This is a genomic window from Halobaculum litoreum, from assembly GCF_030127125.1.
GTDB lineage: Archaea > Halobacteriota > Halobacteria > Halobacteriales > Haloferacaceae > Halobaculum > Halobaculum litoreum.
Genome location: NZ_CP126156.1, coordinates 2,705,916 through 2,762,495, shown reverse-complemented (window position 1 = coordinate 2,762,495; position 56,580 = coordinate 2,705,916). Strand labels below are relative to the sequence as shown.

General features: G+C 68.3%; 58 protein-coding genes and 3 pseudogenes (1 of these 61 cut by a window edge). 30 read left to right on the top strand and 31 right to left on the bottom strand.

Translation table 11 applies throughout. The annotated features are described in order from the left end of the window. Positions 1-130 precede the first annotated feature (130 nt). The gene (locus P0R35_RS15015) at positions 131-955 is read left to right on the top strand and encodes a hypothetical protein (RefSeq protein WP_284013219.1); all 825 of its coding nucleotides are present in this window, start codon (positions 131-133) and stop codon (positions 953-955) included. 201 nt (positions 956-1,156) lie between these two features. On the opposite strand, the gene P0R35_RS15010 is transcribed toward P0R35_RS15015, so the two are convergent. From P0R35_RS15010 to P0R35_RS14950, 13 genes are all read right to left on the bottom strand, one after another. Then, positions 1,157-1,438, bottom strand: a complete 282-nt coding sequence (locus P0R35_RS15010; protein ID WP_284013218.1) for a hypothetical protein — start codon at positions 1,436-1,438, stop codon at positions 1,157-1,159. A gap of 1 nt (position 1,439) precedes the next feature. Then, positions 1,440-2,471 carry a hypothetical protein gene (locus P0R35_RS15005; RefSeq protein WP_284013217.1) on the bottom strand — a complete coding sequence of 344 codons (1,032 nt, stop codon included), beginning with the start codon at positions 2,469-2,471 and terminating at the stop codon, positions 1,440-1,442. Beyond that, a complete protein-coding gene (locus tag P0R35_RS15000) occupies positions 2,429-4,312 on the bottom strand; it encodes a hypothetical protein (RefSeq protein ID WP_284013216.1) in 1,884 nt (627 codons plus the stop codon). Before P0R35_RS15000 ends, P0R35_RS15005 begins: the two co-directional genes overlap by 43 nt. A gap of 174 nt (positions 4,313-4,486) precedes the next feature. Next, a complete protein-coding gene (locus P0R35_RS14995) occupies positions 4,487-5,608 on the bottom strand; it encodes an ATP-binding protein (RefSeq protein WP_284013215.1) in 1,122 nt (373 codons plus the stop codon). Positions 5,609-5,671: 63 nt separating this feature from the next. After that, positions 5,672-5,872: a hypothetical protein gene (locus P0R35_RS14990; protein ID WP_284013214.1), complete on the bottom strand. Its 201-nt coding sequence runs from the start codon at positions 5,870-5,872 to the stop codon at positions 5,672-5,674. Further along, complete coding sequence (locus tag P0R35_RS14985) at positions 5,869-6,582, bottom strand: hypothetical protein (RefSeq protein WP_284013213.1); 714 nt, start codon at positions 6,580-6,582, stop codon at positions 5,869-5,871. The genes P0R35_RS14990 and P0R35_RS14985 overlap by 4 nt, the downstream gene beginning before the upstream one ends. Continuing rightward, positions 6,575-7,651: a hypothetical protein gene (locus tag P0R35_RS14980; protein WP_284013212.1), complete on the bottom strand. Its 1,077-nt coding sequence runs from the start codon at positions 7,649-7,651 to the stop codon at positions 6,575-6,577. Before P0R35_RS14980 ends, P0R35_RS14985 begins: the two co-directional genes overlap by 8 nt. A gap of 769 nt (positions 7,652-8,420) precedes the next feature. Beyond that, positions 8,421-8,768 (bottom strand): hypothetical protein, encoded by a 348-nt coding sequence (locus tag P0R35_RS14975; protein ID WP_284013211.1) that lies wholly within the window; start codon positions 8,766-8,768, stop codon positions 8,421-8,423. 140 nt (positions 8,769-8,908) lie between these two features. After that, positions 8,909-9,154, bottom strand: coding sequence for a hypothetical protein (locus P0R35_RS14970; protein ID WP_284013210.1), 246 nt, complete (start codon positions 9,152-9,154; stop codon positions 8,909-8,911). Then, positions 9,151-9,459, bottom strand: a complete 309-nt coding sequence (locus tag P0R35_RS14965; protein ID WP_284013209.1) for a hypothetical protein — start codon at positions 9,457-9,459, stop codon at positions 9,151-9,153. The genes P0R35_RS14970 and P0R35_RS14965 overlap by 4 nt, the downstream gene beginning before the upstream one ends. A 139-nt stretch (positions 9,460-9,598) precedes the next feature. Beyond that, positions 9,599-9,949 carry a hypothetical protein gene (locus P0R35_RS14960; protein WP_284013208.1) on the bottom strand — a complete coding sequence of 117 codons (351 nt, stop codon included), beginning with the start codon at positions 9,947-9,949 and terminating at the stop codon, positions 9,599-9,601. 3 nt (positions 9,950-9,952) lie between these two features. Further along, positions 9,953-10,489, bottom strand: a complete 537-nt coding sequence (locus P0R35_RS14955; protein WP_284013207.1) for a hypothetical protein — start codon at positions 10,487-10,489, stop codon at positions 9,953-9,955. Beyond that, positions 10,489-12,105: a hypothetical protein gene (locus P0R35_RS14950; RefSeq protein WP_284013206.1), complete on the bottom strand. Its 1,617-nt coding sequence runs from the start codon at positions 12,103-12,105 to the stop codon at positions 10,489-10,491. The genes P0R35_RS14955 and P0R35_RS14950 overlap by 1 nt, the downstream gene beginning before the upstream one ends. Before the next feature lie 154 nt (positions 12,106-12,259). Here P0R35_RS14950 and P0R35_RS14945 point away from each other — a divergent pair, with 154 nt between their 5' ends. Next, a complete protein-coding gene (locus P0R35_RS14945) occupies positions 12,260-12,541 on the top strand; it encodes a DUF8053 family protein (protein WP_284013205.1) in 282 nt (93 codons plus the stop codon). A 102-nt stretch (positions 12,542-12,643) separates the two neighbouring features. On the opposite strand, the gene P0R35_RS14940 is transcribed toward P0R35_RS14945, so the two are convergent. The 3 genes from P0R35_RS14940 to P0R35_RS14930 form a co-directional block, all read right to left on the bottom strand. Beyond that, positions 12,644-13,954: a hypothetical protein gene (locus P0R35_RS14940; RefSeq protein ID WP_284013204.1), complete on the bottom strand. Its 1,311-nt coding sequence runs from the start codon at positions 13,952-13,954 to the stop codon at positions 12,644-12,646. A 187-nt stretch (positions 13,955-14,141) separates the two neighbouring features. Beyond that, the gene (locus tag P0R35_RS14935) at positions 14,142-14,402 is read right to left on the bottom strand and encodes a DUF7386 family protein (RefSeq protein ID WP_284013203.1); all 261 of its coding nucleotides are present in this window, start codon (positions 14,400-14,402) and stop codon (positions 14,142-14,144) included. 246 nt (positions 14,403-14,648) lie between these two features. Next, positions 14,649-15,107 (bottom strand): hypothetical protein, encoded by a 459-nt coding sequence (locus P0R35_RS14930; RefSeq protein WP_284013202.1) that lies wholly within the window; start codon positions 15,105-15,107, stop codon positions 14,649-14,651. A 430-nt stretch (positions 15,108-15,537) separates the two neighbouring features. On the opposite strand from P0R35_RS14930, the gene P0R35_RS14925 reads away from it, so the two are divergent. Genes P0R35_RS14925 through P0R35_RS14915 form a run of 3 tightly spaced genes read left to right on the top strand, consistent with a single transcriptional unit; the run spans position 15,538 to position 16,803 of the window. Beyond that, on the top strand, positions 15,538-15,894 hold the full coding sequence (locus P0R35_RS14925) for a hypothetical protein (protein WP_284013201.1): 357 nt from the start codon (positions 15,538-15,540) through the stop codon (positions 15,892-15,894). After that, a complete protein-coding gene (locus P0R35_RS14920; RefSeq protein ID WP_284013200.1) occupies positions 15,891-16,550 on the top strand; it encodes an AAA family ATPase in 660 nt (219 codons plus the stop codon). The genes P0R35_RS14925 and P0R35_RS14920 overlap by 4 nt, the downstream gene beginning before the upstream one ends. A 28-nt stretch (positions 16,551-16,578) precedes the next feature. Next, complete coding sequence (locus P0R35_RS14915) at positions 16,579-16,803, top strand: hypothetical protein (protein ID WP_284013199.1); 225 nt, start codon at positions 16,579-16,581, stop codon at positions 16,801-16,803. 346 nt (positions 16,804-17,149) lie between these two features. Here P0R35_RS14915 and P0R35_RS14910 read toward each other — a convergent pair whose 3' ends face one another. Genes P0R35_RS14910 through P0R35_RS14900 form a run of 3 tightly spaced genes read right to left on the bottom strand, consistent with a single transcriptional unit; the run spans position 17,150 to position 20,660 of the window. Next, positions 17,150-19,675, bottom strand: a complete 2,526-nt coding sequence (locus P0R35_RS14910; RefSeq protein ID WP_284013198.1) for an Eco57I restriction-modification methylase domain-containing protein — start codon at positions 19,673-19,675, stop codon at positions 17,150-17,152. Positions 19,676-19,710: 35 nt separating this feature from the next. Further along, entirely contained in the window at positions 19,711-20,487 is a 777-nt protein-coding gene (locus P0R35_RS14905) for a hypothetical protein (RefSeq protein WP_284013197.1), read from the bottom strand. Continuing rightward, entirely contained in the window at positions 20,472-20,660 is a 189-nt protein-coding gene (locus P0R35_RS14900) for a hypothetical protein (RefSeq protein ID WP_284013196.1), read from the bottom strand. Before P0R35_RS14900 ends, P0R35_RS14905 begins: the two co-directional genes overlap by 16 nt. A 314-nt stretch (positions 20,661-20,974) precedes the next feature. Between P0R35_RS14900 and P0R35_RS14895 the strand changes: the two genes are divergently transcribed. Continuing rightward, a complete protein-coding gene (locus P0R35_RS14895) occupies positions 20,975-21,226 on the top strand; it encodes a hypothetical protein (protein WP_284013195.1) in 252 nt (83 codons plus the stop codon). Positions 21,227-21,334: 108 nt separating this feature from the next. Here the strand turns inward: P0R35_RS14895 and P0R35_RS14890 are convergent, their stop codons facing one another. Beyond that, positions 21,335-21,592, bottom strand: coding sequence for a winged-helix domain-containing protein (locus P0R35_RS14890; RefSeq protein ID WP_284013194.1), 258 nt, complete (start codon positions 21,590-21,592; stop codon positions 21,335-21,337). Between the two features lie 431 nt (positions 21,593-22,023). Here P0R35_RS14890 and P0R35_RS14885 point away from each other — a divergent pair, with 431 nt between their 5' ends. From P0R35_RS14885 to katG, 6 genes are all read left to right on the top strand, one after another. Next, complete coding sequence (locus tag P0R35_RS14885; protein ID WP_284013193.1) at positions 22,024-22,296, top strand: hypothetical protein; 273 nt, start codon at positions 22,024-22,026, stop codon at positions 22,294-22,296. Next, positions 22,293-22,823 carry a hypothetical protein gene (locus P0R35_RS14880; protein ID WP_284013192.1) on the top strand — a complete coding sequence of 177 codons (531 nt, stop codon included), beginning with the start codon at positions 22,293-22,295 and terminating at the stop codon, positions 22,821-22,823. Before P0R35_RS14885 ends, P0R35_RS14880 begins: the two co-directional genes overlap by 4 nt. 175 nt (positions 22,824-22,998) lie before the next feature. After that, positions 22,999-23,133 (top strand): hypothetical protein, encoded by a 135-nt coding sequence (locus tag P0R35_RS14875; RefSeq protein ID WP_284013191.1) that lies wholly within the window; start codon positions 22,999-23,001, stop codon positions 23,131-23,133. After that, positions 23,130-23,708 (top strand): J domain-containing protein, encoded by a 579-nt coding sequence (locus tag P0R35_RS14870; RefSeq protein ID WP_284013190.1) that lies wholly within the window; start codon positions 23,130-23,132, stop codon positions 23,706-23,708. Before P0R35_RS14875 ends, P0R35_RS14870 begins: the two co-directional genes overlap by 4 nt. 36 nt (positions 23,709-23,744) lie before the next feature. After that, positions 23,745-24,788, top strand: a complete 1,044-nt coding sequence (locus P0R35_RS14865; RefSeq protein ID WP_284013189.1) for a tyrosine-type recombinase/integrase — start codon at positions 23,745-23,747, stop codon at positions 24,786-24,788. 326 nt (positions 24,789-25,114) lie between these two features. Continuing rightward, positions 25,115-27,250 (top strand): catalase/peroxidase HPI, encoded by a 2,136-nt coding sequence (gene katG, locus P0R35_RS14860; RefSeq protein WP_284013188.1) that lies wholly within the window; start codon positions 25,115-25,117, stop codon positions 27,248-27,250. Between the two features lie 88 nt (positions 27,251-27,338). Here the strand turns inward: katG and P0R35_RS14855 are convergent, their stop codons facing one another. Next, entirely contained in the window at positions 27,339-27,791 is a 453-nt protein-coding gene (locus P0R35_RS14855) for a pyridoxamine 5'-phosphate oxidase family protein (RefSeq protein WP_284013187.1), read from the bottom strand. A gap of 128 nt (positions 27,792-27,919) precedes the next feature. On the opposite strand from P0R35_RS14855, the gene P0R35_RS14850 reads away from it, so the two are divergent. Next, positions 27,920-29,116, top strand: coding sequence for a lycopene cyclase domain-containing protein (locus P0R35_RS14850; RefSeq protein ID WP_284013186.1), 1,197 nt, complete (start codon positions 27,920-27,922; stop codon positions 29,114-29,116). A gap of 57 nt (positions 29,117-29,173) precedes the next feature. On the opposite strand, the gene ilvD is transcribed toward P0R35_RS14850, so the two are convergent. From ilvD to P0R35_RS14830, 4 genes and pseudogenes are all read right to left on the bottom strand, one after another. Further along, complete coding sequence (gene ilvD, locus P0R35_RS14845; protein ID WP_284013185.1) at positions 29,174-30,964, bottom strand: dihydroxy-acid dehydratase; 1,791 nt, start codon at positions 30,962-30,964, stop codon at positions 29,174-29,176. Positions 30,965-31,071: 107 nt separating this feature from the next. Beyond that, positions 31,072-32,396 (bottom strand): annotated as a pseudogene (locus tag P0R35_RS14840) (S8 family serine peptidase). Positions 32,397-32,684: 288 nt separating this feature from the next. Next, on the bottom strand, positions 32,685-33,389 hold the full coding sequence (locus tag P0R35_RS14835) for an alpha/beta hydrolase (RefSeq protein ID WP_284013184.1): 705 nt from the start codon (positions 33,387-33,389) through the stop codon (positions 32,685-32,687). A 100-nt stretch (positions 33,390-33,489) separates the two neighbouring features. Beyond that, complete coding sequence (locus P0R35_RS14830; protein WP_284013183.1) at positions 33,490-36,633, bottom strand: adenosylcobalamin-dependent ribonucleoside-diphosphate reductase; 3,144 nt, start codon at positions 36,631-36,633, stop codon at positions 33,490-33,492. A 413-nt stretch (positions 36,634-37,046) separates the two neighbouring features. On the opposite strand from P0R35_RS14830, the gene P0R35_RS14825 reads away from it, so the two are divergent. The 6 genes from P0R35_RS14825 (at position 37,047) to P0R35_RS14800 (ending at position 41,528) form a co-directional block, all read left to right on the top strand. Next, positions 37,047-37,259, top strand: a complete 213-nt coding sequence (locus P0R35_RS14825) for a DUF8029 family protein (RefSeq protein ID WP_284013182.1) — start codon at positions 37,047-37,049, stop codon at positions 37,257-37,259. A gap of 101 nt (positions 37,260-37,360) precedes the next feature. Next, positions 37,361-38,950 (top strand): sensor histidine kinase, encoded by a 1,590-nt coding sequence (locus P0R35_RS14820; RefSeq protein WP_284013181.1) that lies wholly within the window; start codon positions 37,361-37,363, stop codon positions 38,948-38,950. Between the two features lie 75 nt (positions 38,951-39,025). Beyond that, positions 39,026-39,667 (top strand): dTMP kinase, encoded by a 642-nt coding sequence (gene tmk, locus P0R35_RS14815; protein WP_284013180.1) that lies wholly within the window; start codon positions 39,026-39,028, stop codon positions 39,665-39,667. Positions 39,668-39,750: 83 nt separating this feature from the next. Continuing rightward, a complete protein-coding gene (locus P0R35_RS14810; protein WP_284013179.1) occupies positions 39,751-40,218 on the top strand; it encodes a hypothetical protein in 468 nt (155 codons plus the stop codon). Then, positions 40,215-40,628, top strand: a complete 414-nt coding sequence (locus P0R35_RS14805) for a hypothetical protein (RefSeq protein WP_284013178.1) — start codon at positions 40,215-40,217, stop codon at positions 40,626-40,628. Before P0R35_RS14810 ends, P0R35_RS14805 begins: the two co-directional genes overlap by 4 nt. Positions 40,629-40,631: 3 nt before the next feature. Further along, positions 40,632-41,528 (top strand): hypothetical protein, encoded by an 897-nt coding sequence (locus P0R35_RS14800; protein WP_284013177.1) that lies wholly within the window; start codon positions 40,632-40,634, stop codon positions 41,526-41,528. A gap of 3 nt (positions 41,529-41,531) precedes the next feature. On the opposite strand, the gene P0R35_RS14795 is transcribed toward P0R35_RS14800, so the two are convergent. Continuing rightward, the gene (locus P0R35_RS14795) at positions 41,532-41,846 is read right to left on the bottom strand and encodes a DUF7991 family protein (protein ID WP_284013176.1); all 315 of its coding nucleotides are present in this window, start codon (positions 41,844-41,846) and stop codon (positions 41,532-41,534) included. A gap of 143 nt (positions 41,847-41,989) precedes the next feature. On the opposite strand from P0R35_RS14795, the gene P0R35_RS14790 reads away from it, so the two are divergent. Beyond that, a complete protein-coding gene (locus tag P0R35_RS14790) occupies positions 41,990-43,039 on the top strand; it encodes a thiamine pyrophosphate-dependent enzyme (protein WP_284014658.1) in 1,050 nt (349 codons plus the stop codon). Positions 43,040-43,064: 25 nt separating this feature from the next. On the opposite strand, the gene P0R35_RS14785 is transcribed toward P0R35_RS14790, so the two are convergent. Continuing rightward, positions 43,065-43,301, bottom strand: a complete 237-nt coding sequence (locus P0R35_RS14785) for an Lrp/AsnC family transcriptional regulator (protein ID WP_284013175.1) — start codon at positions 43,299-43,301, stop codon at positions 43,065-43,067. 83 nt (positions 43,302-43,384) lie between these two features. On the opposite strand from P0R35_RS14785, the gene P0R35_RS14780 reads away from it, so the two are divergent. Then, complete coding sequence (locus tag P0R35_RS14780) at positions 43,385-44,089, top strand: potassium channel family protein (protein ID WP_284013174.1); 705 nt, start codon at positions 43,385-43,387, stop codon at positions 44,087-44,089. After that, positions 44,090-44,320, top strand: coding sequence for an Lrp/AsnC family transcriptional regulator (locus P0R35_RS14775; protein WP_284013173.1), 231 nt, complete (start codon positions 44,090-44,092; stop codon positions 44,318-44,320). Positions 44,321-44,374: 54 nt separating this feature from the next. Here P0R35_RS14775 and P0R35_RS14770 read toward each other — a convergent pair whose 3' ends face one another. Beyond that, on the bottom strand, positions 44,375-44,911 hold the full coding sequence (locus P0R35_RS14770) for a DUF5813 family protein (RefSeq protein ID WP_284013172.1): 537 nt from the start codon (positions 44,909-44,911) through the stop codon (positions 44,375-44,377). Between the two features lie 162 nt (positions 44,912-45,073). Between P0R35_RS14770 and P0R35_RS14765 the strand changes: the two genes are divergently transcribed. Next, on the top strand, positions 45,074-46,327 hold the full coding sequence (locus P0R35_RS14765) for a carboxylate--amine ligase (protein WP_284013171.1): 1,254 nt from the start codon (positions 45,074-45,076) through the stop codon (positions 46,325-46,327). Positions 46,328-46,337: 10 nt separating this feature from the next. Here P0R35_RS14765 and P0R35_RS14760 read toward each other — a convergent pair whose 3' ends face one another. Continuing rightward, positions 46,338-47,240, bottom strand: a complete 903-nt coding sequence (locus P0R35_RS14760) for a Vms1/Ankzf1 family peptidyl-tRNA hydrolase (protein ID WP_284013170.1) — start codon at positions 47,238-47,240, stop codon at positions 46,338-46,340. 69 nt (positions 47,241-47,309) lie between these two features. Beyond that, the gene (locus P0R35_RS14755; protein ID WP_284013169.1) at positions 47,310-47,681 is read right to left on the bottom strand and encodes a DUF5802 family protein; all 372 of its coding nucleotides are present in this window, start codon (positions 47,679-47,681) and stop codon (positions 47,310-47,312) included. Positions 47,682-47,900: 219 nt separating this feature from the next. Between P0R35_RS14755 and P0R35_RS14750 the strand changes: the two are divergent. After that, positions 47,901-48,706, top strand: a pseudogene (locus P0R35_RS14750) (aldo/keto reductase). Positions 48,707-48,781: 75 nt separating this feature from the next. After that, a complete protein-coding gene (locus P0R35_RS14745) occupies positions 48,782-49,021 on the top strand; it encodes a hypothetical protein (protein WP_284013168.1) in 240 nt (79 codons plus the stop codon). A 33-nt stretch (positions 49,022-49,054) separates the two neighbouring features. Here the strand turns inward: P0R35_RS14745 and P0R35_RS14740 are convergent, their stop codons facing one another. Further along, positions 49,055-51,748, bottom strand: a complete 2,694-nt coding sequence (locus P0R35_RS14740; RefSeq protein WP_284013167.1) for a phosphoenolpyruvate carboxylase — start codon at positions 51,746-51,748, stop codon at positions 49,055-49,057. 409 nt (positions 51,749-52,157) lie between these two features. Between P0R35_RS14740 and P0R35_RS14735 the strand changes: the two genes are divergently transcribed. From P0R35_RS14735 to trpE, 5 genes and pseudogenes are all read left to right on the top strand, one after another. Further along, positions 52,158-53,048, top strand: a complete 891-nt coding sequence (locus P0R35_RS14735) for a Rieske (2Fe-2S) protein (protein WP_284013166.1) — start codon at positions 52,158-52,160, stop codon at positions 53,046-53,048. A gap of 64 nt (positions 53,049-53,112) precedes the next feature. Next, the gene (locus tag P0R35_RS14730) at positions 53,113-53,454 is read left to right on the top strand and encodes a DUF8113 family protein (protein ID WP_284013165.1); all 342 of its coding nucleotides are present in this window, start codon (positions 53,113-53,115) and stop codon (positions 53,452-53,454) included. Positions 53,455-53,592: 138 nt separating this feature from the next. After that, positions 53,593-54,585, top strand: coding sequence for an anthranilate phosphoribosyltransferase (gene trpD / locus P0R35_RS14725; protein ID WP_432765053.1), 993 nt, complete (start codon positions 53,593-53,595; stop codon positions 54,583-54,585). Next, positions 54,585-55,244 carry a phosphoribosylanthranilate isomerase gene (locus P0R35_RS14720; RefSeq protein WP_284013163.1) on the top strand — a complete coding sequence of 220 codons (660 nt, stop codon included), beginning with the start codon at positions 54,585-54,587 and terminating at the stop codon, positions 55,242-55,244. Before trpD ends, P0R35_RS14720 begins: the two co-directional genes overlap by 1 nt. Beyond that, positions 55,241-56,580, top strand: a pseudogene (trpE, locus tag P0R35_RS14715) (anthranilate synthase component I); it runs 338 nt beyond the window's last position. The gene P0R35_RS14720 and the pseudogene trpE overlap by 4 nt, the downstream one beginning before the upstream one ends.

Below are 56,580 nucleotides of genomic sequence, written 5' to 3'. Positions count from 1 at the left end.
CCAGACTGCCAGTGTTTCTGTCAAAGCTGACAAGTCTGAGGTAGTAAATAACGGCGTAGTGGTGGGCAAGGGAAATATTTTGGAATGCTCACTAAGCAAGTTAGCAAGCACTCGTCAAAGCGTATATACGGTGGGAGCAAGCCTTAACGTGACGTTTGAAAAAGATGGGGAGATCATACATAGAGTAGATTCTGCTAGTCACGATCAGCTGACTCAGCAAGTATACGCGATTCCCAGTCCGTATCTCGAGGAGGCAAAGGACCTGATGGAGGTTGCTGCTGAGGCTGAGGATGCGATCAACTCGTATGGGGGAAAATACACTACAGCGGCGGCTATAGGAACGAAAGCGTCTATCGCGGGGGCGACCGGCACACTCGATGAGCCGATGGTGCAGGGAGCGATCACAGGAGGTATCGCTGGAATCGAATATAACGTAGAGCAGCAAACCAGTTCACTGGGTAATATCGAAGGCGTGGTTCGATCGTACCCTGAGGTAATTTACGAGGACTTCGGTAGCAAGGAGTTCCCCAATAGGAACTCCACATCAACTCCACCAGCCAGTCCGACACCCACGCCCACTCCGACGCCCACTCCGACGCCCACTCCGACACCCTCACCCACTATAACAGCGACTCAGAGCAAGTTTGATGGGGACGTTTACTACGAGATCAGCATTGTCTCATACAAAGAAGTGGAAATTAAGAACGTTTCATCACCAGCCAGAGATGTAGATAGATTCAGGATCAAACTAGATACGCCTTCGATCACAGACACTCTTCCGCTGTCCCAGTTCACACCGAAGAGCCATTTTGAACCTGGTGCGAGTGTCTACTTGAATCAGGACACACTCGGCTTGGACGAACCGTTTGAGTACCTGTATGGCGGATCGATCACTCTCGAAATGAAGGTTAACGGAGAGTGGGACTTGATCGAGAAAGCGAGGTATGAAGCCTAGCCAGTCATGACTTGTTCGTCCCTCAACGCAGTGGATGAGAGATGACGTCCAACCGCCGCGAGCAGCGCCCACTCCGCTACCGGACTCCGAACGTACCCGAGGCGGGTATAGACGTTCAACACGTGTTGTGGAGGACGAGGACTGCGAGTAGTCCCAAGCCCACAGCCGCGTAGAACGCGCGGGCCGCGCAGTCGCAGAAACTCACACCGCGGCCCCCACGACGCGCCCGAGGATCCGGACACCGTCTCCACCCCAGCGCGCTATCTGGACGATTCGCTGGACGTCCACGTCGAGGACACCCGACGCGATGAACACGCCCATGAGCGTGAGGAACCCGCCGAACAGCCATACGTAGGCGGTGAGGCCCTTAGCCCGGCGGACCATCCGACCCGCTATCAGGATGAACGCGCCGATCCCGCCCGTCTGGACGAGTTTCATCCCCAGGTCCGCCAAGTCGAGGCCCGGGACGAACAGCGGGACCATATCAGGACCCTCGCCGGAGCGTCAGCGCGACTTGGTCCTTCCGCGTGAACCGCTTGACGAGACGGTAGACGCCCCACAGCGCCACAGCCCCGCCCGCGAGGACGAGGGCGCTGGACACTTGGCCGATCCCGGACGCGACCTCGACGCCGAGCCGACGAACCACGCCCGACACCGTCCCCGGCGCGAGCGTTTCGAGGACCACGACGAACGCGATCCCGGACGCGGGCGCGGTCGCCCATATCGGGATCCGCGTCCGCCGCGAGACGATGAACGCCCCGAGGACGAGGGCGACACCGAGCGGACCCACGACGAGGGGCGACGACGTCAGCCCTCCAGCGCGCCGAACCTCCGCCGGAGCTGCGCCGCCACCCCCGCCGCCGCCACCGCCGCCAGCCGACCCGGCGGTTTCGTTCGCCTTCACGACGGACAGTAGCTCCGTGTCGTCCTCCGGGTCCGTGAACGTCACCGGAGACGACGCTGTCGCCTCGTCAATCACGTAGCCGTCGCGAGTCTCCGAGACGAGGCGGTAGGTGTCTCCGGTGACGGTGTCGTGATAGACGACGTCGTAAGCGTCGCCCGACGTCGAAGCCGGCCCGACCTCGAAACTCGGTTGCGTCGGATCCGTCACCGAAACGCGGACGTCGTTCTCCGGCTGGACCTCGACGGGGATCGTCCGGGCGCGGGCCGTCCCGCCCTCCGGAGCCTTCGGCGCGTAGATCCGTTGCTTGCCGCCCGCCTCGACGACGACGGACTCGGACGGAGACGTCCACGACTCCGACATGAGGTGATGGACGAACTCCCCCGAGGCGGACCCGCCGACCGCGATATACGACGACTCGGACCACGAGTCCATCCGGAACTCCGTGTCCAGCGAGTTCCCCGCGAGCGTCGGAGACGTCACCGTGATGGACCCGTTCTCGACGCGAACCCGCGACCCGTTCACCCGGACGTGTGTCGTCTCTCCAGCGTCCACGGACCCGAGGTTCACCGTCAGCGTCGTCCCGTCGAGTTCGTAGTTCGCGTCCCCGTCCACGAGGACGAGTTCGTCCGGAACTCGGCGTCCCGGATGGACACGACGTTCGACGCGAACGGGATCACAAGCCGCGCGTCCGCCCGCGAGTCCGCCCACGTCTTGCTGACGTTGTACCGCTCGGACCATGCGTCGCCCGCGTAGTCCACCGTCTGATTCGACGCCGCGGTGTGTTCCGCGACCACGCCGACTTGCGGGGCCGGAGCGTCCGCCGAGAGGTCGCCCCCGACGGTGACATTCAGTTCGTTCGTCTCCGAGAGACACGACGAGTTCAGCGTCAGCGTCGCCGTCTCTCCAGCCGCGAGGGTTCCCGGGTACGACTCCGAACAGTTGCCCAATTCCACGCCGGGATCGACCGTCTCCGTCTTTTCCTGAACAGCCAATTCGACCGCCACGGAACCCGAGCCGGTGGTTGTGGTGATTTGAGTCGCGTCCCGCCCGATTGGGAAGTTTGTCGACTTGGATTCTCCCTGTGAGAAATCACCGAGTGTCACCTCGGTCCCGTCGTCGGCGGAAACAGCGACGTTGCTCGCCGCTTTCGCGCCCCAATACACGTGAGTCGGGTATCCATGGCTTACCCCGTCGGTTGTCTTGGTAGACCAGTCAGTCTGAGGCTTGTTGTTGTCGATGTGGAGAGCGAACGCCTGCTGATTATTCGGCCCCGATTGCGTCGTGGTCGTGGTTACAAACTCTATCGTGTAGTTCGCACCCGCGTCGAGGTTCTGCGGACTGTCGAACGGAATCGTGAGATTCCCGGCCCCGTCCTCCGGCATCCACTTGGCATTATCCGCGACTCGTGTTCCCTCCGCGTACACGCCATCAGGTGCCTCTTTCACGAGATATACGTCGAAATAGACTCCATCATTCGAGTCCACATTTGCGTACGTATATTCGATATCGACGGTGATGCTTGACGCCGTATCCGGGGCGTTTGTAAACTTCATTTCAGAATTTACATACGTGTCCTGATTATCGTCCCAACCTGCGACCATGAAGAAGCCGGACTTACTCTCCGCGGTCGTCGCGGCCTCAAGTTCTGACGCTGTGACTGTGATCGACGGCGAGCCGTTCGGTCCAGTCGGCGGAGCGCTCCCCGCGACAGAAACCGACCTGCTATCACCGTCGCCCATACTCAGGAACGTTTGATTATCCCACTCGGTGTTACTCACGCCCGTCAAGTTTACCGAGACGTCGGACGCCGCGTCGAGGTCCGAAAGGCCCCACGAGAGAGACGTCCCGTTCGTCGCCGGGGACGCCGCCACCGAGACGCTGGACTCGAACGTCACCGCGTTATCCGAGAAATGCGGGACCTCGAACACCAAGAGGCCCGATTCTTCGCGGACCGGCCGCGTCCACTTGGATCCGTCGTCGTGGACGCCGTGGACGAGGTCCGGAACGTACCCCAGCGCGCCTTTCACCGCCGTCAGCGGAAGCGCGACCTCGCGCCCCTCGTGGTTCGTCGCGTCCGAGATAACCAGCGCGAGGCCGTCGCTGTCGCCCCCGAGGACCGCGCTGGAGTTGTCGAGGTAGTCCGACGCCCTCGACGGCGTCGTCAGCGTCACCTCCAGCGTCGAGGCGTGGCGGGACGACATGGTCGAACCACGCAGCTCCGACACGGACACGCCCACGTCAGCGCCCGCGGGCAAGTCCTCGTGGACGTTCGCGTCCGGAACGCCCACGAACCCGGACGAGGACGCGCCCGCAGTACCGGCCGCGAACACGGGCGCGAACATGCCCACGATCACGAGCGCGGACAGCGCGACAGCGGCCGCGCGAGAGGCCCGATCCTCACCCCCCGGGGGGTTGCGCCCATACGACTCGACACACGCGCGCGCGTATCGCATCAGCGAACCGAGACGTCCGCGCGGATCCGGCCGTCTCACGAGGAACCACCCCCTCCGGTCGCGTCGAGAGTAGCACCCTCCGACGTCGACGAGGATCGATCAGCGCGATCAGCGACCACCGACCCCCCGTCCGTCGCCGCCTCGGCGTCGTCCAGCGACGCTTGCGCGGGTCCGTCACCCGCCCCCGCGTCGTCGCTGGGCGCGGGCGTCGCGTTCGTCCTCGCGCGAAGCCGCGTCCGCGTCAGCCGGGTCCTTCGGAACGCGCGGGACGAGGCGGACACGCAGTTCCTCGTCCGTCGGTTTCGGAATATCTCCCCACGCGAGCGGGTAGCAGAACCGTTGCTCCGTCCACATCACGCACTTGCCGGTCTTGAGGTGAGAGGTGAGGTCCGTGTTCATCGGGACGTTCCCGACGCCGACCACTTGGGACGCCCGCGTCGGGTTCGCCGTCCCGTTCATCGTGATCCTCCAGCGGACCTTGCGCTTCACCTTCTCGTGAAAGTCTACGTCCGAGTGACCGTACCCGAACACCGACACCCCGAACTTGCGAGCGTCCGCGTAGGTGTCTCGGAACAGTAGGATCTTCTCATACGACGAGTAGGCGTCCTTAGACGCCTCTTGCGGGATGACGTCCCCTATCTCGTCAATGATGAACGAGACGAAGAAGTGGTACGGGCCGCTGTGGACCCGCGCGAGGACCGCCGCCGTCCACCAATGCTGTACCGGGTCCCCGTCCGAGAACTCCAGTTCGTACTCATACGGGCAATCCTCGTAGACCTCTTGACAGCCCCGCATTTGCGGGTCCGGATAGACGACGTGGAACTTGCCCGGCTGGACGTGATTCTCAAAGAGATCCCGCGGATCCTCGTAGTACCGGACCTCCCGGACGACGTCCTCCAGCGCGACCGACCGAGAACCCGCGGAGTTCGTGGACTCCAGCCGCGCCTCGACGTCGCACGACGCCGGGAGGCACACCGTCGCCCACGGCGCGAGCGGGACCCACTCGGACCGCGACGTGGACCCCCGCCACACGACCGCCTCGGACATGCCGGGGCGATTGTTCACCTCCAGTAGCCGCGTGGACCACTCCAGCGCGTGCGTGGACTTGCCGGCCCCCGGCGGCCCGATAGCCATGAAGTCCGTCCCTCCAGCCGCGGAGTGGGCGCTGTTGTCTCTCGCGTGCTTGAGACAGCCCGGAACGACCCGCGGGTAGTCAAAGACCGATTCGTCGTAGGCGGGCATGCTGAAATGCCGCCGGATACTGTCCGCGTCGGTGTGACGCGCGTCCCCAGCCACGTCCCCGTATCCGTCCGGGGTTCGAGGTCCGTCAGCGTCGAGATGTTTTTCCAAGTCATGTTTTCACATCCGCTTGTCCGTCGTCTCCGTCGTCTCCTGTTCCGCGAGTTCTCCAGCCCGCTTTGCCACCTTCCGGGCCGCGCGAGCGAACGCGGGCAGTAGGAACTCCGCCGCGAACGACTCCCGGAAGAACGGCCCGTGGTCCGCGTCGTGAGGCGACACGACGAGGTAGCGCCTCGACGTCTCCGCCTCGTCCACCGTCACCCGCGTGAGAAGGTCGTCCGGGACCTCCGCGTAGGACGCTTCGGTGAGGCGCTGTCCCCACACGGACAGCGCGTCGAGGAGTCGAACCCCTCCAGCGCCCGGTCCAGCGCCCACCGCTGACGCTCGTGGACCTCCGTCAGCGACGGCCGCATCCCCGGGTGTTGCTGGACGTCCGGATCCGGCTGGAGCGTGTCGTCCTCGTCGGACACGTACTCCACCGCCGACCACCGAAGCCGCCGGACCGCCGCCGAACATGCCGGCGTGAGGTCCGTCGCCACCACACCCCGGCGCATGTCAGCCGCCCGGTCCGGTGGTTGTAGTTCCTCGACGTCGTCCACCCACCGCTCGCGGGCGGGCGACGTAACGAGGACCGAGAGGTCCAGCCCCGCGAACGCGCGGTCCGCGACCCACTCGCCGGAGAGTTCCCCCAGCGTGAGGATCACGGCCCGCTGTCCCCAGCGGATGAACTCCCGCCGACTGTCGAACCCGTCCACGAACGACCCGAGTAGGTCCACATGGTCCGACGTGAGTTTCTGGATAGCCGGCCGGAGGTTCGTCGTCTCCGGAAGCGACCGCTGGAGACGATCCACCGCCTCGCGGTCGAACTCCGCCGGTCGTGCGGCCCCGGTGTCCGTCGTCGTATCTGACGACGCCCCGACGTCGTCCGTCTCCGAGGGGGCGTCCTCGGCGTCGAACCCGGACTTAATCATCCGCTTCACCTCGCGGCGGGACCGCCTCGTCGGCGCGTGGACGCGGCCCACCCGCATCCGGGTTCGGTTCCTCCGGCGCGAGACGTTCCGCGAGCGTCCCGAACACCGTCTCGGTGTCCCGCTCCCGCTCGCGGACCCTCTCGACGCGACGGAGCGCGTCCGACTCGTGGTACTTCTCGCGGAAGTGGTCCGCGTCCGCCCTCTCGGAATAGCCCTCCAGCGTCCGGACCACGTTTCCGAGGACGCTGTCGAACGCCGCGGGCGCGAGTTCGACGCGAGCGGACCCCTCGACGGGCCGCGTCACGAGGGCGAGAAGCGCCACGCCCCCAGCGACGATCCCCCAGCCGACCGACGCGAGGGACAGCGTCACGACAGCGCCCGCGAGGACCACGACCGTCGTCCCGCCCACTATCTTCCCGAACGCGATAGACGGGAGCGGGACGCCGCGGACCCACGTTCCCGAATCCTCGTCCTCCGGGAACGACACGAGCGACGGGAACGCCCACTCAAACGTTTCCTCGTCGTACTGGACGACGTCGTCCGCGAGCGGGTCCACGAGGTAGATCGTATCGAACTCGTCACCCTCTCCCGGACGCCCTTCGATCCGCGTCCGGATCCGGTCCCATACCGAGGACTCGTCCTCGTCCGGGAGGGTGAAGTCCTCCGGTGGAGCCTCCAGTTTCCGTTGCTCCGACGCGGAGAACTCCATGACCGGCGTCGCGTCCACGAACGGCCATGCCCGCGCGAGGAACGGGAGCCAGCCCGACCGCGGGATCACCTTCTTCCCGTCCTTCTCCCGCTCGACGACAGTATGCACGCGATTCGCCCACCACCACGTCCCCGACCCGTCGGGTAGCACCTCACCCGTCTCCGCGCGCGGCTGGAGGAACAGCGACCGCTCGCCGGTCCCCGACATGGCGTAGAGGACGAGTCCGCCGATGAACACGCCCCCGAGGACACCGAGGAGCTGCGGACGGCGCGCGAGCGTGTCCATGATACCCGCGTAGAACACGAACCCCCCGAGGAACAGCGACGCGAACCCGAGGAACCCGTACTCCAGCGCCCCCATTGGGGACCCTTCCCGACCTTCCGCATGACCTTCGCGTCGAGGACGACGAGGCCGCCCGCCACCCCGAGGACGTAGATGAAGATATTGAACAGCGACCACTTGATAACGCCGCCGAGGGACCCGATAGGCACCGATTGGGTGGCCTTCGAGGTCTTGAGACGGAACGTCCATTGTGTCGTCTCACGGTGTCCGACCACCCACATCGTCACCCGCTTGGACGTGTCGTAGAACCGCGGGAGTTCGACCTTCGCGCGGTCGTAGCCGCCACCCGGGAGCGTCACCGAGGCGTCGCTGACGGTGACGTTCCGCGGGACCTCGACGACACGCCGACCCGAGGACGAGTTCTCGACGCGTGTCCCCTTATTCCACGTCACGATCCGGACCGTGAGGTCCAGCGGGTCAGCCGTCCAGCCCCGGTAACTCCCGAGGTACACAGCCTTCCGCTGGACCGTCGTATACGGCCGCACGTAGCGCGAAGCGTTCGCCGGGTCGTTCGGTGTGAGTAGCCCGACCGGGACGTGTCGGAGCCATATCTGACCCATGTCGCCCCACGGACGGACCGACGCCGGAGCGTCGAACCGGAGCGTCCGCGAGAGGCCCCGGACCGTGTAGCCCTCCGTCGTGTTCGTCGCCGTCTCGTTCACTTGGGCGGTGACACCCGGACCACGGGCGTCCGTCGCGGCCGACGCGACGCCGCCACCGAACCCGACCACGACCGTCGAAAGGACGAGAACCGCGGCGGCGGCGGTCCTCGCGGCCCTCGCGTGGTTCACGACCTCGACACCCCCAGCGCCACGAGGAACACGAGCGTCCCCGCCACGAGCGCCGACGTCACCGGGAGGTCAGCCGCCGCTCCGAGGGCGTAGGACGTCACCGCTCCGACCCCCAGCGACGCGAGCGTCCCACCCGCCGGAGTTCCGACGAGGCCGACCGCTTGTCCGAGGCCGTCCGCGAACACGTCGAAGAAGCCCATGAACGCCGCGAGGACACCGAGGCCGGCCGACACGAGGCCGCCCGCCGCCCACCTCGGCGTCCGTTCCGTCCGGCGCCGCGCGGACCGGCTGTCGCCCTCCCGCCACCGGAAGAACGCGAACGTCCCGATTCCGAGGACCGCCACGAGCGCGACCGTCCCGAGGATCCCGAGCGTCCCCAGCCATCCGAGGATCCGGGCGCAACACGATCACAGCCCGAACACCTCCCGGACCGCGTCGTCGCTTCGGTCGATACTCCGTCCGCTGTCCGTGCCGTCGTGCATGATTAGTTGAACCTCCGAGCCGCGTCCGCCGCTATCTTCCCGGCCGTGAACACGATGAACACGACCGTCACCGATACCGCCGCCTTCTGGAGCGTCGCCGCGTCGAGATACGGGACTCGTGGCGCGACCGTGAACGCCAGCGGGATGAGAACCGACTGGAGTTCCGCGATGTTCGCGATCCCGAAGTGCCACAGCGTCGCGACTACCGTCCCCAGCCCGCCGACGAACGCCCCGAGTTCTCGCTTCATGTGACCCACTTCACCCCGTTCAAGAGCGCCCGGAGCGCCGCGAACGTCGCCGCCGCCGCGACAGCGAACAGGATCGCTATCACGAGCGGCGCCGCGAGGCCGGCGTCCCCAGCCGCCCCAGCTATCGCTCGGTTCACCGTCGCTTGCGCGTCGAGGACCGCGAGGCCCCCCGACGCGAACGCCCGCTCCACCGCGAGGCCGGCGTCCCGGAACGCGCCTCGGACCTCTCCGGTGACGGTCGCCACCGTCCCCGTCAGCGTCCGGTTCACCGCCGCGAACCCGCCCACGAGGAACGACAGGACCACCGAGAGGATTTTCGCTCGCGGGTTGAACACCCACGACGGGACGGTTCCCCCGCCGCCGGATCCGCCGCTGGACGACCCATCGGACGAGGACCCCGGCCGCGAGAGGACACCGCTACCGCCACCGCCGCCCGTGTCTCTCTTAGCCACGGACCCGACTCACCCCCCAAACGAACAGGAACAGCGTGAGCATTGTAGCGCCGACCGTCACCGCGAACGCCCCCGGTCCAGCGAACCGGACGTCCACGAGGAACCCCGCCCACGCCGAACCGATACTCCCCGTCACACCGGAGAACACGCCACCGACGAGTTCCGACACGAACCACTCGACACCGTCGAGTCCCGCGCCGATCCCGCCGCCGACGAGTTGCACGAGGCCGATCACACCCTCAAAGTAGGCGTAGAGCGGCCCACCCACGAGGATCGAACCGAGGAGTCCCCACTTCACGCGGGTCCCCTTCACGACCTCGACGCCCCCAATGCTCGCGCCCATTCGCTACCTCCGGTCCAGTAGCGCCCCGAACAGGGACAGGTCGATCCGGCGGATGATTTCGAGGAACACCCACAGCCCCGCGAGCGTCGCCGCCACGCCCACCGCGAAGGTGAACGGCCCGAAGATGGACCACTCACCCCGCGTGATGGAAAAGGCCGTGAAGTCCGCCGCCTCGTTCACGATCCGCACCGGGAACGCGGCCGCCACGAGGTCCGCGAGTCCCGACCCGAACGCCCGGAACGGGGCCGTGATAGTCCCGCCGAACGATTGGATCGCGCTGATAGTTTCGAGGATGATCGCGTAGCCGATGCCCCCGACCCCATACTGCTCCACGAGGCCGACGAGGCCGACGCTGGAGACGATCCCAGCCGCCGCCGCCGCCGTCTTTCTCGGGTTCGCTTGTGCCCGGTCGCGCCCGCTTGCGACGAACACCCCCCGGATGCGGGGGAGGGAGAGACGCGCCGCGAGCCACGCCCGCGACGTCGTGGCGAGAAGCCACACCACCGCGAGCGTCGCCCGGAACCGATCCGCGGCGGACATTACGCCCACCCACTCCGGAGCGCCGCGACGAACGCCGCGATCCCGGCGAACACGCCGCCGAAGATCCACATGCCCCCGTCCTTCTTCTCGGACGGAGCGGCCCCGCCGCCGCCCATTCCGCCCTCGGACGTCGCCGTGTCCATGTTCGCCTCGGTGACGAGAAGGTCCGCCCCGTAAGCGAACACCGTGTCCGCCGTCACGGAGCTGCGGAGTTCCGCGTCCTTCCCCTCCGAGTCGTAGGCCCCGCCGTGGTACACCTTCGAGTCCTCGTCCATGTCCGCGAACTCGGTGTCCTCGACGCCCGCGAGCGTCCACACCGACTTGTAGCGACCCGGCGGGACCGCGACCTCGTCCATGAACGTGAGGCCCGAGTGGGTGAGGTCGATAGCTGTCGGGACCATGACCTTCCCGCGTTGCTCGAACACGTAGTCATACCCCGGGTAGTCCGTCGCCTCCACGAACCGGAACATGTAGTCCAGCGTCGAGTCCGCCAGCGTGTACCGGAACGGCTGGGTGACGTCGTGGATCACAGCCGAGTCCGCCCCGAGGACGTCCCCCAGCGTGTCCAGCCCGGTGACGGTGAAGTCCCCCGGACCCGGTTCGTACCGCTTGGTTCGTTCCTCCGAGTCGGTGTCCTCGTTCGCGAGGTACGACCCGAACGTCCACCGGGACTTGCGCTCCACGTCCAGCGCGGTGAACGTCACCGTCGCGTCCGCGTCCTTGATGCGGACCTCGACGCTGTCGAGGGAGTCGAACGTCCCGTCCCCGTTCGCGTTCGTCGTGAGGTCCGCGAGGCGTTGCTGGAGGACGATTCCGGATCCGGTCGCGGCCGCGAACACGGACGCCGTGGACGTGTCCGCGCCCGGGGACGCGGATACGACCTTCTCGTCTCCGTCGTCGTCGAGGACCGCCACCTCCACCGTCGCCCCCGAGGTCAGCGCCTCGACGTTCACGACGAATTGCAGGTACCGCTTCTCCGCCGCGTCCGAGAGGGCGAAGTCCGAGAACGCCGCCGTCACCGTCTCGCCGCCCGCCACGGACGACGAGGACACCGTCAGCGCCTTCTCCACGTCGAGGTCCGCGTTCGACACGGAGACGGTCCCGTTCGTCGCGTCGGTCGTGGACCAATGCGTCTGGTCGAGGGCGGACACGTCCTCGTCAGCGTCCCCGTCGCTGTCCGCGTCGTACTTCTCTCCACGCGGGAACTCGCGCCCTCCCTGAAAGTCGAACTTGTCCGCCCGTAGCGTCACGACGTTCTCCGTGTCCTCGCGCGGGACGTAGCCCGGGAGCATGGCCTTCTCGCCGCTGTCGTCCTCGTAGGCGGTGAGGGCGTCGTCGTCCGCGCCCCACTCCATGCGGTGCCGGGCGCGCGTCAGCGTCCCCTCCGCGATGTACGGGTCTTGGACGTAGTCCGAGGACCACGCGAGGCCGTCGCGTCCCGTCGTCCACTCCGGTCCGTCCGCGGTTGTCGTCTCTTGGGCGCTCGCAGCTCCGGCCGTCGCGAGCGTCGCGGCTGTCGCGCCTACGCCCTTGATGAACGTGCGCCGGTCCGCGAGAGTCGTTCCGTCCGATTCACCGTCCGTCGTGGGGGCGTCAGCCCCGCGTTTCGCAGTCATAGGTTCTCCGTCGGCCGACCGCGGGCCGATACGGGCGGCGAACCCTCCCCCTCACTAATACCCTGACTTGAACAGCGGGTTCCCCGTGGGGGTCCCCTTGGGGTGCCCTCCCCTCGGGCGGGGTTTTATCACACCCCGAGGGTAGCCGCCGAATATGCCACACAGACAGCTACGGAAGATCGGGACCGACTCGGTCGGGATCGTGCTGGAGCGGTCGGACTTTCTGGAGCGGGACGGGATCCTCGACGACGAGGGCGACCTTCCCGAGAACACGACGGCGTTCACCGAGCGGCTGGGAGAGCGGACGTACCTCGTGCGCGTCCCCGAGGACGGATACGTCCCGGAGCTGCACGAGTGCGCGCCGATCCGGCGGGTCGCCGGGCAGATCCTCTTGGAGAACGATGCTACTTCAGGTCGAGTCTCACGAGCAGATTAATCGCGAGTGGATCCGCTTGTAATCCAGTTGGTAATATGTTTCGCTAAGGGAGAGGAATATTGACGCGAGTCCCTCATCACATAGTTATTAATTGTGGTTCCCCTACGATAGATCCTTCAGCAAGGTTGTGAAGAAATGAACCTTTTCTTGATATTCGACTCCGTAATTTAGGAAAGAGGACATATCCTCAAGATCCCATTGGCCGAATTTGTCGATGTATAGGAGTAACAACCCGTCTAGTAGTAATTTTGCCCCATTGCGGTGCCCCTGATGTATCTCGGTCTTCAGCCCTTCATGAACCAGCTCGTGGCGTTTCTCTTCTATCTCATCGATTGCACGCTTCAATTCGGGACGAAGCGAGTCGTCACCGTCATGATGATACGATAACGCGAACTCAGCACGGTCAACCATTTTGTCAAAATCGCCAGCATTCGAATAGTTACTGGTGTTTGTGAGGATCTCAATACCTCTCCAAAAACTGAAGAACGATTGCCGGACAGACCGTTCGGTTATCCCATCTTGGTACGCAAGTAGAGCACTGATGAGATATCCTTCATAAGTTCCTTTGTCAGCATCGTAATCGAATGTCGGGATATCACTTATTGTATCAACATTATCTGTATGGTTGAAGTGGAACCGACCCACTGTCCGTCGATAATCGAAATCCATTGGCCGATGCGAAACGAAATTCCCTTCCTGAAATATGAGGTAGAATGGTGGTTCTTGATGTCTAGTCCACTTCTCGTAGGGAGGACGGGTCGAATTTCCCGGTCGTGGCATACCTGCGGTCCACAATTCTTCAAAGAAATTCATCTCGGCGAAGCGCGTTTCGACAAGCTCCGAAACCCTGCGTAACGCGTAGGACTGATCCCGAGCATTAATTTCGACCATCAAGAAAGTCCATTCACGCCGTTTCAGCGGGTGGTCAGAGTAGTCATTAGGTAGTGCATCAAGGAAAGAACCAAAATCAGAATCATCGTCATTCTCGGCCGCTGTGAGATAATGTTCCCATCGGGCTTCGTCGATCTGCTCTGCTTTTGACTCGTAGAGTTTGACTTCATCCGGGAAGTGTTTGCTCCGAATCATAATTGGGAAAACCACCGTGTACGTGGCTGGTGGTGCTCCTAACCAATCCGAGAAAATTTCTTCCTTCTTAGTTTGAAAGTGAGCATTGAACTCGTCTTCAGTGAGGTTTGTTCCGTGGGTTTCGGCTATTTCAATGAGGCCATCGGCGAATTTGTTAAATAGACCACTATTTGTGATTCGGTGATAGTCTCTTTCAAGTCCAAGATCTCGAATGGCTCCGTGTAGATTCCTCTTGAACACGGATCCCCGGCCCATTTTTACACGTACTTCGTCGGTTCCGGGCCGTTTCCAAATTTGTTGATATGCGTCGTGGAACCGCTCGTCCATGATCTAAGCCTTGCCAGTTCCTTATGTTAAATTGCCGCGTGATAATTTACGCTGCATCCAACTACTTCGGTTCGGTGTGAGGAGCGCGAGTTCTCGAAAACCACGGTATCCAGCACACCACGCCTCACAGTCCCATCCTGGATTGACGGATTCAGACCTGCCACTATTCCGTCTGAAATCAATTTGTCTAGCGCCACCGACTTTCGATACTCGTCCGGTAGTACAGCCCGAGAACGTCAGTGTTCGCGATATCTTGGATCGTGCGCGGGTCGTAGTCCTGCCTCGCGTCCTCAACGTTCCGCGCCGATTGGACGAGGTGGGTCAACGCCGCGTCGATCACGTCGGACCGCGGCGGGTCGTCGTCGCCGTCCGCGACGATCCCGGCGGCTTGGTCCAGCAGTCGTTTCCGTTCGTCCGAGAGACGTAGGGTCGTTCGGTCGGTGCCCATATTCGGCGGCTGACCTCCCCCCGTTTATAACCGTATGTATGAGCGGAGTCCGGATCGCGTCGATCTGGAGTTACTGGACGGGTCGCGCATTATATACCCCCCACCCGCGCGGCCGCTCGGAGCTGCGGACTCGACGCGAGCGACCGTCCGGATGTATGCACGAGGACCCCCGCTCGTAAGGGGTGTGCATACGGCCGGCGTGCATACATCGAGGATCCCCGTGACATTGGCGCGCGACCCCGTGTTTCACTCAGTGAGATCAACTACCGTAGGACCTACTGGTTCAAATAGTCGGAGTTGGCTCAAATTGTCGGAATTTATGTAGATGACACCCCCCTGTGTCTCGTCTGGTGAATCAGTTTCTTCCGGACGAATAAGCAGATCATTTTCAGATGAGTTAATTCCAATACGGACTAATCTTCCAGTAACAGTAGTTCCATCAGTCATCACAACCTCAACTCCACTACCAACCATTGCATTCTGTAGCAGAGTCTCCCAGGGTTCACTTCTGTGACTTCTCAAATCATGTCTGGCGTAGAGGGTTCCGACTGCATAACCTACCATTGAGATAATAATTACCTGTCCTGATAGACCGAATCCGAAGTCAATTATAGAATTTGATCCCAATTCAGATAGTAGAATTCGCCGAGACCCGAATACTTCCCACGACCACCAAATTCCATTGTTACTGAGGATGAAGTCCATCCAAGCCCCCAAATTTAGCTTATGAAGTAATGCGTATGATATCAATGAGACCGCACCAAAGATAGATGTCAGGAAAATCCGGTCGTACTGGGCAAAACTATCTTTATCAATACTCGCCCGCAAAAACATCTTATATGCGATATATCCGGGCAGTAATATATACGAAACAAAAACGAGACTCCGGCCGAAAGCCAATTGCATGAGAACGCCTGACTCCATAATCATACTCTTGTAGGTATGTGTGTTAAGAATACACCGAACTTGCTACTGATATTGCGCTAAGCGCTTATTAGGTGATTTACAGCCACCGACTACCATTTTCGTGATAAGGCATCACTTTCACAAGGGAAACACCCCCGCATCCGGGTGCCTCTACTTACACTCCGCCCTTGGCTCGCTTCTAATACCAAACCGTGTTGGTAACGAGTTGATGTCAAAGTCAACCCCGAAACACGGCCTCTTTACTCACGTGAAAGGGGAACTCGCGTGGACGATCGCCGAACACCGCTCCCCGAGCGAAGCGATCACGCTGACCCGCCACCTCACCGATGCCGACGAAGGGCGCTACGAACTGCTCGGCCTCGTGAACGAGTGCGAGGTCGCCCTCTTCTGGGACTACTTCTGGAACCATGTGGTCGCCGCGGGATTCGGCGTCGACGGCGTCGACGACCTCGCCCGGGACGCGCCCGAGGAGATCCGGTACGCCGGTCGCGAGGACTACTTCGCGGAAGTCGACCTCGAGGATTGGGATTGGATTCACCCGCGGCACCAATGGCGGGCGGAGTGAGTACATCCGTCCCGCGGGTCCTGGAACTCGACCGCGTCCCCGAGCGGATGCCCCACCGCGACGCCGCGCTTGGGCAGCTCGCGAACGCCCTGGACCCGCTGCGCTCGGACCGCCCAGCGTACCCGATCTGTATCTCGGGGCCGACCGGCGCGGGCAAGACGGCCGTCTCGCGGTTCGCCGTCCGCGAACTTCGCCGGGAGACGGCGGTAAACACCGCGCACGTCGACTGCCTCCGGACGCGCTCGCGCGCCGCGATCCTCGAAGAGGCGTTGGTCGACGCCGGACTCAAAACCCGCTCGTCACCGAAGGCGGACGCCGCGTCGTCGTACCTCGCGCAGATGGAGGACGCCGACTCGCCGATCGTCCTCACGCTCGACGAGGCGGAACACATCGAGGACGAACACCTTCCGCACGTGCTGTTCGAGGCGGACGGCGTGACGCCGCTGTTCGTCGTCCACGAATACGAGCGGTTCGCCGCACGCCTCGACGCCGCGCGTCGTCGCGACTCCGCACCGGCCCGCACATCGAACTCAGCCGGTACAGTCAGTCGGAACTCGTCGACATCCTCCAGGCGCGCGTCGACGCGGGCGACCTGTCCGGGATCACGGACGGGACGCTGGAGCGATCGCGGACACCGCCGCCGGCAACGCTCGTGAGGCGATCTCGATCCTCCGAGAGGCGTACTTGGAGGGAAAGTCGCGGGACGAGCGAGTCACGCCGGCGCTGATCGCCGGCGTCCGCGAACCGGCGATGGAGTCGATCCGCCGGTACAATGTGGAGCGCCTGGACACGCCGCATCGACTGTTGAAGCACATGATCGACGACGCAGGCGAGATACGGGCTGGGGAGCCGACCTCTTCGAGGTGGAGTACCCGGACGCGCACGGTCGCGACCGCCGCCGGTATCTGAACGTCCTCGTACGGTACGGGTGTATCCGGAAGAAGGGAAGCGGGAGGGGGACGCGGTATCTGTCCATTGACGCCGCTGAGTAGAGCTACTGGCTCTGCTGACCCTCCGAGTTGACATAAGTCTCGTTCTGAATATAGAGTGTGAGTTCAGTAACGTGATCACGCTTTATCCTGACGGCTCTGTTGAAACCCTCAGTCGCTAACAGACGGTGGGCCAAATCGTTCGATTTAGACTGCTGCATCTGACTGTTCGACCATCTCCTATCGCGGCTTATGACTCAATCACCGCCAAGGGAGTGGTGTCGGGCTGTATCGTCTCATATCACACGCTCCCCACGTCGTCCATTCTAATCGTCGGTCGCTACGGCCTCACGCTCCTCCTCATCGAGGAACTCATCCAACGACGCCGAGTCACTGTCCCTCAACCCGCGGCCATATTCCGCGTGATAGTTCTGAAGATACTCCACCATCTCGTCGTTGAGACCGTACAACTTACCCACCAACTCATCAATCTCGTTCACGATCGGCTTGAACTGCACCGCGTGAATCACGCCCTCCGATTCGAACATGCGCTCCATTCCGTTCCACAGCGACTTGGACAGCTCCTTGATGCGGTCTCGGTGATCCTCCATATCCTCATCACTCGGCATCGGGAACGCCCGCACTCGTCCCCAGTTCAGGTCACGCTCGTTCCCGTACGTCATCCAGTACAGGTAGAACAGCGACGACTGCATCACACAGAACACTGTGCGCCGCTCTAACTCGGACTCGAAGTACATCGGTTCGAAATCCCGGGGCTTCTCGCCGGCGGGGTAGATGTTCTCCAGATACGGGTTGCACCAATACCGTGGGTGGTAGCTCCGCCACACGACGTGCGGCGTCTCGCTGTCCTGCTCACGGTCGCGGAATACCTCGCCATCATCTCCTATCGACTTCTGCCGCAACGTCTCAATCAAATCGACGTGCGCTTGTGGCCCCAGTTTCGGCATCGAGTACCTCGAGTCGTGAACGCCGATCTTCTCACCCAACTCGTACCCCTCGACGGCGTGGTAATCAATCGTGTTCGACAGCACTTGCTCGCGGTTGTCGCTATTCATCCGCACGAACTCGCTTGTTCGAATCTCGCCACTCTCCTCGGAGTTTGTCTTCTTCCCCGTGATGATGGACGCCCGCACCTCGGCATTCTCGAAGACTGATGTGGGGCGGCTGGCGAAGCACGAGATGAGCGTCTCCGGCATCGTCTCGCGCATCTTGTCGTGAACGGGCTTGAGATTAGACTGGTAAACGAGTCGGAGTGTCGTGATGTTCCCGAAGTATCCCCCGTCGTCAAGCAACTGCAATTGTCGCTCGACAAACTGCGCCGCCGTGTCGTTGATACCACCCGTGTCGTAGGTGTCAGTCAACACCTTCTCACTCTGTCCCATGATGTCCCCGTAAGGTGGGTTTCCGAGGATCAAGTCGAAGTTGAGCGTTCGACTGCTACCTTCACCCTCCTCGCCGTACCGTGGCGACACCTCGGGGAACTCCGCGAACCAGTGGAAAGGCTCGCCGAAGATATTCCCGAAGTCATACTCCAGCGGCCGGCGCACGAACTCGTCAAAAACGAATCCGTCCCCCAACATTCCTCGCAAATCCTCGACGATAGATTCCTTCGTGTTCCAATCCTCGTCGTCGTGGCCGTTAGACTGCTCGCGCTCCTTCACGTCCAATCTCGCGCTCTTGTTCACATCTCGCCACTCATCGTAGTCGAAACCGGCCTCATCGAGTCGCTCTAACTGTTCGTCGGTAAGTGCCTTGTCGTCCTCGCGTTGCACCTTCACCGACGACACCTGCGAGTGCAGCAGATCGTCGTCAATTGACGCCACCACGTCATCGAACTCGGTCACGTCTTCAACCTCGGTCTCAAACTCGAAGTTCAACTGTCGCAACAACTCGCGATTGAGGGCAGGTTGAATTTCCTCTTCAAGACGTTCAATCTCCAACCTCTCACCGGCCGCCTCCTCGTACTTGTACTCTATCCGACGCTCCAGCACCTCATCAATCGTCTCGTACACGTCAGAAATGTCGAGTGAAGCCGTCGTCGTGCCCGCGATTGGGAGACCGATCAGTGAATTCCCGGACGAGATGTTCACGTCGATATTCGGAAGACGGCCGTAGTCATCGTCCCACCCGCCCTCAACGATCTTCAACCATACGCGCAGCTTCGCAATCTCGCACCCGACAGGTTCGGCATCGACGCCGTAGATCGAGTTGAGCGCGAGTTGTTTCTTCTCTTCGAAGACCGTCCCACCATCTGGTTCGTCTCCTCCGTTCAACCCCCGCAGCAGACTCATCTGGACGCGGTGAAGCTCGTCCATCGCAGTTGTGAGGAAGTGACCGCTCCCACACGCAGGGTCAAGCACTCTGAGATTGCTAATCCTCTCGAGCGCGTCCTCGGTGGCATCGGGGTCTCCAAACCATCCCTCTCTATCTTCTACGTGGCGCAGCATCTCCTGTAGGGACGTGTCTTCGTGACGAGTGGCGAACGCGTCTTTCTCGACGCCAGAATACTCACCGTACACGTCCACCAACTCGTCCTTTACTTTCGGGTCAACCGTTTGCCGGGTGATCATTCGAGTCACATCGTTCGGCGTATAGTAGGCCCCGATGTCCTGTTGATCGCGCTCGTACTCGAGGTGGGTAATGGTTTTCTCGAAGACCGAGCCGATCATTGAGGGGTCAAGACCACCGTCGCCGTCCCCAGGTTGGTGGTGAATCAAGTCTTCAATGAGGGTTGGGAGGACCCTGTCCTTCACCACGTACTCCTGCTCGTTCGACACGTTCTCACGGAACAGGCCGCCGTTCAGGTAGTCGGCGTCGTCGAACCACCCCATCCGGTACTTGGGTTCGCGCTCCGGACGCGGCGTGTTCAGCAGTTTGTAGAACAGCGGCTTGATCTGGGATTCGTAAAGGTTCCCGGCGATTTCCCCTCGTACTCGTGGTACGCCTCAACCCGCTTCAGAAGGAAATCGTTCTCATCGAACACTCCCTTATCCTCGAGGAACTTGATGAAGAACAGCCGGTTCACGAGTGTGATCGCGAATACCCTCTTCTCACTCTCCGAGGCCCCACGCGGGGCCACTATGTCCTCCATCAAATTCGTCTTGTACTCGTAGTCCCCCTTCCCTTGACCGAACAGTAACTCGATGTACAAATCGAAGAAGTCCTCAATGCCGCGGCGGCGTGTGTCGCGTAGCTCGCGTGGCGCAGTCTCAGTGAGCAGGCTCGTAAGGTGCTCCTCGGCAAACACGTCCCAGAAGGACTCAATTTCCCCGTCAACATCCACGTCGACATCGAAGTCCACGTACCCCCGCTCAGCTGCGATGGCCTGCAGAACCGGACGAAAGTCCAACTCGCGGATGGTCTGGTAGTCAGCGAAGTCGCCACCAATCTCGATGCGAATCAGGTGCCACTCGATCCCATCGGTGGCGATACCGTAGTCTGGCCCAATCGCCTTGTTGACGAGGTATGCCTCCATATCCGAGATGGCTTCGTCAATCTTGTTCATCGACTTGTTCTCGCCCATCAACGCAACGCCGACGCCGCGAACCTCGAAGTCCGGTCTGTCATCGTCACGGCCGTAAGGCTGGGGTTCCCAATCCAACCCGAGATCATCAAGAACGTATTCAATCAGGTGCCGCTCCAACCATCGTTCGGGCGGATATCCAGTAAATTCAGAGTCATCAGGCCGAGATCATCGCCAGTCAATTCCCGACGAATGTCGCCGTCCAGAACCTCCTGCAACTCGCGCGAGTTCAACCGTCGGTAGAGATCGTCTACAAAATTCTCCAGATCAGAACGAATCTCGTCCGTGGTCATAATGAAGTCTCGTTGGCTGAGGGTCCATCCAACATACCTTATAACTTCTCGAAAGAGTACCCCACCACGATGAAAGAGCGCCCTGTATTCAGCACGCCCTAACCGAGTTGTCAGGATCGCAGAATATCACAACTCTCATCTGCCGGAAACGGGGTGTGTCACAATATTCGTGTCCGGAAGTGCCGGAATTTGAGGGCTGTTTGTCCGGAAGTGGATCGGTGGGTCGACGCTGTATGGTGATTCTGTTCTTGAGCCCTGAAAGATAGTCGGCTTCTCTCACCTATTCAAACCCGAAACGGTACTCCGTTCGCTCGATGTCGACGAGAGATCGCGTCCTGTCCCCCCAGGACACCGACGACGACGCGCCGGAGATCCGGTTCAGCATCGATGAAGAGGCGTATCGGTCCGACGAGGTCAGGCTGACGCTCCATCGCGGGAACGACCGCGAACGATTCCGCGTCACCGACGAGGAGGAAGCGATCTACGAGGGTGCCGGCTTCGTCCCGGCGTGGTGTGAGGCGACGGTCCAGCGGCTCGGACTGCACCTCGACGTGATCACGGAGTGAGTCGGATGGCCGCGACTCAGAGCCAGAAGAGTACCAGCGCCAGCAGCGCGAACGTGCCGCCGAACACGAGGGCGATGAACAGCTTGGCGGAGAGTGGGTATCCGTATCTCATTCTCCGTCGTCCTCGAGGTCGGAAGCATCGAGTTCATCGTCGAGCCAGAGCCGCCCCTTCTGACTTACCTCGTAATATCCGGAGTCTGCCTTCCTCAACAGTCCATGTTCTTCCAGTGTGTTCAGCCGGAGACGGACTGTCGAGTACCCGATGTCGTGTCCATGGCGATTCAAATTCACGTACACGGACTTCGGCGGAAGCTCAAGATCGTGCTCAGATAGGAATTCAAGCACGACGGAGTCGTTCAACGACATCCACTCCGGCCGGGGTCGCATTCGGCTATTACAGCCAGTTCAGTCCCTTTATTACTGGAGGTTCGGGGACGGTGGTGGCACATATTCGCTATATCAATAGCAGATATGTGCTAAGACTTAAGCACCCTCTGTTCTCACAGGGTTGTAACGAAGGCACTTCGCGGACCCGTCGCTCCCCGATGGGTCCCTATTCGCAGAAGTTTGCGGACCCGGCGCTTGGGACGCCGGCCCGCGCGGGCCTTCGTGATCGAGGCACGAAAGCCATGTACGACGACGCTATGGGGGGCCATCAAACCCCCGAACGAGAGGACGCACCGCTTTCCGAGAGAACCGACTGTCCCGACTGTGGACGCCCGCTCGCGGACCACGGCCTGACGTCGGCCGGCCCCGGACGGACGACGCTGGCGCCGTGCGGGTTCGACGTCGCGGCCGTGACGCTCCGCGAGATCGCGTTCGTCCTCGACGACTCGCCCGACGGAGAACCCAGCCGGCGGGTCGCGGCGGACGGCGGCGGAGTCGATCCCGAGGACGCCGAGTTCGTCGCGTGGTGTGACGACGGGTGTGAAGCCGTCGGGTGGTTCGCGGAGTCGAAGGCCGCCCAAGAAGTGGCGGGCGACCACCGACGCGAAACCGGCCATTTCGCCACCGCGATCCCGCGGGAGGATGCTGGAGACGACGAGGCGACCGGAGGTGAGTCGGCGTGACCGACGTGGACGTCACCGCTGGAGTCGGCTACGTGTGCCGTATCTGCGGGAACGAACAGACGGTCCGCGTCTACCCGGTCGTCCGCGACGACGGCGCGACGGTGGACACGGACTCGCGTCACCGTCTCGTCCAAGCCGGGTGCCCCCGGTGTGGCGAACGGCGGACCCACGTCGCCGCGGTGACGCTCGCGGGTCGTGGGGAGAAGGACGCCGCCCTCGGGGTCGCCCTCGACGGCGGAACCGCGGACCGGACGCTGACGCTGGACGGTGACGAGCTGGAGGTTCCGGCGGACGTCGGCGTCTCCGACGGCGTCGTGTTCCGCGCCCGCGGCGCGACGGTCGACGTGAAGCCGCGCGGCGCGGACCGCGACCGCTATCCCCTGATCGACCGCCGGAGCCTCGAAGCGGACGGCCGGCGCGTCGTGAACGAGGGGATCGGGATCCGCGAGGTGACGGTGAAGCCCTACGGTGAGGATGCGCGGACCTACCGTGTCGAGGTCGCGGAGGACGGAGGTGACGGCCGGTGACGCTGGACGTGGAGCGGTTCACCGTCGGTCGCGCCGCGTCCGTCACCTACGGACCGCTGGGGGCGGAGCCGGAGCCGTGGACGCTCCGGTTCGCGACGGAGGGCGGCGAGCGCGTCGTCGTCCGGCTGGACCGTGAGGCCATGTACGAACTCTGGACGGAGGTCCGAGGCGTCCCGTGGCCGACGGTCCACCGGGATCGGAGCGCCGCGAGAAGGACGAACTCGTCCGGGAACTCGTGGAGCGGGCGAACGTCGCGGACGCCGCGCAGCTCCGCGAGGCGCTGGACACGCTGGGGGGTGAGGAACGGTGAGTCTCGACTGGCCCGCCGGTTGGGACCGGACACCGCCCCGTCAGCGCGAGCGTAACCGGAGCTTCCGCGCGTCCCTCGCGGACACGACGAAGGAACTCGCGGCGGAGATGGACCGCCTCGACGCCGACGACTGGCGCGCGTCCATCGGAAACCAACACACGAAGTCGAACGGGCTTCCGCTCCACAACGCGAGTCCCGACGATCCGGGGTTCGTTCTCCGCTGGAGCATGGACGGCGAACAGTACGCCGTCGCGTGCGACGCCAGCCCGCGGCTTCGGGACAACGTCCGCTGGGTCTACAAGTGGATCCACGAGACGCGGATGCGCGGACAGCGCCCCGTTCAAACGGGTGACGCGGAGTTCGCGGCGGCGCGACTCCCGCCGGGCGACGAGGGAGCGGCTCCGGCCCGCGTTCCCGCCCACGAGGTGTTGGGTGTCTCGGCGGACGCCGACGACGGAGCGGTCCGGGACGCCTACCGGGATCTCGTCACGGAGGTCCACCCCGACACTCCGGACGGATCCGAGGACGAGTTCAAGCGCGTGAAGCGGGCGAAGGAGGTGATGCTCGGTGAGTGATCGCGTCCGGGAACGGTTCTCGCCGGAGGGATCGGCGTGAGCTTCGACACCTCACACGCCAACCGGGACGACCTCCGGCCGATCACGCCGCGGCAGGCGATGGAGGAGTGGCTGGACGTGATCGAGGCCGACACGGCCGGGAGTACGGCCCACTCGTACCGGCGACGGGTCCGCCAGTTCGTCCAGTGGCTCGAATCGGAGGGCGTCCTGAACCTGAACATCGTCGACGGTCGCGACATCAAGGCGTACCGGGACCACCGCGCGCCGGCGCTGAACAACACCTCGATGAAGAACGAACTCCGGACCGTCCGGCAGTTCATGAGCTACGGGGTCGCGCTGGAGGCGGTCGAACCGGCCCTCGTGGAGAAGTTCTCGGCCCACATCCCGTCGCTGACGAAGGGGGAGGCGTCGAGCGATCTGATGCTCGGTCGGGAGCGGGCCCACGCGATCCTCGACCACCTCGACAGGTTCCGCTACGCGACCCGGGACCACGCGCTGTTCATCACGATGTGGGACACGGGCGCGCGTATCTCCGGCCTTCAGGCCCTCGACCTCGACGACTTCGACGCGGAGGACGGAACCGTGCGGTTCGTCAGTCGCGAGGAGTCGGAGACACGCCTCAAGAACGGCCTCACCGGGGAGCGGCTGAACGTCTTGAACGAGAAGACGGTCGAGGTGCTGCGGCACTACATCCGCGAGCACCGGCGGGACGTGGAGGACGACTTCGGCCGGAAACCGCTGTTCACCTCGAAGTTCGGCCGCCCGACGTCCTCGACGTTCCGGCGAACGACGTACAACCTCACTCACCCGTGTTTCCGCGGTGGGTGTCCCCACGACGAGGACCCGGATACCTGCCAGTACCGAGAACACGGACACGAGAGCAAGTGCCCGTCCGCCCTGAGTCCGCACCCGATCCGGACGGGCCGGATCACGGATCTGCGGAACCGCGGCGTTCGTATCCAGAAGGTCGCGGGCCGCGTCGACGCGCTCCCGGACACGATCAGGGCGTACTACGACAAGCCGAATCTCGGCGAGGAACTGGACCGGCGGCGAGACGAAATTGCGGAGGCTGGACTATGATCGGATCACTCGACACAGACGCTGAAACGGCAGAATTGCAGTCGAAGCAGGGGTTACCCACTCGGCGGTCCCACTCCACGTTTTCACGCCGCCTATCGACGGGAGAGTCGCCCGAGTAGCTACGCGGAGGTCCGGTAGGAGTCGCCGACGATCACTCCGCCCACCGACACGGAGCGGACGCGGGGATCGACCCGCGCCCGGCGGCTCCCGGGCGCGGACCGAGGCAAGCCGGGTTTCGGGACGGAGAAAGATATCTTCCCCATCGGCGAAGCGGAGCTTATCGATTTAGACAATCTTTACAAGCGATCGCCACGGATTCGCGAGCGATGACCGGGTCCAACCAGGACTGGTGGCCGGAACAGCTCAAACTCGACGTGCTCGACGCGAACGCCCGCGACATCGACCCGATGGGCGAGGCGTTCGACTACGCGGAGGCGTTCGAGGACCTCGACCTCGAAGCGGTGAAGGCCGACCTCGAGGAACTCATGACCGACTCGCAGGAGTGGTGGCCGGCCGACTACGGCCACTACGGGCCGCTGTTCATCCGGATGGCGTGGCACAGCGCCGGCACCTACCGCGCGAGCGACGGGCGCGGCGGCGCCGCCGGCGGCCGACAGCGGTTCGCCCCGCTCAACAGTTGGCCCGACAACGCGAACCTCGACAAGGCGCGCCGCCTGCTGTGGCCGGTGAAGCAGAAGTACGGCCGCAACATCTCGTGGGCGGACCTGATGATCCTCGCGGGCAACGTCGCGATGGAGTCGATGGGGTTCAAGACGTTCGGCTTCGCGGGCGGCCGGGAGGACGACTACGCCCCCGACGACGCCGTCGACTGGGGGCCCGAGAGCGAGTTCGAGACGAACGAGCGCTTCGACGAGGCCGGCGAGATCATGGAGGGGCTCGGCGCCTCGGTGATGGGGCTCATCTACGTCAACCCCGAGGGGCCGGACGGCCAGCCCGACCCCGAGGCGTCCGCGAAGAACATCCGGCAGACGTTCAGCCGGATGGCGATGAACGACGAGCAGACGGTCGCGCTCATCGCCGGCGGCCACACCTTCGGGAAGGTCCACGGCGCCGACGACCCCGAGGAGAACCTCGGCCCCGAACCGGAGGCCGCGCCCATCGAGGCGCAGGGCTTCGGCTGGGAGAACGACCACGGCGACGGCAAGGGCGCCGACACGATCACCTCCGGCATCGAGGGGCCGTGGAACGCCTCCCCGACCGAGTGGGACATGGGCTACATCGACAACCTGCTCGAACACGAGTGGGAGCCGGAGAAGGGCCCCGGCGGCGCGTGGCAGTGGCGCCCCGTCGACGAGGACGCCGTCGAGTCGGCGCCCGAGGCCCACGGCGACGGCGAGCAGACGCCGATGATGCTCACCACCGGCGTCGCGCTGAAGAAGGACCCCGAGTACCGCGAGATCGTCGAGCGGTTCCAGGAGAACCCGATGGCGTTCGGCATGGCGTTCGCGAAGGCGTGGTACAAGCTCACGCACCGCGACATGGGCCCGCCGTCGCGGTTCCTCGGTCCGGAGGTTCCGGACGAGGAGATGGTGTGGCAGGACCCGCTCCCCGAGGCCGACTACGACACGATCGGCGAGACCGAGGTCGCCGAGCTGAAGGAGACGCTCCTCGAGTCGGAGCTCACGACCGCGCAGCTCGTCAAGACCGCGTGGGCGTCGGCGTCGACGTACCGCGACAGCGACAAGCGCGGCGGCGCCAACGGCGCCCGCATCCGCCTGCGCCCGCAGCGCGACTGGGAGGCGAACGAGCCCGCGGAGCTGGCGACCGTGCTCGACACGCTCCGGGAGGTCCGGGAGGAGTTCAACGCCTCGCGCGACGACGACGTGCGCGTCTCGCTGGCGGACCTGATCGTGCTCGGCGGCAACGCGGCGATCGAGGAGGCCGCCGCCGCGGCCGGCCACGACGTCGACGTCCCGTTCGAGCCCGGCCGCGTCGACGCCACGCAAGAGCAGACCGACGCCGACTCCTTCGAGGCGCTCGAGCCGGCCGCCGACGGCTTCCGCGACTACCGCTCCGACGACGCCTCGCGCCCGAGCGAGGAGATCCTCGTCGACAGGGCGGACCTGCTCGACCTGACGCCCTCGGAGATGACGGTGCTGGTCGGCGGCATGCGCGCGCTCGGCGCGACCCACGGCGACGACGACCCCGTGTTCGTCGACGAGCCGGGGACGCTCACGAACGACTTCTTCGTGAACCTGCTCGACATGGGCACGGTGTGGGAGCCGGTCGAGGGCGACGAGGACCTGTTCGAGGTCCGCGACCGCGCCACGGGCGACCTCGAGGGCGAGGCGAGCCGCGTCGACCTGATCTTCGGGTCGCACTCGCGGCTGCGCGCCGTCGCGGAGGTGTACGCCGCCGCCGACGCCGAGGCGCAGTTCGTCGACGACTTCGTCGACGCGTGGCACAAGGTCATGACGGCCGACCGCTTCGACCTCGAGTGAACTGAGCGGCGCCCCGGCGACGGTCGGCGCCGCGCCGCTCGCGGTCGGGCTCGTTCTCCCGACGTGTCGCGAAACAGCGACGACGCCCTCAGCCGCTCTCGTATCCGGTCACTTCCTCCGCGTCGAGCGCCCACAGGTCGATCCGGCCGCGGGGGTCGGCCCGGCGGAACAGGCCGGGGTACCAGCCGTTGTCGCCGATGGCCTCGCGCGCGGCCGGCCAGTCGTCCTCGCCGAGCCGGGTCAACGGCCCGCGGACGGAGACGCTGTGCCAGTCGTCGCGGCCGTCGGCGTCGTACATCGTCAGCGTCGCCCGCTCGGTCGACTCCGCGAACGTCGTCTTCGTGCTCGGCTCGTGGTAGCCGATGAACACGAAGTAGCAGCGCTCGCCGTCGAAGCCGAACGACACGGGCACGGCGTACGCCTCGCCCCCGCGCGCCAGCGACAGCACGCCGGTGCCGTGCTCGCGGAGCGCGGCCGCCGTCGCCGCCGCACTCATCTCGTTGTCGACCAACGCGTCGAGGTCCCCCGTCGAGTCGCTCATACCCGTCCTGTTGGTCGTCCGACCATATGAATCGACCTCCCGATCCGGTCGGCGGCGGGGACGGGGCGGGGTGGGGCGGGGGCAGGGGGCGGCGGGCGTTTTATCGCCGGCGACGGCGACCACCCTGCATGGCACTCGCCCGTCACGGCGACGGGCCCGTCGCCGTCGCCCGCGCGTACGCCTCGCAGGTCCACCCGGTGTTCATGCTGCCCCCGGTGGCGACGGCGCTGTTCGGCGCGGCGCTGGCGAGCGAGGGGACGCGCGCGTTCGACCCGGCGGTCGCGCTCGTGTACGCCGGCGCGGCGTTCTTCGCCGTCTACACCGCCCACGTGAAGGACGGCTACGTCGACTTCCACCGCCGCGGCGAGGACGACGACCACCCGATGACCGAGCGCGGCTGTCGCCTCGGCCTCGCGGGCGCGACCGTCGGCTTCGCCGCCTGCCTCGTCGGCCTCGCCGTCCTCGCGACGCCGGTCGCGGTCGCGCTCGCGGCGCCGATGTGGGCGGTCGGCTACCTCCACGCGCCGCAGTTCGACACGAACCCCGTGACGACGACGCTGGGCTACCCCGTCGGCATCGCGCTGTGCCTGCTCGGCGGCTACGCCGCCCAGACGGGGACGCTCGCCGTCGCGCCCGTCGCGCTGGCGGCGGTGTTCGTCGTCACGCTCGCCGGCGTGAAGGTGATCGACGACGCGCAGGACTACGCGTACGACCGCTCCATCGACAAGCGGACCGTCGCCGTCGTGCTCGGGCCCGCGCCCGCCCGGTCGCTCGCGGTCGCGTGCCTCGCGGGCGGCCTGTTCGCGGTCGTCCCGCTCGCGATCACGGGCGTGCTCCCGCCGGCCTCGCCGGTCGCCAGCCTCGCGTTCGGCGCCGTCGCGGCGGTCGCGGTGCGGCGCGAGCCGACGACGGCGACGATGCTGCTCGTGCGCGGCGCGTACCTGTTCCTCGCGGGCCTGCTCGTGGCGGTGTTCTTCCGGCCGCTCGTCGCCGCCGGGGTCGCCCTGCCGGACGTCACCGCCTTCGGGCCGTACACCTACCTCGCGACGGAGGTCGTGTTCGGGTCGGCCGCGGCCCTCCTGCTCGTCCGCGCGGGCCGCGACGCGCTGTGGCGCGCCGCGCGGACCGTCGCCGCCGTCTACCCGGTCGCGTACGTCTGGGACTGGTACACGCTGGAGGTGGGCGTGTTCTCGATCCCGATGCGCACGGGGGTCGAGCTGCTCGGGATCCCGCTGGAGGAGCACCTGTTCATGCTCGTCGTGCCGGCGCTGGTGCTCGGCGTCCACGAGACGGTGAACCCGCGCGAGGACGGCGACGGGGAGTGAATGGACGGGTGAGTCGGCGGATGGGTCGGCGGGCGAGCCGGCGGTGCGGTGCGTCGCTCAGTCGCGCTTCGCCATCGGGTTCGTGACGGCGCCGTTCGCCGCGCTCCCGAAGTCGCGGGCGTACTTGGCGAACACGCCGCCGCGGTACGGCGGCTCGGGGCGCTCGTAGGCGTCGGCGCGTTCGGCGAGTTCGTCGTCGCTCAGATCGACCGAGAGGTCGCGGTTCGGGATGTCCACGGTCACGGTGTCGCCGTCCTCGACGAGGCCGATGGGGCCGCCCTCGACGGCCTCGGGAGCGACGTGGCCGACCATGGGCCCGCGCGTCGCTCCCGAGAAGCGGCCGTCCGTCAGGAGGGCGGCGTCGTCCTCGTGGCCGGCGCCGACGACGGCCGCGGTGACGCCGAGCATCTCGCGCATCCCGGGCCCGCCGCGGGGCCCCTCGTTGCGGATGACGATCACGTCGCCGGACTCGATGGCGCCCGACTGGACGTACGCCATCGCGTCCTCCTCGGCCTCGAACACGCGGGCGGGGCCCTCGTGGTGGAACGCGTCGTCGCCGGTCACCTTCAGCACCGCGCCGTCGGGCGCGAGGTTGCCCGTCAGCACCTTGATCGCCCCCTCCTCGCTGTACGGCTCGTCGACGGTGTACAGGAAGTCCGCCTCGATGTCGTCGTCCGCGGGGAGGTGGCCCGTCTCCTCGAGGAGGGCGATCTCCTCGGCCACCGTCCGGCCGGTCACCGTCATGGCGTCGCCGTGCATGTACCCGCCCTCGACGAGCCGGCGGATCACGACCGGGACGCCGCCGACCGCGTCGAGGTCCTGCATGACGCGCGTGCCGCCGGGCTGGAGGTTCGCGATCTTCGGCGTCCGGCGGGAGATCTCGTCGAACTCCGTGATGTCGAGGTCGATCTCGGCTTCGGCCGCCAGCGCGAGCAGGTGGAGGACGGCGTTCGTCGACCCGCCCATCGCCACCTGCACGGCGATGGCGTTCTCGAACGACTCCTTCGTGAGGACGTCGGAGGGCCGGCGGTCCTCGCGGACGCACTCGAGGGCGAGTTCGCCCGCCCGTTTCGCCACGTCGTAGCGCTCCTCGGACTCAGCCGTCGGCGAGGCGGAGCCGAGCGGCGCCATCCCGAGCGCCTCCGAGATGGACGCCATCGTGTTGGCGGTGAACATCCCCCCACACGAGCCCGCGCCGGGGCAGGCGTGGCGCTCCATCTCGTCCAACTCCGCGGCGCTCATGTCGCCCTCGGCGTACGTGCCGACGCCCTCGAACACGTTCTGGACGGTGACGTCGCGCCCGTCGTGTTCGCCGGGTTTGATCGACCCGCCGTACAGGAACACGGACGGGAGGTCCGTCCGGATCGACGCCATCAGCATCCCCGGGAGGTTCTTGTCGCAGCCGGCGACCGTGACCAGGGCGTCCATGCGCTCGCCGAAGGAGACCAACTCGACGGAGTCGGCGATCACCTCGCGGGAGACGAGGCTCGCCTTCATCCCCTCGGTCCCCATCGAGATGGCGTCGGAGATGGTGACGGTGCCGAACTCGATGGGCATCCCCTGCGCCGATTCGATCCCCTCGCGGGCGGCGTCGGCGACGTCGTCGAGGTGGACGTTACACGGCGTGATGTCGGCGGCCGGGTTCGGGATGCCGACCATCGGCGAGGAGAGGTCGGCGTCGTCGTACCCCATCGCGCGGAACATCGCGCGGTGGGGCGCGCGCTCGGCCCCGGCGGTCACCTCTCGACTCCGGAGGGACGGGTCCTTCTCGCCGGCGAACGCGTCCGCGTCGGCGGCCTCGTCGCCGTCGCCCGCGCGGTCGTGCTCGGGCGGCTGGTGGTCGCTCATACCTCCGGGTCGGCGTCGGGCCTGATAAACTGCCGCACACGAACAGATGTTGCTGTGGGGTCGGGCGGCGACGAAGAAACGGTGTCAACGGGCGGCGGGGCGCGGCCTCAGTCGAGCAGGTCGACCGTGTTCGCGGCGTTGACCCGCCCGGCGCCGAACTCGGGATCGCTGGCGCCGTCGGCCAACTCCGCGCCCTGTTTGATGACGCTCTCGACCTGGTTCGCGTTGAGCGAGGGGTCGGCCCCGCGCACGAGACCCACGAGGCCCGCGACCTGCGGGGCGGCCATCGAGGTGCCCGAGATGTAGTCGTAGCCCTGTGTCCCGATCTGCTCGGAAATACTCGAATTGAGGTTCGTCGGCCACGTCGACAACACGCCGTTGAACGGGAACGGGATGTCGCCCGGTTCGCTCAGCGGCCCCTCGCCGAGCGTCCGCGGGATCGTCTCGTACCAGCCGCCGGGCGCGGCCACGTCGATGTCGCTGGTGCCGTAGTTCGAGTAGAACGACAGCGTGTCAGCCGGCGGCGTCGCGCTGACCGTGATGACCGCGGGGACGCTGTTCGGGAGCGTGAGGCCGCCCCCCTGCTGGAGGTTCCCGGAGTCGTTGCCCGCGGAGCCGGTGATCACCGTGCCGCGGCGGACGGCGCTCTGGAACACGCGCTGGACGTTCGCGCGCAGTTGGTTGACCTCGACGCCCGGTTCCTGGACGCCCGGGATGCCGAGGCTGAAGTTCGCCACGTCGGCGTCGATCTCGGCGGCGTAGTCGATCCCTTTGAGGATGTCGCCGAACGTCGCGCCCCCCTCGGCGGGGAACACGCGGATCGGCACCAGCCGGCGTCGGGCGCGACGCCGACGACGCCGGCCTCGCCGGTCGCCGCGGCGATGCCGGCGCAGTGGGTGCCGTGGAACCCCGAATCGTCGGGGCCGATCTCGGGCACGTCGTCGTCGGCGACGAACGCCCGCCCGAGGTCGGCGTTCACGTTCCCCAGATCCGGGTGGTTCAGGTCGATCCCGGTGTCGACGATGGCGATGCGCGCCCCCTCGCCGGTGGCGGTCTCGTGGGCGGTGCCCGTCTCCAGCAGGTCGTTGTCCCACTGGAGGTCGCGCAAGGCCGCGTCGTCGCCGGGCGTGGACACGTCGTCGGCGTCCACCTCCGGCAGTTCCAGTTCGACCTCGACGTCGCGGCTGACCGCGGTGACGCCCGACGTCGCCGCGAGCGTGTCGCCCGCGCCGGCCGGACCGGTGACGACGGCGACGCGGCCCCCGGCGAGGACGTGTCGGACGGCGAAGTCCGTCCCCGCCAGTCGGTCGCCCAGGTCGCCGGAGTTGCCGCCGACGACGTACTGGGCCGACCCCCCCGCGCTGGCGAGTCCGCTGAACGTCAGTGTCGCCCCGGCCGCACCGATACCGCGCAACAGTGTCCGCCTGTTCATGTTCATAGGTAGCATGCCCGATGCGGGCTACCATCACCAAGTAATATTCACATAAATATGTAGTGATTCCACGGTACGTCCGTCGTACGTATCGCGTGGGCACCGGCGGGCGGCGGTCGCCTCAGCCGTCCGTTCCCGGGGCGACGACGGCCGGGTCGTCGTCCCGCGGTGCGTGGTCGGGCCACACCAGCCCGAGGTGCCCCCGGATCGCGCCGCCGACGAACGCCTCGTTGTCGAGGTTCGCGACGTGGCCGGCGTGGGGGACCGCGAACAGGTGGGCGTCGCGGATCAGCGCCGCGAGCCGTGCATCTGGCGACGGATCACGCCCGTCTCGTGCTCGCCGTACAGCAGCAGCGTCGGCACCCGGATCGCGCCGAAGTCGACCCGCGTCCGGTGGAACGACGCGATCGCGCGGATCACCTTCGCGAACTCCTCGGTCGCCATCCGCGGCCCCCGGTCGCGGATCGCCTCGATGCGGCCGTAATCGCCGGCGACGCCCGCCCCGGAGAGGCGCTGCTGGAGCCACACCATCCCCCGCTCGACGCGCTCGTAGCCGACTAGCCGGGCGGGCGGGATCGTGAGCCGGAGCGCCTCGCGCCACAGCCGGTCCCCGACGGTGAGCGGGACGGGGCCGAACGTGTCCGCCAGCACCAGTCCGGACAGGCGGTCGGGGTGGCGCGCCGCGAACGTCATGGCGATACAGCCGCCCATCGACAGCCCGCACACCACGGGGCGGTCGAGGTCGAGCGCCTCGATCAGCGCCGCGAGGTCGTCGGCGAACAGCTCTATGCTGTACGCCTCCACGGCGGATCCGCCGGTCCGGCCGTGGCCGCGCACGTCGTACGCGACGACGGTGTAGTCGCCCGCGAGCGCGTCGAGTTGCGGCGCCCACTGGGTGCGGTCGACGGCCGCCCCGTGGACGAACACGACCGGGGGACCGTCGCCGCGGCGCTCGTAGTACGTCTCCACGCCGTTCGTCTCCACGGTGGGCATGACGGTGGACTACGCGGGCGGCGCGAATAGCTGTTGCTCGTCGAACAGGAGCGCGCGAACGCGCGAAAAACGCGGTCGAGCCGGGTTCCTCAGCGCCGGCTCAGCACTCGGACCAGCCGCACGACTCGCACGTCTTGCAGCCCTCCGAGTAGTACAGCGTCATGCTGCCGCAGTCGGGACACTCGGGCGACTCGCCGTTCGCGATGAGTTCGTCGACCGCGTCGGTCCGCGCCGCCACGTCGCCGGCGTCCTCCGGACCCGGGGCGCTCCCGGACGGGGACTCGACGGCCGCACCGCCGTCGGCCTCGGGGCCGCTCGCGGCGTCCGTCTCCTCGGTCACCTGGTCGAGGCTCGTCTGCTCGGGGTACCCCTTCTCCACCTCGTCGTCGAGGTAGCGGCGCATCGCCGTGCCGATCGCGTCCGGGATGGACTGGATCTGCTCGCCTTTGTCCCAGGCGATCTTCGGCGAGCGGGTGCCCTGCAGTTCGTCGACGATCTCGCGCGGGTCGACGCCCGAGCGCAGCGCCGTCGAGATGACCTTCGCCAGCGACTCCGTGAAGGAGTTGGTGAAGCCGCCGGAGTGGCCGATGTTGGCGAACAGCTCGAACGGCTCGCCCGTCTCGGGGTCCTCGTTGATGGTGATGTACATCTTCCCGTAGCCGGTCTCGATGAGCTGGGTGACCCCGCGCAGCGAGTCCGGCCGGGCGCGCTTCTCGGTGTAGTCGATGTGGACCGTCTTCTCGTCGGCGGCCTCCAGCAGGTCCGCCACCTCGGCGTCGAGGGCGGCCTGCACGTCCTCGTTGTCGAGGAAGCCCTCGATGCCGCCGAACACCTCGGTGATCTGCTCGACGAGCGTCTCGGCGGCCTCGCTCTCGTCGGCGAACTCCGTGTTGTCGGCGCGCGTCGTCAGCACCTGCTTCGAGCGGGTGCCGTCGCGGTAGTAGGTGACGCCCTTGCCGCCGTGCTCGTAGATGTACTCGAACACCTCCTGGGCGTCCTCCAGCGTGGAGTCGTTGGGCGCGTTGACCGTCTTCGAGATGGCCGAGTCGACGCCCGTCTGGCAGGCGACCTGCACGCCCGCGTGGTCCTTCGCGGTGAGGTCGCCGGTGACGACGAACAGCTCGCCGATGGCGTCCGGCACCGTCTCCAGCCCCTCGACGCCGTCGAACTCGTTGTTCGCCATCTGGTCTTGCGCCTCCTGCTTGACGGCGTCGACGTCGATGTCGTTCGCCTCCAGGGTGCGCAGGAAGTAGTCGTCGAACTCGACGAGCATCTCGTCGCCCTGCACGTCGTCGGAGACGTTCTTGTAGTAGGCGACGTTGTAGATCGGCTCACAGCCGCCGGTCGTGTTGCCCACCATCGAGGTCGTGCCGGTCGGCGCGATGGTCGTCGTGTTGTGGTTGCGGATCGGGTAGCCGTCCTCCCAGTCGTGGGGGTCCTCGCCGACGTACTGCTCGAACCAGTCGGCGTAGCGGACGGGGTCGGCGTACTTCGAGTCGGCCCAGTCGTTGAACACGCCGCGCTCCTCGGCGAGGTCGTGGCTGGCGGCCTTCGACTCGTGGTTGATGTGGGTCATCAGCTCCTCGGCGACGAGGTTCCCCGTCTCCGAGCCGTAGCGCACGCCCAGCTGGATGTACAGCTGTGCCAGCCCCATCACGCCGAGCCCGATCTTCCGCATGTCGCGGACCTTCTGTTCGATCTTGTCGACCGGGAAGTCCGACATGGTGACGACGTTCTCGAGGAAGCGCGTCCCCATCTCGATGCGGTGGTCGAACTCCTCGAAGTCGATCGCCTCCTCGAGGAACGCCTCGACGGCGGCCCGCTCGGAGTCGTACTCGTCGGCGTGGGCCTCGCTCCAGACGCGCCAGTCGGGCGCGTCCAGCGACGCGAGCGTCGAGAGGTTGATGTGGCCGAGGTTGCACGCCTCGTACTCCTCGAGCGGCTGCTCGCCGCAGGGGTTGGTGGCGAGGATGCGGTGGTCGGGGTGCTCCTCGACGTCGAAGCTGTGGAGCTTGTTGATGCGCTCGAGGTAGACGACGCCCGGCTCGCCGTTCTCGTGGGCGCCCTCGACGATGTGGTCCCAGATAGCGGCGGCCGGCACCGAGAGGACCTCGCCGACCTCGACGTGCTCGCCGAGGCCGAACATCTCGTACAGCTCCTTCGTCTGGGGCGTCGCGACGTGGGGCTCCTCCGTGCGCGGGTTGGTGAAGGTGAACTCCTCGCCGTTGTCGAGCGCCTCCATGAAGTCGTCGGTGACGCCGACGGAGATGTTGAAGTTCGAGAGGTGGCCCTCGACGGCGTTGCGGAGGTGCTTGGGCACCTTCCCGTCGTCGTCGATGAGCTCGCGCGCCTCGTCGAGCGCGTCCGCGAACGACGTGTGCGTGAAGTCGTCGGGGTCGTTGAGGCGGAGCGTGTTCGCCAGCGAGACGTCCTTGTTCTTCGCGTGGATGAACTGGATGACGTCGGGGTGCGAGACGCGCATGACGCCCATCTGGGCGCCGCGGCGGGCGCCGCCCTGCGCGATGGTCTCGCACATCTGGTCGAACGTCCGCATGAACGTGATCGGGCCGGAGGCGATGCCGCCGGTGGAGCCGACCGCGTCGCCGTACGGGCGGAGCTTCCAGAACGCGTACCCCATCCCGCCGCCGGACTGGAACACCTGGGCGGCCTCCTTGGCCGTCTGGTGGATGTCGTCGATGTCGTCGTCGGGCGAGTCGACGAAACAGGCGGACAGCTGCTGGAGTTCGTCGCCGGCGTTCATCAGCGTCGGCGAGTTCGGCATGAACGCGAGCCGCTCCATCAGCTCCCGGAACTCGGCGGCCGTCTCCTCGACGTGGGTCCGCACGTCGTCGGGGAGCTCCGGGACGACCGTCTCGTAGGCGAACTTGTTGACGTTGTGGACGGTCAGCTCCGTCTCGGCGTCGTCGGCGGCCGTGACGCCCGCGCCGAACACCTCGGCGGCGAGTTCGTCGCGGCGCGGGTGGTCGGGCTTCAGCTGGTCGGGCGTGACCGTGACGGGCTCGTCGGCCTCGTACACGGCCTCGGCGAGCGCGACGTTGTGGCCGACGCGCTCGAACAGCTCCTCCTGCGTCTCGACGGGCTCGCCGTCCGCGTTCTTGCGGAGGTAGCGGGCCGGCAGGATGTTGTCGTAGGCGTTCGAGGTGAGACGCTCGCGCAGCGTCTCCCCGTCGGTGCGTTTGATCGGCAGTTCCAGTTCGTCGGCGCCGAGGTCCGCGCGACTCATTCGTCGCGTACCTCCCCGGCGAGACCGGTCGATCGGCGGAAATCGGTGTGGGCGTAGTGGCGTTCCATAGGTGCTGTCGGACGAACGTTCCGTACCGGAGCCACGCAGATAAACGGCGTGGGTTCCGGTGAGGTTGTGTTAATTCAAGCGCACTTGATGTGCGCGTCGCTTCTCGGTTCGAGCCTGCACGCGTCTGCTTCGTCGCGGTATCGTGTTGTACGAGCGGCAGTATAAGACTGTGTAGAGCGGAGTGAAAGTGAACCGGATCGGGAGCGGAACGAAACCGCACGACGGCGTCGGTAGGCGCGATCGTGCATGAACACGATCGCACATATCTGGATACAACGCGGTCGCGACTCGGGTGACGGCCGGCGGACAAGAAGGTTATACGCGATGCCCGTCAAGCCGGGGGCATGAACGCCGCGACAGTAGCCCTCGCCGCGACCGCGCTCCTGCAACTGCCCGCCCCGCTCGACACGACCGTCGGGAAGGTGTTCCTCGCGCTCGTCGCGTTCCTCGTCGTGTTGACCGTCGGCCGCCTGCTGCTCAGCGTCGCGTGGAAGGTCGCGCTGGTCGCCGCGCTCGGGGTCGGCGTGTTCCTGTTCGTCACCACGTTCCTCCTGTAGGCCGGCGGCCTCGACCGGCCCCTCGGCGGCGCGCCACGAACCCGTCGCCGGACCGCCACGAGGGGACGCGCTTATCACCGAGAGCCGCCTCGTCACGGCCAATGTCGCGCCCGCCGTCCCCGGACGCCGCGGACGACGACCTCCTCGCGATCCGTCGCGCCAGCCGACGGATGGCGCGCGCCGACGACACCGAGCGGGTCGCCCGCGAGTTCGTCGACACCTGCGCCGACGCGCTCGGCGTGCCGCTCGCCGCCATCCGGGCGTACGACCCGCGACGCGACGCGCTCGACGTGGTCGCCGCCGCCGACGCGGCCCGCCCCTACCTCGACGACTGGGACGACCACCGCCGCGGCGACGACGCCAGCCCCGCGTGGCGCGCGTACGTCGCGGGCGACGCCGTCGCCGTCGAGGCGCCGACGCCCGGGACGGGCGCCGACCCGGTGGCCCACGCCCTGTACCTCCCGTTGGGCACTCACGGCGTCGCGACGCTCGCGACGCTGGACGCCGACGGGTTCGACGGACGGACGCGCTACCTGCTGGAGACGCTCGCCTCGGACGCGACGGCGGCGCTGGAGGCGGCCGCGGACCGACGCGGGCTGCGCGGCCTCCACGACGCGACCCGTGCGATGCAGGCGGCCGACGACCCGGAGGCCATCGTCGCGGCCGCCGTCGACGCCACGGAGACGGTCCTCGGCGTGCCGTACAGCGGGGCCCGGCTCCGCGACCCCGACTGCGACAGCCTCCCGCTCGTGGCCGTCTCCGCCGCCGCCGCCGAGGACGTCGGCGTCGGCGGCGACGTCGACGCCGAGCGCGTCGCCCGCGAGGTGCTGTCGACCGGCGAGCCGCTCGTCCGGGACGACGCGACCGACGGCTCCGCGGTCACGCTCGGCGTGACGGCGGTGTACCCGCTTGGCGACCACGGGACGCTGTCGGTCGCGCTCCCCGAGGGGATGGACCTCGACGGGCGCCGTCGCGAGCTGGCGCGCGTCCTCGCGGACAACACGACCGCGGCGCTGGACCGCGCGGGCCGGGCGGTCCGCCTGCGCGAGCAGGCGTCGACGATCGCCGCACAGGACGAGCGCCTCGAGGAGTTCGCCAACGTCGTCTCCCACGACCTCCGCAACCCCCTCAACGTCGCGACGGGCCGGGTCGACCTCGCGCGCGACCGCCTCGACGGGGAGACGGACGCCGACGCCGTGGCCGACCTCGAGACCGCCGGCGAGGCGCTGGAGCGCGTCGCCGACATCATCGAGAACGCCCGAACGCTCGCGGTGGGGGAGGAGGCCGACGACACCGAGCGACGGTCGGTGGCCGAGACGGCCCGCGCCGCGTGGGAGGCGGTCGACACCGCCGACGCCGAACTGGTCGTCGAGGCCGACCGGACGGTCGAGGCCGACCCGAGCCTGTTCGCCCAACTGTTCGAGAACGTGTTCGCCAACGCCATCGAGCACGCGGGCGAGGCGTCGACGGTGCTCGTGACGGGCACCGACGACGGGTTCGCCGTCGAGGACGACGGCCCCGGCGTCCCCGACGACGAGCGCGGGGCGGTGTTCCGCGTGGGCTACTCCGGCGCCGACGGCACGGGGCTCGGTCTCGGGATCGTCGCGCGCGTCGCCGAGGCCCACGGCTGGACCGTCCGCGTCGAGGACGGCGAGCGCCTCGGGGGCGCCCGCTTCGTCGTCGTGACGTGAACCGGCGCGCGCCGGGCCCGCCCGCGCCGACACGCAAGGGGTAAGCCCCCGGCCCGACCACCGACGGTAGACACGATGCTCCTCACGCTCGAAGGGCTCGACGGGAGCGGGAAGACGACCGCGTGGGAGGCGCTGCACGACGCCCGCCCCGACGCGACGTTCACCCACGAGCCGACCGACACGTGGTACGGCGACGCCGTCCGCCGGTCCTTGGGCGACGACGACGCCGACCCGCTCGCGGACCTGTTCCTGTTCACCGCCGACCACGCCGACCACCTCTCGCGGGTGGTGCGCCCGGCGCTGGCCGACGGCGACGTGGTGATCTCCGACCGCTACACCGACTCGCGGTACGCGTACCAGGCCGCGTCGCTGGCGGACTCGGAGATCCGCCGCCCGCTGGAGTACGTCCGCGGGATCCACGGGGCGTTCACGCGCGAGCCGGACGCGACCATCTACCTCGACGTCGACCCCGAGACCGCCGCCGCCCGCGCCGGCGCCACCGACAAGTTCGAGCGCGTCTCGTTCCTCGCGGAGGTGCAGTCGAACTACGATCGCCTCATCGACGCCGAGCCGGAGCGGTTCGTCCGCGTCGACGCCTCCCGCTCGCCCGAGGCGGTGATCGACCGCGTCGAGGACGTCGCCGACCGGCTGATCGAGGCGTTCCACGGCGACGACGCCGCCGTGGCCGACGTCGACGGCGACGGCGACGGCGCCTGACGCCGCCCGGAGTCGCCGAGTGCCGCCGCCCGACGCCGCCCGGCACCCGCCCGCTTTTGCCGCGCCGCGCCGAACGTGACCGCGTGACACGGAGCGCCGCCGACGGCCGCGGCCCGCCCCGAGCCGCGGCGCTGGCGCTGGCGTGCCTGCTCGTCTGTGCGGGGTGTGCCGGCTTCGGCGGCGCCGGCGACGCCGGGGCGCGGACGGTCAACCCCGCGCTCGCCGAGACGCCCACGGCGACCCCGACGCGACCGACGCCGACGGGCGGCTTCCCGGCGGGCGTCTCGCGGGACGGCGTCGACGTGGAGGCGCTGATCGACGGGCACCGGGCGGCGCTGACGAACGGCTCCGGGTCGTGGACCGTCTCGCTGACGCGGACGGTCGAGGGGCCGGAGGGCGTCGTCGAGCGCTCGGCCGCGCGCGTCGCGGTGGCGGGCGACCGCTCGCTGTACACGTTCGAGCGGGTGCGTGGCGACAACAGGCTCGCCTCGGCCCACTGGAGCAACGCCTCGGTGTCGGCGAGCCGGCGGGTGGCTGGCGCGGCGAGGTGACGCTCGAGGGGCGCCCCGGCGACCCCGGCGCGCCGGTCGGGCTCGACCCCACGGGCGGCGCGTGGCTGTACGCCGCGTCCGTGGACACGCGCCCGAGCTACGCCGGCACCGAGGCGACGCCGAACGGCAGCGTCGCCGTGATCGAAGCCGCGGAGGGGCGGATCGAGCGGTCCGGCCTCCCCGACCGCCGGCAGGTGCGGCTCTCGGCGACCGTCGACGAGCGCGGGGTCGTGCGGTCGCTGACGCTCCGGTACGCGATCTTCCTCGGGAACGACCCCGGCACCGTCGCGGTGCGGCTGCGCGTCGACGACGTCGGCACCACGACCGTCCCGCGGCCGCCGTGGGTCGCGGAGGCGCTGGCCAACGCCACCGCCGGCACGGCGACTTATCTCCCGCCGCTCCGTGGGTGAGGTGTGTTCCGCCCGCTCGTCGTCGTCGCCGTCGCCGTCGCGCTCGTGACCGCCGGCTGCGGCGCCGGGGGCGACGGCGGGGAGCGGACGATCAACCCCGCGCTCGCCACGACGCCGACGACCACGCCGACCGCGACGCCCGCGCCAACGTACCCGCCGGGCGTCGGCCCCGACGGCGTCGACGCGCGCGTCCTCGCGGGCAACCACGACCGGGTGCTCGACCGGGTCAACTCGACGGTCCGGGTCGAACGCGCCGTCGTCGACGCGAACGGCACGACCGTCTCGACGACCGCGATCCGCATCGAGTCGGCCGGCCCCCGGCTCCGCTACCGCGTGAACGAGAGCGGCGGCCTCCCCGACCAGTTCGTCTCGCCGTTCCCCGTCTTCGAGTTCTGGACCAACGGGACGGTGACCGCGACGCGCTCGGTCGACGGCGACGGTAATGTCACGGTCCGCCGGATCCGCGGCGAGCCGCCGACGATCGCCGGCGCCGACGACACCGGCGAGGACTCCGTGTTCGGCGCGGTCGTCGGGACGAACGCCCGGCTCGTCGACACGCGGACCGTCGACGGCGAGACGCTGTACGTCGTCCGCGCCGACCACGAGGAGCTCGACCGCCGCCGCGGGCCGCCGCTGCGCGACTACCGCCTGAACGCGACCGTCACCGAGGCGGGGGTGGTGCTGGCGTACGACCTGCGGTTCACGGCGACGTACGACGCCGACGACGGGAGCTCGCTCACGGCGACGACGACCGAACGGTTCCGCGCCGAGGTGGGCGGGTCGGCGGCCGCGCCGCCGCCGTGGGTCGACGACCGGAACGCGTCGGCGGTCGGCGACCCCGACACCGCCGACGGCGAGAGCGAACCGGCCGGCCTCGGGAGCGCGCTCGGCGGCGACTGACGGCTACTCCGCCGCCGGCAGGTCGTACTCCTCGGGCGGCGGCACGTACAGCAGGTCGATGGTGAACCCGAGCGCGAGCGGGACGGCGACGAACACCGCGAGGAACAGCCCCGCGGCGCCCTCGAACAGCGGCGGGATGACGGTGCCCTGGATCAGTCCGAGGATCAGCAACACCACCGGCGAGACGAGCAGGGTGTACACGACCCATCCCCACTGCGTCTTGAGCCGGATCCGGAAGAAGCGCGACAGCACCGCGACGACGAGCGTGTTCACCGCGAGGGCGACGAGGGTGAGCACGAGCGCGAGCGCCGAGACCATACCCGGCGTAGGGGTCGGGCGCTCTTTGGCCTGTCGGGTGCGGCGACGGGGACCGCCGGGCCGGGGCCCGGACGGACGCGCCGTCGGCGTCCCGCCGCAATTTATGCCGGATGCGACGGGAGTGGCGAGCCATGAGCGACGACGTGACGCGGATCGTCGGGGAGCGCGACCTCGACGACACCCGCTTCGACGCCGACGACGCGCGGGCGGCGCTGCGGGACATCGTACGCACCCGCCGGTTCGACGAGCGCGCGCTCGCCCTCCAGCGCCGCGGCTGGATGAGCGGCTACCCGCCGTACGAGGGGCAGGAGGCCGCGCAGGTCGGCGCCGCCCACGCGATGCGCGACGACGACCACCTGTTCCCCACCTACCGCTCGAACGCCCTCCAGATCGCCCGCGGCGTCCCGATGAGCGACATCCTCCTCTTTCGCCGCGGGTTCGCGGAGTACCACTCCGACCACGACGTGCCCGTCTTCCCGCAGGCGGTCCCCATCGCCAGCCAGATCCCCCACGCCGCCGGCGCGGGGATGGCGGCGAACTACGCCGACGAGGACTGGGCCGCGCTCGTCTGCTTCGGCGACGGCGCCACCTCCGAGGGCGACTTCCACGAGGGGCTGAACTTCGCGGGCGTGTTCGACGCGCCGACCGTGTTCTTCTGTGAGAACAACGGCTGGGCCATCTCGTTGCCCCGCGAGCGCCAGACCGCCAGCGACTCCATCGCGATCAAGGCCGACGCCTACGGCATCGACGGCGTGCAGGTGGACGGCAACGACCCGCTGGCCGTCCGCGCGGTCGTCGCGGACGCGCTCGCCAGCGCCCGCGACGGCGAGCCGGTGCTCGTGGAGGCGCTCACCTACCGCCGCGGCGCCCACACCACCGCCGACGACCCGAGCCAGTACCGCGACGGCGAGCCGGACCTCCCCGAGTGGCGCCTGCGCGACCCGCTGGACCGCTTCGCCGAGTGGTGCGAGGCACAGGGGGTCGTCGACGGCGACTTCCTCGAGGCCGCCACGGAGGACGCGAACGAGGAGTTGGCCGACGCCGTCGAGACGGCCGAGGACGTCCCCCGCCCCGAGCCCGAGGAGATGTTCGACTCCCTGTCCGAGTCGCTCCCGGCGGACGTCCGGCGCCAGCGCGAGGCGGCCCGGCGGGTCGCCGACGAGCACCCCGAGACGTACGAGTTGGAGCGGTAGCGCGGGGCGGCCGGCCCCCGCCGCCTCAGGCGGTCATCGACACGTACGTCCGGGTGTCGGTGACGCCCTCGACGCCGCGGACCGCGTCGGCGACGGTGTCGAGGACGGTGTACATGTCCGGCGCGTCCACCTCCGCGACGACGTCGAAGTCGCCGGCGACGACGTGCGCCTCCGTCACCGTCTCGATCCCCGAGATGGTGTCCGCGACGCCCGGCGTGTCCGCGTCCCCGCCCACCTTCACCATCACGAACGCGTGAACCATGACGTATGCCAACGAGTAGCAAGCACAAAACCCTTGCTCCGGACGGAGGTACCGTTATATTCTCCCATGCCAATTGGTAGCACATGCGCTTCATCGTCATCGGTGCGGGACGTGTCGGGCTACGCACGGCGCGGGTGCTCCGCGAGGAGGGTCACGACGTGACCGTCGTCGAGCGCGACCCGGACCGCGCGAGCCGAGCCCGGAACGCGGGGTTCAGCGTCGTCGAGGGCGACGGCTCCCACGAGGACGTGTTGGCGAAGGCGGCCGTCGAGCGAGCGGACGCGGTCGGCGCGCTCACGGGCGACCTGAACGTGAACTTCGCGGCGTGCATGATCGCGAACCACCACGGCTGCCGCACCGTGATGCGTATCGACGAGGACTACCGCGAGGAGATCTACCAGAAGTACGCCGACGAGGTCGACGAGGTCGTCTACCCCGAGCGCCTCGGCGCGATCGGCGCCAAGAACGCGCTGCTCGGCGGGAACATCCGCGCGATCGCCGACATCGCCGAGAACCTCCAGGTGCTGTTGTTCACCATCACCGACGAGTCCCCGATGCGCGGCTACACCCTCAGCGAGGTCCGGCTCCCCTCGCAGGCGCGCCTGCTCGCGTTCGGCAAGCGCGACCAGCCGATGCGGATCCCGTTCCCGGACGACTCGCTGGAGGCGGGCGACCGCGTCGCCGTCCTCGCGGACTTCGAGGTGCTCGACGACGTGCGCCAACTGCTCGTGGGCGACGACCCCGCGGGGACGCTCGCGTCCGCCGCGGGAACGGGGGGTGGGGCCTGAATGGTCGTCGCCTACGTGATGGTGAAGGCCGCCTCAGGCGACGCCGACCGAATCCGCGACGGGATCCTCGGGCTGGAGGGCGTCGACGAGGTCCACATCGTCGCCGGCGACATGGACTTCGTCGTGAAGGTGGACGTCGAGGCCCCCACGGACGTGAAGCGCGTCGCCGCCGACGGCATCCAGGGGATCACCGGCGTCGAGGACACGCAGACGTACATCGCGATGGGGTGACCGGTTCGGACACGGGCGACTCGCCGACCCGGTCCCGTTCTCGCGCTCGCCGACTCAGTAGCCGTCGCTCCCGCCGGCGGCGCGGGCGCGGCTGATCAGCCCCGACACCGGCTCGCCGTACTCGTAGCCGGGGATCACCCCCTGCACGTACGTCCCCTCGACGTAGTCGACGAGCGCGACCGCGTCGTCCAGCCCGCGGCGCTCGTTCAGGTCGCGGATCGACTCGGCGACCATCACGCTGTCGCCGTCGCGCTCGACGGTCGGCGCGAGGTCGTGGCCGGCGGCGGTCACGTCGCCGACGGCGTCGATCCGGCGCTCGAAGGTGTCGAGCCACCCGTCGACGACCACGTCGGCGACGTCGTCGGCGGCCACGGCCGCGAGCGTCGGGACCGTGACGGTGACGGCGAACTCGATGCGGCCGTCGTCGGCCTCCGCGGCCGCGATGCGGCCGTCGAACGGGGTCGAGGTGACGACCAGTGCGTCGTCCTCCGGGGCGTCGGCGACGGCGTCGTGGTCGCGGACGGCGCTCCGGAGGCGGCCGGGGATCGCCTCGGGGGCGGACTCGCCCGGCGCGTCGTCGGTGTCGCTCATGGACGTGGGGAGGGCCGGACGCCGGATAAACGGCGCGCTCGGCGCCGATCCGCGTCGGCCGCCGGCTCCCGGCAACGTCCCGCTCCCGTCCCCGCGTCCGCGTCGCCGGCAGTCGACGCCGCCGAACGGGAGCCTTTAGCCGCCCCGGTCGAAGCAGCGCGCATGGCCGACACCTTCCACGACACCGACGGGCTGGTGGCCGCGCTCGCCGACGCCGCGTTCGACCGGCCGCCGGCGCTCGTCGCCAACGCCCACGTCACCGGGGTGAGCGTCGCCCGCGCGCTCGCCGCCCACGACGTGCCCGTGATCGCGCTCGACCGCGTCGACTCCGGGCTCGCGCCCCCCTCCGACGCCGTCGACTACGCCGGACGCGTCACCTACCCCCTCGACGACGCCGACGGCTTCCGCGCGGACGTGGAGCGCATCGCCGACGCCGTCGACCACGACCCGGTCGCGTTCGCCTGCATGGACGAGTGGGTGCGCGGGTTCGCCGAGACGGAGCCCGCGGGCGTGCGCCTCCCCTTCTCGGACCTCGCCGGCGTTGAGCGCGTGCTCGACAAGGCGAACCTCTACGCGCTGTGCGAGGAACTCGGGGTGCCGTACCCCGAGACGTACGAGGTGGGGGAGACCCCGGCCGACGAGGTGTGCGCGGCGCTCGGGTTCCCGTTCGTCGTCAAGCCCGCCCACAAGCGGAAGTTCGAGGAGGCGTTCGGGACGAACGTCATCGAGGTCGCCGACCGCGCGGAGTTCGACGAGGTCGTCGCGGAGGCGCGCGAGTACGGCGCGACCGTGCTCGCACAGGAGAAGGTGAACGTCGAGGTCGGCGCCGACACGTCGCTCGCGAGCTACGTGCCGCCCGAGGGTGCCGACCGCGAGCCGCTCGCGGTCGTCGGCAACGCCGCGGTCCGCTACCCCGAGTTCGGGGCTTCCTGTCTGGTCGAGCGCGTCGAGGAGCCGGCAGTCCGCGAGCACGCCCTCACAGTCTTGGAGGAGACGGGCTACCACGGGATCAGCGAGTCGGAGTTCGTGTACGACGCCGACCGCGAGGAGTACGTCCTCCTCGACGTGAACACGCGCCCGTGGAAGTGGATCTCGATGCCCGTCGCCGCCGGCGCGAACCTCCCGATGGCGGCGTACGCCGACGCCACAGGCGTCGCGTACGAGGCGGCGGCCCGCGAGGACGGCCCCCGCGACGCGCGCTGGGTGTACCTCCCGGGCTACCTCGAACGCTGTCTCACCGACGACGCCTTCTGGGACGTGCTGGGTGACGACGACTGGGCGAGCCTCCTGTCGGGCGCGTTCGAGGCGAGCGAGGGGGGCCTGACCACGGGCGTCTACCGCCCGAGCGACCCCGGGCCCGCGGTGACGTACCTCACCGGGGAGTTCACCGACCGCGAGTACTACTGTAGCTGCTGAGCCGGGCGGCTCACACCAACCGCAACGTCGCCGTCCAGAAGTCGTCGAACGCGTCGTCCAGCGCCCGCGTCGGCTTCCCGGTCGCGTCGCTGCCGGCGGTGTGGTCGGCGTACTCCGCCAGCCGCTTCACGACGCCGCGCTCCCCGACCAGCACCACCCGGTCGAGGTCCGACGGCAGGTCCGCCAACACGTCGCGACAGTCGTCGAGGTGTTCGTCGATCTGTTCCTCGCGGAGGCGCTCGTAGCGCGCCTGCGAGAAGCCGCCCTTGTCGTGTTCGTCCATCACGTCCGTCCGGACCGTCGCCAGGTCCACGCGCTCGTCGCCCTCGTACACGCCGACGGCGAACGTGTCCGAGCGCGCGAGGCCGAACGCGAACCGCCCGGCGGGGCGGAACCACGACTCCTCCACGCGGAAGCCGTCGCGCCACTCGCAGAACGGGTCGGGGGCCAGCGGCGGGTCGAGCGCGCACGCCACCAGCCCCGCGTCGTCGACGTACACGAGCGTCGGCGCCGCCCGGCGCACGAGCGACACGCGGCCGTCGAGCGAGGAGGCGACGGCCTCCGGGACCGCCCCGCCGTCGGGGACGAACGCCGACAGCGCGCCCTCCGGCGCCGTCTCGACGCTCCGGAGTCTGGCGAGCACCTCGTCGCGGCGGCCCGGGCGCAGCGTCTCCGTCCCGCGGAACTCCGGCGGGGCGTCGTCGGTCGCCTCCGCGCGCTCCAGCCGGTCCTCCAACTCGGTGACGCGCGTCTCCAGCTCGTTGACGCGCTTCTCCGCCGCCTGCCGCTTGCGGGCGGCCTCGCCGCGGCGCTCCTCCTCGGCCTCCATCCGCGCGACGGCGTCGTCGCGCTCCCGCTCCAACTCGGCGATGCGCTCCTTGAGCGAGGCGCGGCCGAGGAGTCTGTCGAGCATGGGCTACCGGGGGCGTGGGAGCGACAAAAACGGACGGGATCGGCGGCCCGGCGCGGGCGCCGTCCCCGGTCAGGCGTACTCGGCGGGGTCGCCGGTGTCCCCCTCCCACCCCGTGTAGCGGATGAGGTCGCGGGCGCGTTCGGCGTTCGCGAGGAACACCTCGCTGCGACCGGGGAGGCGGAGCTTGAGGTCGTCGGGCACCGCCGTCTCCGGGAGCGCGAGCGTCCCGGCGGGCACGTCGTCGTCGCCGACGACCGGGAAGTGCTTGGTGCCGACCTTCATCACGAGCGGGTTGTCGAGTCGGGAGATCCCCGACTCGTCCGCGTAGAGCTGTTCGTTCACCCGCTCGTGGTCCGCTCGCTTGATCGCCGCCGCGGCGTCCGCTCTCGGCTGGACGTACATCTCGCCCAGGTAGTAGCCGTGTGAGAACCGTTCGAACATGCTGTACGGAGTTGAAGTGCCGACTCGTCGTGATAAGTGTTAGCACGAACCGTTATTACGGACCGCTTTCACCCGGCCCGTGATTCTCGCCGGTCGAGAATCGGGGCCGCACGGGTACGGGGTCGGGGCGCGCCGCGGGCGGTCGGCGCCGCGGCGATCCGTCGCGCGCGCCGCGCCGACACCGACGGCTTGAGGGTCGCCGCGCGGCACCGGCCGCGTATGTCCGAGTTCACCCGCTTCGGTCTCGGGACGTACGAGCCACCGGCCCGCAGTGCGTCGAGAGCGTCGCCACGGCCGTCGAGGCCGGCTACGACTGCATCGACACCGCACAGGGGTACCAGAACGAGGCGCTCGTCCGCGAGGGCATCGAGGCCGCCGGCCGCGACCCGGCGGACCTGTTCGTCGCGACGAAGCTCAAGACGGACAACCTCGGCTACGACGACGCGTACGCGACGGCCCACGAGTCGGCCGCTCGCCTCGGGGTCGACTCGATCGACCTGTTGTACGTCCACTGGCCGATCGACAGCTACGACGCGCCCGAGACCGCCCGCGCGCTGAACGACCTCGTCGCCGAGGGCACCGTCGACCGCGTCGGCCTCTCGAACTTCCGGCCGGACCAACTGGACGAGGCGCGCGAGCACCTCGACGTCGACGTCTTCGCCCACCAAGTGGAGTGTCACCCGATGCTCCAGCAGCGCGAGCTGCGCGAGTACGCCCGCGAGGACGGCCACTGGCTGGTCGCCTACTGCCCCATCGCGCGCAACCGGGTCGCCGAGATCGACGAGATCGTCGCCATCGCCGACGCCCACGACGCCACGCCGGCGCAGGTGTCGATCGCGTGGCTGCTCGCCCACGACGAACTCGCCGCCATCCCGAAGGCGACGAGCGCGGCCCACATCCGCGACAACCTCGCCGCGACGGAACTGGAGCTGACCGCCGACGAGGTCGCGACGATCGACGCCGTGCGCCGGGAGCACCGCATCGTCGACTTCGAGGCGGCGCCGTGGAACGACGCCGAGGCCTGACGCCGACGACGCGTATTACTTTCACTCCGGACAAGGCCGATAGTTATCCCCGTCGGAGCCGTCCCTCCGGGTACGATGGTCCGATCCTCCAGCGGAGACGACGGACGAACCGACGCCGTCGGGCCCGGTGCCCGGCAGCTACTGGCGGTCGCGGTGCTGTTCGCGGTGTTGGGCGGCGCGCTCGTCCGGGTCGCGACGGTGGCGGCGCCGCCGGCGGCGCTGTGGACGGCGCTCGGGGTCGTGGTGGTCGCCGCCGCGGTCGTCCTGTTCGGCGCCGACGCGGTGCGGGTCGCGCTCGACGGCTTCGGACGGTGAGGCCGCGGCCACGCCGGCGGGCCGCCGGCGCGACTACCCCGTGTTCTTCATCCCGGCGGCGATGCCCTTCACCGTGAGCCGGAGCGCGCGCTCCTCGGCCTCCGTGAGGTGCGTGCGCGACAGCAGGTCGATCTGCAGGAGGTTCAGCGGGTCGACGTACGGGTTGCGGCGCTCGAGGCTCTCGCCGAGCCACTCGCGGCGCACCAGTTCCTCGCGGCCGGTGATCGCCCGAACCAGCTCGACGGCGCGCTCGTACTCCGCCTCGATGCGCGGGAAGAACTCCGCGCGGAGGTGGTCGGGGGCGAGGGCGGCGTACTCCGCGGCGATCTCCAACTCGGTGCGCGCCAGCGACAGCGCGATGTGGTCGACCGTCGTGCGGAAGAACGGCCACTCGTCGTACATCTCCCGGAGCGTGTCGAGGTCGCCGCCCTCGTCGAGGTACGCGTCGATCCCCGACGCCGCGGAGAACCAGCCGGGGAGGATGGCGCGGCTCTGGGTCCACGAGAACACCCACGGGATGGCGCGGAGGTCCTCGACGGTGCGCTCGCCCGAGCGCGACGCCGGCCGCGACCCCATGTTGAGGTCCTCGATCACCGTGATCGGCGTCGCCGTCTCGAAGAACTCGACGAAGCCGTCCGTCTCCAGCAGGTCCTGGTAGGCCGCACGCGCCCCCTCGCCGGCGGCGTCCATCGCGGCCGTCCACTCCTCGCGCACCTCGGGGACGTCGCCCTGGAGGGCGCGGAGGCGGGCGCGCACCTGCGCGTCGAGCATCTGCTCCAGTTCGCGCTCGGCGACGCGGGGGTTGGCGAACTTCTCGGCGATCGCCTCGCCCTGCTCGGTGAACTTGATCTCGCCGGTGGCCGTCTCCGGCGGCAGCGCGAGCATCGCCTCGTTCATCGGGCCGCCGCCCCGCGAGATGGAGCCGCCGCGGCCGTGGAACAGGCGGAGTTCGACGCCCAGATCGTCGGCGACCTCGGCGAGCCGGCGGGCGTTCCGGTGGAGGTCCCACGCGGCCGCCAGCGGCCCGTTCTCCTTGTTGGAGTCGGAGTAGCCGAGCATCACCTCCTGCAGGTCGCCGCGGGCCTCGAGGGCCGCGCCGTACGCCTCGTTGTTGACGAGCGTGTCGAAGATGTCGCGGGCGTTCGCCAGCGCCGACGCCGTCTCCAACAGGGGGACGACGTCGAGGCCGCAGTGGTCGGGCAGGTCGACGACGCCCGACAGGTCCGCGAGGTACAGCACCTCGAGCACGTGGGAGGGCTCCTCGGTCATCGAGATGCAGTAGGCGTCGATGGCGTCGGCGCCGTACTCGCGGTGCCAGTCGCCCAGCGCGCGGAAGCGGCTACAGACGCGCTCGCTCGTCTCCGAGAGGGCGTCGCCCTCGGCGAGCGAGCCGACCGAGTCGCCGGCGATGGACTCGGTGAGCGTGGCGACGCGCTCGTCCTCGGCCATCGCGTCGTAGTCGACCCCCTCGCGCGCGAGGACGTCGCCGACGGCCTCGGTGTGGTTCTCGCGGTGGTCGCGGAGGTCCAGCGCGGCCAGCGAGAAGCCGAACGTCTCGACGCGCCGGACGAGCGGGTCGACCCGTTCGGCGGCGGTCGTCCCGTGGCCGTTCGCGCGGAGGTCGGCCGCGATCGCCCGCAGCGACGACGCGAGCTCCTCGGGGTCGTCGTAGCCGCCGGGGCGGAGGTCGTCGACGCGCTCCACGCGGGCCCGGACGAGCGTGACCGCCCGACGGTACGGCTCCTCGGGGTAGCGCTCGTCGGCGTCTTCGGCGACCGAGGGGATCGCGTCGCGGTCGGCGGCGACGTGCTCGCGGAACTCGGCGGTGTGGGTGAGGCGCTCGCCCTCCTGACTGAGCGCCCCCCGGAGGTCGGCGAGCGCGTCGGTGTAGCGGCCGAGGACCGCCTCGCGCTGGGCGTCGAGCGTCTCGCTCGTCACCTCGGGGGTGACGAACGGGTTGCCGTCGCGGTCGGAGCCGGCCCACGAGCGGAAGTCGAGGGTGCTGCTGGCGTCGGTCGCCTCCAGGTCCGGGTGGGCGTCCGTCACGCGCTGGGCGAGCGCCTCCTCGGCCTCCGCGGCCACGTCGAACAGCGTGTTCTCCAGGTACCAGCGCACGTCGCGCGCCTCGTCTGTCGGGGTCGGCCGCCGCGGACGGACCTGCCGCGTGGCCCACAGCGTCTCCACCTCCGACTCGAGGTCGAGTTCCAGCGTGTCGAGTTCGTCGTCGGTGAGCCGGCGCTCGTCGAGGTCGCGGAGGATCTCGGCGACGCGACGGAGCTTCGACTTCACCGTCTTGCGGCGCGCCTCCGTCGGGTGAGCGGTGAACGTCGGGATCACGCGGACGTCGTCGAGCACCTGCCGGGCGGTGTCGGCGTCGACCTGGGCCAGCGCCTCGGCGGTCCGGTCGAGGCCGTCGCCGAGGTCGCCGCTGTCGCGACCGCGCCGGACGGCCCGGACGCGTTCGCGCTCCTCGGCGACGTTCACCAGCTCGAAGTAGGCGGCGTACGCCCGCGCGACGGTCCGCTTCGTCTCCGGGTCGAGGCCGGAGAGCCGCTCGCGAACCGGGTCGCGGGAGGGGGCGTCGCCCCGTCGGTAGTCGATCGAGTCGCGTCGCACCTCCTCGACGGCGTCGAACGCGGCCGTCGAGGTCTGCCGCTCCAACACCTCGCCGAGCAGCGCGGCCAGTTCGCGGACGTCGCGACCGACGTCCCGCGCGTCGAATGACATACACTCCCATGCACGCGGCCCGGGTACAAGGAACCCGGTTGGGGGCAATATTGCGGAGAATTCTTTCGGCGACGAGTAAGGGATTCGGCGACCGCTCGGCGGGGACTGTTCGAGTAGGATGCCCGCGGGCCGGTGGCTGTGGCCGCCCGCGGGAGTGGACACGGAACCGGCGAACCGATCGTCGGCCGGACGCGATTCGCCACCCGACTCTGGCGGGGGGACGCCCAAGTAGCTCGCTATGAGCCGTGTGTACCGCTCCGGAGCGCTCGTGAACCGCCCGGCGGGGTCGCGACGGCGGCCCCGGAGCGGTCGCGCGCGGCGGGTCGGCGAGACGGGCACAGAACCGACGGAAGACGGCCGGGTTCGCCCTTTCGTCAGGCTTTTGCGTAGCGCCCCCCGACGTGCGGGTATGAGCGCAGACGACGACAAGTACCCCGGCGAGTCCGGCCGTCGCCGGTTCGTCAAGGGCGTCGTGGGCGGGGCGGCCCTTGCGGGCGTGGGGGCCACCGGCTCGGCCGCCATCAACAGCGTCACCACCTCCCCCGGCCGGGGTGGCGGGGCGACCGAGGCCATGGCCATCGAGAACACCGCCGGCCCGGCGCCGCGCGGGATGCCGCAGATCCCCATCGAGATCCAGAGCGACGGCACCATCCAGGGCGTCTGGCCCGAGGTGTCGACGGAGACCGTCCAAGGCCAGCAGGTCAACATCGCCGAGATGGAGCTTGGCGGCATGACGTACTCCTCGGAGTGGTTCCAGTACTGCGGCGTCGAGACGTACGAGGGCATCCAGCCGCAGTACGAGTCCGACAACGTGTTCTACGTCGGCGGCTCGCCCGGCTTCGCGTGGCAGGACGAACTGAGCGACGGCGCCGCGCTCAACGTCGACATGTTCGACGACTACGAGACGTGGGGTAACGGCGTCGGCGTCCCCGGGATGGGCAAGCCCGCGACCGCCAACTGGCGCTCGCAGGACACCGAGGACACCATCCCCGTGAACGTGCTGCGCTCGCCGATCATCGAGGAGCTCGCCGCCAACGGCGAGGCCAGCGCGCCCGACCAGAGCGAGCCGTACACCGTGACCGACCAGGTGCAGACGTGGCTGCAGGCGTCCACCTCCCAGGGGGTCATGGCGTGGCTCAACAAGTGTACGCACTTCTGCTGCGTGCCCGGCTTCAAGGCCGAGGGCGGCGTGAAGTTCAACGCCTCCAACGAGGTGTACTGCCCGTGCCACCAGTCGGTGTACGAGCCGTTCAGCATCGTCCCGACGCTGTTCACCGCCCGTCCGCGCCCCGAGGAGTAGTCCCCCCGGTCGTCGCCCGCGCGACACCCGACCGCTTTTGCTCGCGCCGTTCGACTCGCCGTCCGTGAGCCACGACTCCGACCCCGCGGACCCGGGCGACGACGCCGACTCGACGTTCGCGACCGAACTCGCCGCCGCCCGCGCCCTCCTCGACGACGCCGACGACGTCACCGCACTCCACGTCGGCGTCGTGCGCGGCGACCGCGTCGACTCGACGGCCGCCCGCCGCAGCGAGGGCGAACAGGCCGGCCTGGAGACGCTCGCGCTCCTCGCGTCGCACCTGCGCACCGTCGCCGAGGAGGCCGGCGTCGACTACGAGACGGTCGCCGCCGACGCCGCCAACCTCGCCGGCCAGGTGGACGAGCTGCCGACCGACGACGGGAGCGCCGGCGCGGACGACGAGTAGCGGTTCCGCGAGCGCGGAGGGCCGTTCTCCCGCGCGCCGCCGCGTCGCGAGCCGCCGGCACCGCCACGACAGCCTTATTGCGATGCACACATTCGTACATCGTACGACCGACACCGACATCGGTGGTTTACAATGAGTATGCAGGAGTACATCGAACGCGTGACGGAGGGGGAGGACCTGAGCGTCGCCGAGGCCCGGGAGGCGTCGACGCTCGTCTTCGAGGGGGCGACGGAGGCCCAGATCGGCGCGCTGCTGGCGGCGCTGCGCGCGAAAGGCGAGACGGAGGCGGAGATCGCCGGCTTCGCGCAGGGGATGCGCGCGGCCGCCCGGACGATCGACCCCGACCGGGAGCCGCTCGTCGACACCTGCGGCACCGGCGGCGACGACTACGACACGATCAACGTCTCGACCACGTCGGCGATCGTCGCCGCGGGCGCGGGCGTGACGGTGGCGAAACACGGCAACTACTCCGTCTCCTCCTCGTCGGGGTCGGCGGACGTACTGGAGGTGGCCGGCGTCGAGGTGGACGCGGAGCCGCCGGCCGTCGAGGACGCCATCGAGCGCGACGGGATCGGGTTCATGCTCGCGACCGTCTTCCACCCGGCCATGAAGGCCGTCATCGGCCCGCGCAAGGAGCTGGGGATGCGGACGGTGTTCAACATCCTCGGCCCGCTCACGAACCCCGCCGGCGCCGACGCGCAGGTGCTGGGCGTGTACGACCCCGACCTCGTCCCGGTGATCGCGGAGGCGCTCACCCACATGGACGTGGAGCGCGCCCTCGTCGTCCACGGCGACGGGATGGACGAGATCTCCCTCCACGGGCCGACGACGGTCGCGGAGGTCGACGGCGACGAGGTGACGGAGTTCACGCTCACGCCCGACGACCTCGGCCTCGACGCCGCGCCCGTCGACGCCATCGCCGGCGGTACGCCCGAGGCGAACGCCGCGGACCTCGAGGGGATCGTCACGGGCGAGGTGACCGGGCCCAAGCGCGACGTGATCCTCGCGAACGCCGGCGCGGCGGTGTACGTCGCCGGCCTCGCCGACGATCTCGCCGCGGGCGTCGAGGTCGCGGCGAACGCCATCGACGACGGCGACGCCGCCGACAAGCTCGCGGCGCTGCAGGGCTGATGGTGCGGGTGAAGATCTGCGGCGTCACCAACGGCGCGGACCTCCGCGCGGTCGCCGACGCCGGCGCCGACGCCGTGGGCGTCGTCTCGTCGGTGCCCGTCGACTCCCCCCGGGAGGTCGACCTCGCGCAGGCGGCCGAGCTCGCCTCGTCGGCCCCGCCGTTCCTGACGACGGTGCTCGTGACGATGCCCGAGACGCCCGAGGACGCCGTCGACGCCGTGCGCACGGCGACGCCGGACGTGGTCCAGCTCCACGGCGAGTTCGCCCCCGACGAGATCGGCTACATCCGCGCGGAGACGGAGACGAAGGTCGTCCCGGTCGTCGACTACGACGAGCCCGGGCGGGCCCGCGACCTCGACGGGGCCGCGGACGCCCTCCTGGTCGACTCCACGGACGACTCCGGCGGCGGCGGCACCGGCGAGACCGGCGACTGGGACGCCGCCGCCGAGTTGGTGCGCGAACTCGTCTCGCCGGTGGTGCTCGCCGGCGGGCTCACCCCCGAGAACGTCGCGACCGCCGCCGCGCGCGTCGAGCCGTTCGCCGTCGACGTGGCCAGCGGCACCGAGCGCTCGCCGGGGGCGAAGGACCACGCGGCCGTCTCGCGGTTCGTCCGCAACGCCGGCCGCGCGCTCGGCGAGGCCGAGGAGGTGTACGAGTGAGTCGCGAGGACGGCGACGCCCCCGCGGCCGACGCCCCCGCCCTCTCGCGCTCCCGGGAGGCGTTCGTCGACCTCGTCGGCCGCGACGACGGCGCTCGCGTCGTGTACGAGACGGCGACGCCAGACGTCGACGTGGAGCCGCTCACGGCGTACGCCGCCGTGAGCGACCGTGCGGACCACTCGTTCCTGCTGGAGAGCGCCGAGAAGGTCGCCTCCAGCGACCCCGACGGCGCGTTCGCCCCGAGTTCGCGTCGACGCGGCGACGCCCGCAGCGACGGCGGCGCCGACGGCGACGCCGAGCGCCACGCCCGCTTCTCGTTCGTCGGCTACGACCCCGAGGCGGTGCTGTCGGTCGGCCCCGAGGGCACCGACCTGACCGAACTCGGCCCCGCCGCCGACTACGTCGGCTCGCGGGGCCCGAGGCGGGCGACACCGTCGACCGCGTGCGCACGGCGTTGCCCGACGTCGAGCGCGTCGGCTTCCCGGACAACGACCGCCAGACGCTCGACGGCGGCTTCGTCGGCTTCCTCGCGTACGACGCGGTGTACGACCTGTGGCTCGACGAGGTCGGCGTCGACCGCCCCGACCCCGTGGTGCCGGACGCCGAGTTCGTCCTCACGACCCGGACGCTCGCGTTCGACGACCGCGAGGGGAGCGTGTCGCTGGTGTTCACCCCCGTCGTCGGGGCGGACGACGACCCCGGCGCCGTGTACGACCGGCTCGCCCGGGAGGCCGCAGACGTGCAGGCGACGCTCCGGGCGGCCGACCCCCGACGACGGGCGGCGTCCGCGTCGACCGCGAGACGGCCGGCCCGCGCGAGGAGTACGAGGCCGCCGTCCGCCGGACGAAGGAGGCCGTCCTCGACGGCGAGGTGTACCAGGGCGTCATCTCCCGCACGCGGACCATCGAGGGCGCGGTCGACGACCTGGGCCTGTACGCGTCGCTGCGCGAGGTGAACCCCTCGCCGTACATGTACCTCCTGCGCCACGGCGACCGCTCGGTGGTGGGCGCCTCCCCGGAGACGCTCGTCTCCGTCGACGGCGACCGCGTCGTCTCCAACCCCATCGCCGGCACCATCCGCCGCGGCGCCTCGCCCGTCGAGGACCGCAAGCTCGCGGGCGAGTTGCTCGCCGACGGGAAGGAGCGCGCCGAGCACACGATGCTGGTCGATCTGGCGCGCAACGACGTGCGCCGGGTCTCGGAGGCCGGGAGCGTCCGCGTCGAGGAGTTCATGAACGTCCTGAAGTACAGCCACGTCCAGCACATCGAGTCGACCGTGACGGGGACGCTCGCGGCCGACGCCGACGCGTTCGACGCGACGCGGGCGACGTTCCCCG

Bases quoted from the DNA above. Each gene is read 5' to 3' on its own strand.
- P0R35_RS14985 (WP_284013213.1), bottom strand. From the start codon at position 6,582: ATGATTAAGTCCGGGTTCGACGCCGAGGACGCCCCCTCGGAGACGGAC.
- P0R35_RS14895 (WP_284013195.1), top strand. From the start codon at position 20,975: ATGTCGACGAGAGATCGCGTCCTGTCCCCCCAGGACACCGACGACGAC.
- trpD (WP_432765053.1), top strand. From the start codon at position 53,593: ATGCAGGAGTACATCGAACGCGTGACGGAGGGGGAGGACCTGAGCGTC.
- P0R35_RS14930 (WP_284013202.1), bottom strand. From the start codon at position 15,107: ATGGACTTCATCCTCAGTAACAATGGAATTTGGTGGTCGTGGGAAGTA.
- P0R35_RS14970 (WP_284013210.1), bottom strand. From the start codon at position 9,154: ATGAAGCGAGAACTCGGGGCGTTCGTCGGCGGGCTGGGGACGGTAGTC.
- P0R35_RS14775 (WP_284013173.1), top strand. From the start codon at position 44,090: ATGGTCGTCGCCTACGTGATGGTGAAGGCCGCCTCAGGCGACGCCGAC.
- P0R35_RS14740 (WP_284013167.1), bottom strand. From the start codon at position 51,748: ATGTCATTCGACGCGCGGGACGTCGGTCGCGACGTCCGCGAACTGGCC.
- P0R35_RS14945 (WP_284013205.1), top strand. From the start codon at position 12,260: ATGCCACACAGACAGCTACGGAAGATCGGGACCGACTCGGTCGGGATC.
- P0R35_RS14835 (WP_284013184.1), bottom strand. From the start codon at position 33,389: ATGCCCACCGTGGAGACGAACGGCGTGGAGACGTACTACGAGCGCCGC.
- P0R35_RS14955 (WP_284013207.1), bottom strand. From the start codon at position 10,489: ATGTCCGCCGCGGATCGGTTCCGGGCGACGCTCGCGGTGGTGTGGCTT.
- P0R35_RS14760 (WP_284013170.1), bottom strand. From the start codon at position 47,240: ATGCTCGACAGACTCCTCGGCCGCGCCTCGCTCAAGGAGCGCATCGCC.
- P0R35_RS14745 (WP_284013168.1), top strand. From the start codon at position 48,782: ATGGTCCGATCCTCCAGCGGAGACGACGGACGAACCGACGCCGTCGGG.
- P0R35_RS14780 (WP_284013174.1), top strand. From the start codon at position 43,385: ATGCGCTTCATCGTCATCGGTGCGGGACGTGTCGGGCTACGCACGGCG.
- P0R35_RS14960 (WP_284013208.1), bottom strand. From the start codon at position 9,949: ATGGGCGCGAGCATTGGGGGCGTCGAGGTCGTGAAGGGGACCCGCGTG.
- P0R35_RS14820 (WP_284013181.1), top strand. From the start codon at position 37,361: ATGTCGCGCCCGCCGTCCCCGGACGCCGCGGACGACGACCTCCTCGCG.
- P0R35_RS14890 (WP_284013194.1), bottom strand. From the start codon at position 21,592: ATGTCGTTGAACGACTCCGTCGTGCTTGAATTCCTATCTGAGCACGAT.
- P0R35_RS14940 (WP_284013204.1), bottom strand. From the start codon at position 13,954: ATGGACGAGCGGTTCCACGACGCATATCAACAAATTTGGAAACGGCCC.
- P0R35_RS14925 (WP_284013201.1), top strand. From the start codon at position 15,538: ATGTCAAAGTCAACCCCGAAACACGGCCTCTTTACTCACGTGAAAGGG.
- P0R35_RS14755 (WP_284013169.1), bottom strand. From the start codon at position 47,681: ATGTTCGAACGGTTCTCACACGGCTACTACCTGGGCGAGATGTACGTC.
- P0R35_RS14765 (WP_284013171.1), top strand. From the start codon at position 45,074: ATGGCCGACACCTTCCACGACACCGACGGGCTGGTGGCCGCGCTCGCC.
- P0R35_RS14950 (WP_284013206.1), bottom strand. From the start codon at position 12,105: ATGACTGCGAAACGCGGGGCTGACGCCCCCACGACGGACGGTGAATCG.
- P0R35_RS15010 (WP_284013218.1), bottom strand. From the start codon at position 1,438: ATGGTCCCGCTGTTCGTCCCGGGCCTCGACTTGGCGGACCTGGGGATG.
- P0R35_RS14850 (WP_284013186.1), top strand. From the start codon at position 27,920: ATGGCACTCGCCCGTCACGGCGACGGGCCCGTCGCCGTCGCCCGCGCG.
- P0R35_RS14980 (WP_284013212.1), bottom strand. From the start codon at position 7,651: ATGGGGGCGCTGGAGTACGGGTTCCTCGGGTTCGCGTCGCTGTTCCTC.
- P0R35_RS14795 (WP_284013176.1), bottom strand. From the start codon at position 41,846: ATGGTCTCGGCGCTCGCGCTCGTGCTCACCCTCGTCGCCCTCGCGGTG.
- P0R35_RS14720 (WP_284013163.1), top strand. From the start codon at position 54,585: ATGGTGCGGGTGAAGATCTGCGGCGTCACCAACGGCGCGGACCTCCGC.
- P0R35_RS14825 (WP_284013182.1), top strand. From the start codon at position 37,047: ATGAACGCCGCGACAGTAGCCCTCGCCGCGACCGCGCTCCTGCAACTG.
- P0R35_RS14830 (WP_284013183.1), bottom strand. From the start codon at position 36,633: ATGAGTCGCGCGGACCTCGGCGCCGACGAACTGGAACTGCCGATCAAA.
- P0R35_RS14855 (WP_284013187.1), bottom strand. From the start codon at position 27,791: ATGAGCGACTCGACGGGGGACCTCGACGCGTTGGTCGACAACGAGATG.
- P0R35_RS14910 (WP_284013198.1), bottom strand. From the start codon at position 19,675: ATGGGGTGGTTCGACGACGCCGACTACCTGAACGGCGGCCTGTTCCGT.
- P0R35_RS14785 (WP_284013175.1), bottom strand. From the start codon at position 43,301: ATGGTTCACGCGTTCGTGATGGTGAAGGTGGGCGGGGACGCGGACACG.
- P0R35_RS15000 (WP_284013216.1), bottom strand. From the start codon at position 4,312: ATGCGATACGCGCGCGCGTGTGTCGAGTCGTATGGGCGCAACCCCCCG.
- P0R35_RS14770 (WP_284013172.1), bottom strand. From the start codon at position 44,911: ATGAGCGACACCGACGACGCGCCGGGCGAGTCCGCCCCCGAGGCGATC.
- tmk (WP_284013180.1), top strand. From the start codon at position 39,026: ATGCTCCTCACGCTCGAAGGGCTCGACGGGAGCGGGAAGACGACCGCG.
- ilvD (WP_284013185.1), bottom strand. From the start codon at position 30,964: ATGAGCGACCACCAGCCGCCCGAGCACGACCGCGCGGGCGACGGCGAC.
- P0R35_RS14900 (WP_284013196.1), bottom strand. From the start codon at position 20,660: ATGACCACGGACGAGATTCGTTCTGATCTGGAGAATTTTGTAGACGAT.
- P0R35_RS14735 (WP_284013166.1), top strand. From the start codon at position 52,158: ATGAGCGCAGACGACGACAAGTACCCCGGCGAGTCCGGCCGTCGCCGG.
- katG (WP_284013188.1), top strand. From the start codon at position 25,115: ATGACCGGGTCCAACCAGGACTGGTGGCCGGAACAGCTCAAACTCGAC.
- P0R35_RS14935 (WP_284013203.1), bottom strand. From the start codon at position 14,402: ATGGGCACCGACCGAACGACCCTACGTCTCTCGGACGAACGGAAACGA.